The organism is Streptomyces sp. NPDC055962, assembly GCF_042270185.1.
In the GTDB taxonomy this organism is placed as follows: Bacteria; Actinomycetota; Actinomycetes; order Streptomycetales; family Streptomycetaceae; genus Streptomyces.
Genome location: NZ_JBHJYN010000020.1, coordinates 64167 through 105634 on the forward strand (window position 1 = coordinate 64167; position 41468 = coordinate 105634).

Below are 41468 nucleotides of genomic sequence, written 5' to 3' on the forward strand. Positions count from 1 at the left end.
CCCTCCGGCTGCCGCCTCCGCCTCCGCCTCCGCCTCCGCCACCGACCCGGCCGCGGACGACACCGACACCGCTCCGACGCGGATCAGCACCATCGGTTCGTCCTCCGACACCGACACCGGCGACGCGCGCGAGGCCGCCGGCACGGCCGACGTGAAGGCCGGCCCCGGCCCCGCCGGGGACCCCGGGGCCACCCAGGCAGCACCTCTGACGATCGTGGTGTCCGAGGTGCCGCCGCCGAGGGAGGGAGGGCCCGAGGCGCTCGCGTTCCTGGACGGCGCCGGCACCGACCGGGCGGTCGTGCTCGGACCGGCGGTCGCACCGGAGGGTGGGGGACGCCCGGTACGTGCGGCGGTGGAGCTGACCCGGGAGGGGCCCGGCGCACCGGTCCGGGTCCGCCCGCTCGCCGGACCGGTACCCGCCCCGACGACGGACGGCACCACGGACACCGCGTTCCCCGGCTCAGACGTGCTGCTGCCGCTCGCCGACGCCCTCGGCCCGATGCCCCGCCCCACCACCGAGAGCGGCGTGGTGCCCGAGGGCGTGGCTCCGGCCGCCACTTCCCCGGCCACGCCCCCGGAGAAACCCGCTCCCGTACGCGGTGCCGCGGCCGCCCCGGGGTCCAGGGTCACGGGCGCACCCGCCCCGGACAAGCCGGCCACCCTGTCCCGCTCCTGGACAGGGGCGGCGACGGACCTGCACCTTGAGTCGGGCAAGAGCGACACCGACGGCCGGGGAGCCGACGGGCCGGGTACGGGTGCCGGCTTCGGCCGTGGGCCGGGCGGCGACGGAACCCCGCCGCACCCGCCCACCACCCAGGACACCCGCCCCGGTCCTCCCCCGCCTGCACCCCTCCCGCCGTCGCCCCCCACACCGACGCCCCCTCCGGCGCCTCTTCCGTCGGCCCGGATCGTCGTACGTCCCGCAGGCAGCGGGTCCACCGAGGACGGCGGCAGCGGTTCGTCACGCCCGCCGGGGGAGCCCGCCGTCACCACGCTGGACGGCCACACCGTGCCCGTCGCGCAGTTGAGGCGTCTGGTTCCCGACACCGCGGTGAAGCCCCGGCCCGGGCGCGCCGTGCAGACGCTGACGATCTCGCAGAGCCCCGCGGAGGACGGCACGGCCCACGCCGAGGCGCGCCGGGCACTCCTCGGCGCGGACACCTTCCGGGGCGTGCGCACCATTTCCGGCGCACCGGCCGCCCAGGGCGCCACCACGGAGGCGCCAGCCGCGCCCCGTACGGTGTTCACCGGCCCGCCGGCCGCACTCCCCGGTTCGGGCACCGAGCGCGGCGCGGACTACTTCGCCGGGCACGGCACCTCCCGCACCGTCTCCCTCGGCACCGAGGACACCGCACGGCCCACCGTGAAGGTCAGCGGTGTCCAGCTCGGCGAGGTGCTCAAGTCCTGGGGACAGGAAGGCCGTCAGGACCGGCCGCTCGTGCTGTTCTCCTGCGAGACCGGGCGGCAGCCCGAGGTGGCGGGACTGCCGGTGGCCCAGCACGTGGCGAACCGGACCGGACGCCGGGTCCACGCGCCGACCACCGAGGTCGGCACGGCCAAGGACGGCGAAGGCAACGTCCGCGCGGTGCTCACCGAGGGCGCCGACGGGCCGGGACGGTGGCGGGTCTTCACCCCGGAGCCCAGCGGCGCCGCCCTGGACGCCCTGGCACGCGCCATCGGCCTCCACACGGGCCCCGGACCGGCTGACGCCTTCGCCCTGACCCGGACGCTCCAGCAGGTCCGCACCCTGCGCGAGATCCTCGGCCCGGACGCCGAGCAGCGCGCCGGTAACCGGGAACTCCTCGCAGGGCTCGCCTTCGTGGACGGCCTGCGCTGGCGCAGCGCCGACACGGCTGCACGCTACGGCGACGGCCGCATGACCCCGGAGCTGCTGCGCCGGATGGTGACCGACCACCGCGGCACCACGGGCAATGCCACGGGGGGTCCGGCGGCCGGTCCGACGACCGGGCAGTACGCCGATTTCCTGCGTGCCGCAGCGGAGTTGCGCACCACCGCGGGGCCCGGGACCACGCTCGACGCCCTGCTGCCCCCGCCGCCGCCCGCGCTCCCGCCGAGCACCCTGGTGTCACCGGAGGACGTGCGCGGTCTGACCCTCGCGCCCACGGCACGGGTCACCTGGTCGCTCTCCGACAGCCCGCTGCCCCTGTCCGAGCTGGCCCTCAGCCCCGAGGACGCCGCCGAACTCGCCCGCCGCAGACCCGACCTGGCGCCCGCACCCAGGGGTCCGGAGAGCCTCGCCGAGGACGTGGACCTCCTCAGCAGGTCCACGCCCGGTACGGCGGACACCGTGCACGCGGACGGATCGGTCTTCCGGCGGCTGGACACCCCGGGCGGTGGGAACTGCCTGTTCAGGTCGCTGCTCGACAGCGCGCGCGGGCAGGACGTACCGCCGGCGTGGGCCGCGGGGAACGTCGCCGGACTGCGCCGGCTGCTGCGGGACAGGATCACCGGCACCGAGCTGGGCGACGCCGTGGCCGTCGCGATCCCGGACCCGGTCTTCGCGGTCGTGGACGACCTGCGGATGCGTGCCGTGGCGGGAGTGCGGGACCCGGGGGAGCGGGACCGCATCACCCGGCAGTGGAACCGGACCGCCCAGGCCGTCGTCACCGACGGCGATGCCGCCACCTGGCAGCGGATCCTGCGGGACGGCGACTACCCGCACCTCGCCGACGTGGCGCCCACCCCGGCCGATGCGTGGCGGCTCGGCACCAAGGAGCTCGTCGCCTCGGCGGCCGAACTCCCCACGCTCTGGGCCTCGCCCTTCGCCGACCTGCTCCCGGAGGCGCTGGCGCACACGCTCGACCTGGACCTGCGGCTCGTCCAGCCGGATCCGCACGCGTCGTCGGGCGGCACCTTCGTCAACACGCTCAACCCGGGGGGCCGGGGCGGCGTGCTGCACCTGTCCTACAACGGTACGGACCACTTCGACGCCCTGGTCCCGGCCTCGGCCCCGCTCACACCCGTGCCGGCGCCCGCCGCCACGCGGGACCCGGGCACCACGCGGGACCCGGGCACCACGCGGGACCCGGGCACCACGCAGGCCCCGGGCACCACGCAGGACCCGAAGCCCCGTCAGGACCCGAACACCACGGCCGCCGTCCAGGACCCGCCCGTCCCCGGCGCGCTCGGGGAGTGGCTGCGCAGCATGGGCGGGATCACCGACCTCGACACCCCCGACACCGCGCCCCCTGACCGGGGCGACCCGGTGCCGCTGGAGACCCAGCTCGAACGGCATCGCCCCGCGCGGCTGCTGACCGGGCAGGACGCCCGGCCGCCGGGCCCGGTGCCGGACACCGTCACCTTCGAGGACGGCAGCCGGCTGCCCACGGTCCTGATCAGCCCGGAGGCCGACCCCGGCGACGGCACACCGGGCGGCCGGACCGACGGGACCGCGCGGAGCGGCCGGACCGGACTCTTCACCGGCGTCGGCAGGACCACCCTCCGCTCGCCCGAGCAGGTGGCGGAGGAGATCCTGGGCACGCTGCCGGCGAAGCTCCGCGCCCAGTTCGACGAGGCGGAACTGCTGCGGCTGCTGACCGACCAGCCCGGCGCCTTCACCGCCCCGCGCGGGGCGCGCTTCGTCGGCCGGGAGAAGTCCGGGGTCGGCCACGAGATGACGGTCGAGGCGATCCCCTACCACCGGTGGGAACGCTTCTCCGACGTGGGCGGCGCCACCGTCAGACTGGACACCATGCGGCGTGGCCAGGCGGGCACGGGCGGCGGGCGCAGCGTCGGCTTCGGCCGGCGGATCGCGGGAGGGCTGAGCATGGGCCCGCCCCTCAACTGGCTCCTGAAACTGGGCTTCTCGCTGGGCTGGACCCGCAGGACGGACTACGCCCTGGGCACCCAGGCGTACAACCAGTCCGAGCACCGCGCCCACGAGGGCTCCCACCTCCACCTGGACGACGTCCACTACCGGGTCCGGGTGGACCGCGTCACCGAGGCGCCGGCGCCCGTGGGGCCGGCCACGCCGGCCGCTCAGCAGCCGGCGTGGCGGCGCACCCAGGTGCACACCGCCGGGTTCGCGATGCGCGACGGACTCAGCTGGCGGCTCCCGGACGACCTCACCGTGCCCTTCAAGGGACCCCGCCAGGCACCGGCGGCGCTCACCTTCCCGGACGGCGCCGAGCCGCGGATGACGGACACCACCGGCCTGCACCTGGTGGACCCGCCCGAGGACACGGCCCTCGCCGTCTCCGGTGCCCGGCCGGGGAGTTCCGCACACCGGACCCTCGTCTCGTACGTCCGGCCCGGGCGGCTCCTCGCCCTGTTCGGCCGGTTCTCCGGGCCGGTCACCGGGCCCGAGCTGACCCGGGGCAGCGGACAGCACCCGCTGGGCCACCTGATCGTGGAGCGGTCGACACCCCACCGGGCCACCCTCGTCGCCGAGTCCGTCAAGGCGGAATTGCGCGACCTCACCCAGACCACGTACCAGAACGAGCGCGGACACGTCCGTGACACCCGCCTGGGTGTCCAGATCACCGCCGGGCCCAACTACACTCTCACCGGCGCGGACACCGACGTACGGCTCCAGGGCGGTCCGCTGGTCCGCGCGGACCTCTCCACCGGGCGCGGGCACTACCTCGGCGCCGATGCCGCCCGGAAGACCACCGGCCGCGTCCGCAACCAGCCGGTCGCGCTCTACCGGGTGGAGCGCACCCTGATGGTGCGCAAGCCCGGCGAGCTCCCGTCGGCCGCCCGGCCGGTCCGGGTGGTGAGCCTGGACTGGATCTCCACCCAGGACGCGCGCCGCCTCGCGGGCTGGGACAGCCGGACGCCCGGCCGGACGGGACCCGACCCGGACGTCGAGCCGCCGGTGCCGTGGTACCTCACCCGCGAGGACCCGGTGCACCTGAGCGGCCAGGTGCGGGCCGAGGGCTTCCGGCCCGACCGCCCGCAGCCGCAGCCGCAGCCGCAGCCGCAGGCCACGGACGGGTCACCCCCTCCCGTCCAGCCGCAGGCCACGGACGGGTCACCCGCCCCGGTCCGGCCGCAGAACGCGCAGACCGCGCAGACCGCGCCCCAGGACCCCATGCGGGCCTTCGCCGACACCGTCCTGGACACACTGCACCAGTCGTACCCGTCGCTGTTCGTCCCGCCGTCGATGCTGAGGCATCCGCGGCTGGCCAAGTTCTGGTACGGCGACGGGCGGATGCGGACCGCCCTGCACAACGACCGTCAGGTCCGCGAGGCGCTGAACCGGCCCAGCCTGGCGCAGAGCCTGGACGACCTGACCACCACCGGAGTGCCGGTCGGCCTCACCGAGGACGGCAAGGTGCGCCGCGGCCACCACACGCTCATCCTCAGGGCGCGCCTCACCGACCGCCGGTTCGAGACCACCATGAGCGAGCGCTCGCTGCGCAACGCGGTGGTCGGCACCGAGATATCCGGCCAGGGGCAGCAGGCGGCCCTCACCCTCTCCGGCGGGGTGGAGCTGGGCGTCTCGCCGCGCGACCACGACAAGGTTCCGGACGTCGGACTGCCCCGTCAGGCCGGCAGCCTGGCGGTCGGTGCGCGTCACGCCAGGACCGACACGAAGACCACCAGGAACACGGTCGCGGTCACCCACGACCATCTGACCTTCCAGACCGGTGCCGACCTCTACAGCTACCAGGTGGAGCTGGGCGCCACCTTCGAGGGCCACCGCCGTCCGCGCGGGTGGGCACGGCTCGCGTCGGTCGGCCTCCTGGGCGCGGGGGTCTTCGTCAGCAAGGTCGAGGAACGGCCCCTGTTCACCCGGGGCAACGAGACCGTCGGCCGGGTCGAGCTCGCCGTGCCGGTCGCGCACGCCTCCGAGCGCCACGCCCCCGCCGACCCGCCGGCCACCGTCCCGCCGTCGGCCGGCCCGCGCCCGACCGGGACGGGACCGACCCCGGCGACGGCTCCGCCGCAGCTGCTCTCCTCCACCGAGGCGGACCAGCTCCTCGACGGCACGCGCCCGCTCCCGAGGGCGGCGTCCGCCGACCGGCAGCTCACGGAGAAGCTGCTGAGCGCCCCGCACGTGGTGCTCAGCACCGAGGGCGGACCGCAGCGCCAACAGCTCATCCAGGACACCGCCGAGCGGGCCTCGGGGACCTCCTGGCACGTCAGTGCTCCCGGCGCCCCGGTGCGCACGGCACTGCGCAGGGCGATGGCGAACCTCGGCGTGGCCGGACAACTCGGCCAGTACCTTGGCCCGTTCGGCTCCCGTGTCACCGGGCTCAACGGCGCGGGGCCGTTCCGGACGCACTACATCAAGGCCGCGGTCCGCGGAGAGCTGAGCAACTTCCGCGTCAGGAGCGACCCGAAACCGGCCAGCTTCGAGGCCACCGTGGGCAACGAGCACCGCGTCAACGGCACCGCCAGCACCGTCTCTCGCACCACCCTCGGCCTGCAGGGCGCCGACATGCCGCTGCAGCAGGCCCCCGGCCAGCCGGCGGTCGTCGGCTCCTACTCGGCAGCCCTGCAGTACGCCCGGGGCAAGGGCCGCAGCGTCTCGCAGACCCTCACCCAGGGACGGAACACCACCCTCACCTACGCCGGGCGCATGTACCTGGTCGTCGCCGACACCGCCGAGACCCTCGCGGTACGGGACCGCTGGACGGCCGCGATGGGAGCGGTGGGCACCCGTGCCGGGGCCCGCATCAGCTCCGTGGCCGGGCGGCTCTCCGAGGGGCTCGGCGACAGGCTCGCCCCGCGCCGGGCCGCCGCCGCGCTCCAGCGCATCCGCGACGCGGTGATGTTCCACCTCCCGATGCAGGACGTCATCGAGGCCGGACTCGCCCCGGACGGCCTGGGCACCACCACCCCGCGCAACCTGGGCGGCGGATACCGGGTGCCGCCCTACCTGCGCGGCCGCCGGTTCCCCACTCACCCCAGCGGGCAGCTCGACGCCGGTTCCGCGGCGCGGCAGCTGACGGGGCAGCTGGAGAAGGCCGGCGTACCCTCGCACGACCGTGAGCAGGTGCTCCAGCGGCTCTCCCCGGACTTCCTCGCGGCGCACCTGCACGAGCTGACCACGGAGGGGATGACGCTGCCGGTCCACCACCGGACCTGGAGCAGCCCCTTCCACCTGCCGGTCGGCGGCAGCCCCGGACAGATCAGGTTCACGCTGACCCCGGTCACCACCACGGTCGACCGACTGCGTACCGGCTACGAGCTGGAGGACTACCGCACCACCGTCCGTGACGCCGCCGGAGGCACCTCCCAGGACCGTGGCGCCGACGTGACGCTCAGCGGGGGCGAGCGCGCCGCGGACAGCGGCATTCTCGTCGCCAACCCCTCGCTCCAGGGCACCGCGGCCAAGCAGCGGTCCAGCGCGCGGACCCAGGCATCGGGCACCACCGCGATGCCGAACATCGCCACCACCCAGGCACACGCGGAGATCGTCACCGGCTACACCCTGACCGTCACCATGACGAACGCCACCGGGGACCTGCTCGCGCCTGGCGTGAACGGCGTACCCGTCGGCAGCCTCCACGAGGTCCTTCCCGCGAGCCTGCTCACCCCGGACGGCGAGGGTGCGGACGGCGCGCTCACCGAGCAGGACGTCCCCGAACCCCCGCGCACCGTACGCATGCTGACGGCGGACCAGGCACGCCCCCAGGGCATCGCCGCCTGGCGGACGTCCGCCGCTGACACCACCGGCGAGGCCGACCCGGACGTCCTGCCCTTCGACGACCGGATCGGCTCCGGCATCCTCGCCGTGGACATCCGGGGCGCCGCCAACGTGCACGACGCCCTGACCCTGGCGACCGCGCGTGCCGACGGTCTCGGTGACACCGACCTCGGGAACCGGCACACCGGCGCGGTCCTCGACGCCCGCGTCCGCACGGCCCGGCTCACCCCGCTCACCGGCCTCGGCACCGCACCGGCCCAGGCCCAGCAGGAGGCCACCGCACAAGGTGGCCTGACCGCCGGCTTCCGCGAAGCACTCGGCGCCCAGGGCATCTCGCTGCCCACGCAGGCCTCCACCCACCTCCTCGGCCAGTCCCACACCGCCGACTCCCGCCTCTACGCGAGGATGCACCGTCGCGGGGCCCGCCTGCTCGCGGTGGAGAACAAGCCGCGTATGGAGGCCATGCAGAGGGCGAAGACCTCCGACGCGCTGGATGCCGGCATCACCGACAACGTCGAGGGCGCGGTGGGCACCGCGCCGCTGGCGGGCAACAGCAACGCCGGTGTCACCAACCCGGGGGCCACGGTCCCGGTTGCCGGCACGAACGACGGCACCACGCTCAAGGGCACCGCCGACACCACCCTGGGCACCCACGTCAAGGTCGTCACCGACCGCAGCATGCTCTTCGCCCTCCCGGTGAGCTGGCTGTCCGTGGCCGAGGTGCACCACCGGATCACCGACAGCCGCCCGATGTTCGCGCTCGGCAAGGCGGAGCGGGGGCCGCGCGCCGCCGAGACCGAGACCACGGCGCTGGTCTGGCTGCGCGAGGACATCGCCCGCGACTACGGCCTCCTGGACGACTCCACGTTCACCGACGAGGTCCTCGCGGCGTGGGACGACCAGGCCAAGGCGGCGGGCGACCTCGCCGCGGCCGAGAAGGGTTACTACGACGCGCGGGCGAGGGCCCGGGAGACGTGGCTCGGCCTGAGCGCCGACGAACAGACCGGACCGGACACCGACGAACAGACCGGACCGGGCACCGGCGGACCCACCACGCCGGGCACCGGCGACGCCGGCCGGGTGCCGGCACCCTCCCCGGCCGTCACCGCCTGGCGGGCCGCCCGTGACGAGGTACGCCGCTGGGAGCAGCGCACCGACGCCGCCGCTGCCGACCACCACCGGCTGCACCTCGCCGCCTCCCGCCTCACCGCCCACCACCAGGGTTCGGCCTCGGTCCCCGTGAAGGACCTCCCGCAGGAGTACACCGCACCCGGCTGGCGCTCCGAGGCGCCCGCGCCGTACACGTTCACCGGCGGCACCGGTTCCACGCCGCGCACCCTCGCCTCACCGGACGGCGCCACGGTGCGCGAGGTCCACGGCATGCCGCACGACGGGGCCTCGTTCTTCCACGCGCTGCTCGCCACCGCCCAGGACCGGGGGCGGCTGCCCCAGCTGCTCGGGACCGACCTGGCCGACCGGTTCGCCGCCGACCCCGGCAACCCGGCGGTGACGGCCGAGGCCGTCGGCACCGCGCGCGACCGCCTGGCGTGGGCACTGGGCCAGGACGGCAACGAGGACCTGCTCGACGCCCTCGCCCTGGACACCGCGGACACCTTCACCCAGGCCGAACTCGACGCGGCCGGTATACGGCTGACGCGCGCTCAGCAGGCCGAGTTCGACGCGTTCGGGCGCCTCCCGGTGACCCTCTGGCCGACCCTCGCGCAGCGGGTGGCGCTGGCCGGGGCCGCCCTCTCCCGCCCGTTCGCGAGCGAACCGCACCAGGACACGGCGGACGGCGAACCGGCCCCGCCGGAGCGCCGTGCGGGCGACCACGGCGGCGCCGACCTGCTGCCCGCGCTCGCCGCCCGGGTCCTGGGGACCCCGCTCACCGTCGTCACCGGCGAGGGCCGTGAGCAGCTTTTCCTCCCGCACGGCACCGACCCGGCCGCCGTGGACCCGGCCGCCGATCCCGTCCTCCTCGTCGAGGGCGGCTACTTCCACGCCGCCCTGCCGCAGGGAGCCGCGGCCCCGGTCGCCACGCCGCTGCCGGCTCCGGAGGCCGAAGTCACCCCGGACACCGGACGCCCCGTGCCCGAGACGCCACCGGCGCACCGCAGCCACCCCACCGCGCCCTGGCTGCCGCCCGCCGGCAGCACCGGCCCGCGCTTCCGCCTCGACCGCGACGGCGTGCTCACCGCGCCCGACGGCGCCACCTACACGCAGGGCGCACCCACCGGGCGTGGCAACGGCTTCTTCGGCGCCCTCTCCACCGCCCTTCACCTCGCGGCCGCGCAGCCCGGTACGGACCGCCAGGAGGCGGGGCGGCTGCGCAGGCGCGCAGGGGCGCCGCCCGCCCAGCTGATGCGCCTGAACGGGCTGCCGGGTGATCCCGGCGCGCGTGACTCCCTCTTCGCGCCCCCGCCGATGCACACCCGTCCGGGCGCCCCGGCTCCGAGCGCGGAGGCCCGGGCGAGCCACCTGCGCCTCCACCTCGCCACCTCCCCCTGGGGACCGGAGGCGGACCGGGCCGTCGCCGAGTGGGCCGCCTCCGCCACCGGCACCACCGTCACCCTGATCGAGGAGAACGGCACCGCCCACACCTACTCCGGGCCCTCCGCGGACAGTCCCTCCGTCCTGCTCCGCCGCCGTGGGGGAGACATCGTCCCCCTGCTCATCCGTACCCCGGCGCCCGCGCCGAAGGCGGGGAGCAGCGAGCCGGCTTCCCCGCCGGCCCAGGACCCGGCCGCCGTGCCGCTGCCCCCCTCACCCGGGTCCCCGGCCGACAGCGGCCTCCCCGGGCTCACCGCCGAGGAGGAGGCGTACGAACTGAGCACGCTCTCCGGTGCCGAAACGGACGCGCTCGCGCGGTTCCGGTTCACCGACGACTCCGACACCGGGTCGCTGGCGCAGTTCCGCTTCACCGACGACACCGGCGACTCCGACCAGGAGGACGGTGACGACGGAGCCCCGGACGACACGACGCACCAGCTCTGGCTCGACCTCCTCTTCGGATCCGCGTCCCGCGAGGACTACTCGCCCGAGATGCTGGTCGGCACCGCGCTGTCGCTGCGGGAACTCGCCGAGCGGCACCCGAACCCCTCGGCCGTGGCCGACGGCCATCTCCTGCAGGGGCTGACCAGGCGGGTGCTGGGCCTCGCCCCGGACACCGAGGTGAGCGAGCGGCACCTCCTGCTGCTCGGGTCCCTGGCCCTGAGCGCCTCCCCGGCCCAACTGGCCGACGAGGGAACCCTGACCGCCTACCTGACGAGCCATGACGCCGCACTGGCCCGGGGCACCCGGCTCGGGTCCGGGCACGGCACCGGACGGAACTGGACCGGCACCGGCGCCGAGGTGCCGCCCCTGGACTCGTACGCGGTGGAGGGCGCGGACGGCCGGCTGAGCATGTGGCCCGCACCGTGGCCGTCCGCCTACACGGTCCTCGCCCAGGGGGACGCCGACTCCGTCCAACTGAACACCCCACGCGGCACGTTCACCCTGGACGACCCCGCGGAGTTCGCCAGGATCATCGCCCGCGACCCGGCACGGCCCCCGGGCGCGGACATCGTGCTCGTGGTGCCACACGGCGACATCGCGTCCCTGGCGCTGCACGTCGCCGACCTGACCGGCGCCCGGGTCTGGTACTCCGGGCACGCCCCCCGCCCGTCGACGGACTGGCGCACCGGCACCGACCACATCACGCTGGGGCCCCTGGCCGACGGTGACGACGTCGGCGTGGTGTGGACCTCCGTCCGGCCGGGCCAGGACACCGACAGCGACGGCGACGTCTCGGACATCGTCGGCATGTACGGGAGCGGCTCCGGCGGTCCCGGGGGGCTCGACGCCCGCCGGGCCGAGCCGCTGACCACGACGGAGTACGGCGTCGTCAACGGCGGCGACACCGACGTGATGTTCCGCAGGCCCGGCGGGATCCAGGGCAGCTGGCAGACCCCGCGCGCCCTGACGGGCGCCGACGACGCACCCGAACTCCTCCTGTCCGTGCAGGGCCACCACGAGACGCTGGTCACGGAGCGGCCGGTCCTGCGCATCTCCTCGGACCGCACGCTCGCGGTCGAGAACGGCATGTACGGGCAACAGGTCTTCGCCACGGAGGAGGCCGTCGCCCGCGCGTCGGTCAAGCTGGCGCGTGCGGGGACCTCGGTGCGGCTGCGCACCGACCCGGACCTGAGCATCATCCTGCCCACCCCCGGCGGTGGAAGCAGGCAGCTGTTCCTGGTGACCCCCGTCTTCCTCACCCGCTCCGGCCAGTCCACCGAAGAGGTCTGCAGGGACTTCGCCGACATGCTCGCCGACACCTCCCGCACCTCGCACATGGTCTTCCGCACCCCTGGCGCCGGGCCCGTCGTGACCGCACCGGCCAACGCGTCCGACGGGGCCGAGGTCACCGGCACCCACCACCTCGCCGACGCACTCGGCCACGTCGCGGACGGTGACACGCCCCCGGCCGCAGCGGATCCGGAATGGGCGGCGGCGCTCGTCCGCCGGGACGACCGTCCCACCGGTGGCGACGGCGGTCCGCTGCCGGGCCGCGCGTACGGCAGCGCGCTGAGCCTCGCCGAGGAGGACGACCCCCGACGCGAGGCCCTGTCCGACGCCGCCGGCCGCATCGGGGTCAACGAGCACGCCTGGGCCGACATCGGCGAGGGCTACGTCGTGCAGTCCGTGGCGGCCCCCGGCGAGCAGGGCCAGCCGAGCCTGGAGCACAACTACGCCAAACCGCAGGCGGGTTCCGGCGGGGCGCACTTCGGCTACCACTTCGTCACCGTGGTGCTGGCCAGCGAGGACGGCAGCCACCAGATCTCCCTGGAGAACCACGCACGCGCCTCCCAGCGCAACCACCGGCACCGCAGGGCGGTCCAGGCGAACCTGCGCAACCACGACCTGGACGAACTGCGGGAGATCGCGGAGCGGCTGCGCCAGGAGATCGGGAAGCAGCCGGACGAGGGCGCGGACAAGCAGCTCGCGGAGCTGCGCGGCTACCTCGACCTGACGCTCGCCCTGATCAGGGCCAAGCACGCCCAGGCGGAGATGAACGCGGCACCCGCCGGCTCACCGGAGCGGGCCGCGGCCGAGAGGACGCTGGAGGGCGCCACCCGCGCCGCCGCGCTCCGGGCCGGACAGCTCGAACCCGTCATCGCGGGCAAGCACCAGTGGTACATGCGGATGTACTCGCAGCGTCCGGGAGAGTCCGCCCACGACACCAACGCGGAACTGCTGGGTGACAACCCCTCCGCCGAGGCCAATCCGCTCACCGCCGTCGTCCTCCGGGGCCAGCAGGCCCTGCCCGTGCCCATCACCTTCGACAAGGGGGGCCAGCAGACGCCCGAGAGCGCGAAGCACTCCCTCCGGTACCTGGCCAGGGTGGTGGCCAGGGCCGCCCTGTGGAACGAGACCAACGGGCTGCCGCTTCCGGACGTCCGGGTCACCGGCCGGCGCGGCGGCCGCCTCGTCGGGCGGGACCTCGCGAAGGTGCGGGCCGAGGCGGTCGCGGCCTCCTTCCGGCAGGACCTCTCCGCCGCGCTCGCCGAACTCCAGGACGGCACACCGCAGCCGCACCTCACCGCCGACCGGTTCACCGTCGAGCCGGTCTCGGTGCGCGACCGGGCGACGTCCGCGGGCGACCCGGCGGCCTCCACCGTGACCCTCACCGTCGACGACCACCGGGGCGGGCCCCGGCACGTCGCCACCCGGGGACCGGGCGGCCTGCCCGGAGGCTCGCGCGACGACGGTCTCGACCCCATGGCCGAGCAGTGGCCGATCGGCCGCGAGGTCACCGTCATGCGGCCCCGCCTCGGTGTCGATCCGAGCTCCGCCGTGTCCGCGGACGACGTACGCGCCGCCCCCCGCACCCCCGCCGGCGACCTGCCCACCCGGACCGGCACCGCGAAGGGCAAGGACCCGGTCCGCACGGCCGGGGACGACGCACCGGCCACCACGGGCCCGCAGCCGGGCCGGTGGTCCACGTGGACGCGTACCGCCGCCTCCCGCTCGGAGCCCTTCACCTACGAGGTCGCCGACACCGGGCACCTCAGGCTCCCCGACGGCCAGGAGATCCCGCCGGACGGGTGGACGCGCTTCGGCCACGACTTCGTCCACGCCGCGACGGGCACGATCCTGCGCGGCGACAGCGGATGGATCGGCCGTGTCGCCAACATGGACACCCTCGCGCCCGTGCTGGAGGACCTCGACCAGGAGGCCGCGCCGCACCGGGTCGTCGCCGACTCCTCGGCGCTGTACCTGGTGCCGGAGGGCGATGGTGACACGGCCCTGCGCATCCCGCTGCGGGAAGCCTCCGGTGAGGCGCCCGCCCCCGGTCCGGAGCGGTCGGGGGCAGGCGTTCCCGCTGCTGCGCAGCCGTCCGGTGCACCCCGCGCCCGCCTCGACGACCGGCCGCGCGTCGTCGTCCGGTCCGCCTTCGACGTACGCCGGTTCACCCACGGCGGAGAGACCGTCACCGACCTCACCGTGCGGCTCGCCCTCCGCGACGGTGGCGGGCAGGCGGACACGGACGCCGTCATGGCCCGGGTGCTCCAGGGCGTCGAGGAGTTCTACAATCGTCCGGGGCACCTCCTGCCCGACGGCGACCGGCTGCACGTCACCGTCGAGCGGGTGGGGTCCGACGACGACCCCCACCTCACGGTCGACCTGGTGGGCCGGGACCAGCCGATGAACCAGCGGGCGTGGTGGGCCGACGCCGACCCCGTGGAGTTCGCGCACGAGCTGGCGCACCAGCTGTTCCTGCGCGACGAGTCGCGCGACGCGAGCAACCCGGGCCGGCTGGACGCCCCCGGCAGCCTGCTCGGCCCGTTCCGCGAGCAGGCCCCCGACGGTCTCGCGCAGAGCGGTCTGCGACCGCGCCACCTCCAGCTGTGGTCCGCGGTGGCCGGCCGGATCACGCCGCACACCCCACCGGAGGGGACGAGCTGGGCGGACGCCAGGAACGGCGCCGAGCCGGAGCTCCGGGAGCCGGTGTGGGTCGACCCGGTGTCGCTCCCCGCCGCCTCCCCGCAGACCGGTCCGGACGGTTCCGTGCCGCCCCCGCTGCCTCCAGGAGAAATCCTGCCCACCGTCGCGGAGGCGTCCGACGAGTCGGAGTCCGACACGGACTCCGACGACGACGCGGAACCCCCTGCCTGGGCCGGCCAGGGCTGGCTGAACACCGTGTTCGGCCCCTTCCTCGGCAACGTGCCGCGCGACCGCCTCAGGGAGACCTCCGAGGCGCTGTACGCACTCGTCGCGGCGGAGGCGGGACCCGGCGCGACGCCGCAGCGGCTGCGCGACGGCCTGGTCCGCGTCACCCGGCAGGTCCTGCACATGGCCTCCGGGGCGAGGCCAGCCGCCGGGGACGTCCACCTGCTCGGCTCGCTGGCACTCGACGCCTCGTCGGACGACCTCGCGAGCACCGACGACCTCGCCCTGTACTTCGTCGACCGGCAGATCGAGACCGGACGGGGTGCTCTCGACGAGAGCACACTGCTCCGCGGGGCCGGAGGGACCGCCGTCGGACGTGACTTCACCGGCCAGGGGCGACCCGCGCCGGAGACCGCGTCCTACGCCGTGCGGGGACGAGGCAGGGGCGTCCGGCGGCACGCCCCGTGGCAGAACCCGTACCTCGTCGTGGCCGAGGACACCGGCCAGGGCGTCGAGATCGCCTTCCCCGGCCACTCCTTCCTCGTCGACAGCCCCGAGGAGCTGGCCAGGCTCATCTCGTACGACTCCCGGCGGCCCCGGGGCGCGGACATCGTGCTGGCGCTTCCGCCGGCGTACGCCGGCACCGTCGCGTCCCTCGTCGCGGGGACCACGGGCCGCCGCGTCTGGTACCCCGAGGCGCCGGTCGGTGTGGCCACGCACCCGACCGCCGGGTCCCGCCACCTCATGCTGGACCTCGACGACGGCGACACCGGCGCGGGCTGGGCGTCCGCGGACCCGCCCGGGGACGGCGGCCTGCCCGGCGCCCGCGACACCGGCAGCCTCTTCGGCCCCGACAGCGACGACGACCGGTCGAGCAGCGACGGGGACGCCGAGTTCGACCGCCTGGCCGACCAGGCCGTCCTGGAGCGCCGGATCGACGCGCTCCGCCCCCGGCCGCTGACGACCACCGACTACGGCGTCATCGACCGGCGCGGCACGGGCGTCCTGTTCACCCCACCGCTCCCGCGCACGGTCGGGGAGGTCAGGGCCGGGGACGGCACCGGCGCCCTGGTGATGCCCCGTCAGGACCACGGCGACGTCTTCATGGCCGACCGGCCGCCCCTGCGCATCTCCGAGGACCGGACGCTGGCGACCCTGGCGGCCGGCGACGGTCAGCAGGCGTACGCCACCCGTACGGCGGTCGAGCGCTCGTCGGCGCGGCTGGCCGCGGCCGGCGCCGGGGTACGGCTGCGGGTCGACGAGTCGGTGGGCGTGCTGCTGCCCGGGGAGGACGGTTCGTACGGTGAGCCGCTCTTCCGGGTGGAGCCGGAGTTCCTCACGGCATCCGGCGGTCCTGAGCACGCCTTCACACGGGACTTCGCCCGGACGGTGGCCGGCGCCGGCGGAGCGCAGCTGTCCCACATCGCCTTCCGGGGCCCCGGCGGCCGTGCCGTCGCCACTGCCCCGGTGAACGGGATGCACGGCCGGGAGGTCACCGGTACCCATCACCTCGCCCAGGCGATGGCGGAGGTCGCCGAGGGCACGGGCCCCGCAGCCGACGTGACGCCCCGCTGGGCCGCGCGCCGGACCGGCCTCGACAGCCGCTTCACGGGAGGCGTCGTCGGTGCCCCCACTCCGGGGGAGCGCTACGGCAGAGCCCTGAGCCACGAGCCGCAGGACAACCCGGCGCGCACCCGGCTCTCCACGGCCGCGCGGCGCATCGGTGTCAACGAGTACGCCTGGGCCGGGGTCGGCGAGGGGTACCTGATCCAGTCGGTCAGCACCACGAACCAGGGCGGAGCGCAGCTGTTCACGCACAACCACGCCAAGCCCGGCGACCGGGTGGGCCCGCACGCCCCGTACCACTTCGCCCAGGTGGTGCTGGCGGCCGAGGACGGGACGCACCAGATCACGCTGGAGAACGAGACCCACTCGCGGACCGCGATCCCGGACGAGCTCCTCGACGACGTCATCGACGAGAACCTCGACCGCCACGGCGAGGACGGCCTCACCGCGCTGGCCGCGGAGACCGAGCGGCGCCTCGCCGGACTGCGGCACAGCGGTGCGGACGAGGCGGAGATCTCCCGCACCGAGGAGTTCGCGTCCGTGGCCCGGGCCCTCGCCGACGTCCACCAGGCGGAACAACTCCCCTGGTACTTCGACGAGGACCGGCCCGAGCACGCGCTGGCGCTGCGGGAGGCGGCCGGGGCGCGCGCCCGCGCCAGGGAGCTGATCCGGGACGCCGCTCCGGTGATCCGGAACCAGGACCTGTGGTCCTTGAGGGCTTACAGCAAGCGCCCGGGCGAGTCGGCCCACGCGACCAACGCGGCGCTGCTGACGGACGACCCGCCCGCCGTGGCCAACCCGCTGACGACGGTGGTGCTGCACGGCCACGCGCCGCGCCCGCATCAGCGGACGGTCCACTTCGGGGAGAAGCAGCACGACATCCCCGCCGACGCGTACGGCACGATCGAGGGCCTGGCCGCGGCGCTGGCACGCACCGGGCTGTGGAACCGGGCGCACGGCCTCCCGATGCCGTCGGTCACCGTCACCGGTCACGGCAACCGCTCCCAGGCCAGCGGCCGGGCGCGGGCCGACGCCGTCACCGCGGCCCTCGCGGCGAGGCTGGCCCAGGTGCTCAGCACCTCCCAGGCCGGGACGAGCGGACCGCACGTAGGCGTAAGGGACTTCGGCCTCACCAAGTCCGCGAAGCGGGTGCGCAGTGCCACCGACCCCGCCCGGGGCCGGGTGGTGACGATCGACATCGACGACCACCGCCTGGTCACACCGACCCCGTCCGGCCGCACCACACCGGTCGGGGAGACGGCACCGGCGGAGGAGCCCGCCACCACCCGGCCGACGGCCGGGACCGCCGCGGCGTCCGGGACCGTCACGACGACCGACGGCCCCGCGACGACGGGGGACCCCGCCGTCACGCGCCCCGCGACCCCGGAGTCCGCGGCCGGTGCCGGGCGCGGCAGGTCCCGGCCGCCGGGCCGCAGCGCGCAGCCGAGCCCCGAACGCCGCAACGGCGACGCACCCCCGTGGGTCCTGGCGCGCATCCGCTACGCCGAGGAGTCGGCCGCCTTCGACCGGCGGCTCGGCGAATACCTCGCCGAACACGAGGCGGTCATCGCGGAGTTCCGGACGATGGCGACCGCCGCCTGGGCCGCGGCCCGCCGGGAGTACCCCCGCGCCCTGGCGACGTTCGGAGACACCAGCAAGGCGAAGGCCGGCGTCGTCGGCACGTCCCGTGAGGCCCTCCAGCGGGTGCTGCGGAGCGGGAACCTGCGTGAGCTCGTGGCGTTCCTCTACGAGGGGATCTCCAGCGACCTCGTTCCGGAGATGCTCGGCGGCGCCGAGGAGCAGCACCCCGAGATCGCCGCGGAACGGCCGAGCAGGCGGCAGCGCGAGGTCTACGCCGAGTTCATGCGGCGTGCCCTGGAGATCTCGGCGTCGGACATGCCCGTTGCGGAGAAGGAGGCCGCGGTCGCGGAGCTCCAGCGGTCGGTGGTGACCCCGGCACACCCGGACACCGCGCGGCCGCCGCTGAGCGAGGCGGAGCGCAGGTTCGCCGTCGGCGCGGCCGGACTGACCTGGATGCCGGCGACAGCGGTGTACGACATCCCGCTGGACGCCGCCTTCCAGGGCGCCTCCGAGGACTCGGGCGGGCTCGTGGCGACCGGCACCGCCGGGTCCACGTACCGCTTCGTGCTGCACGCCGCCCGGATGCGGGAGAAGTGGGGGGTCGAGCTGGACCTCGGCCTGATCCGGGCCGGGATGCTGGCCATCTCGCTCACGGTGGGCCACCACACCGCACACGAGGTGATGCGTGGCGCCCAACTGGCCCTCGACGACGTGCCCGGCCACGACCCGGCGCTGGACTACGCCGACAACTGGGGGCGGTACTGGAACATCCACCCCCTCACCGAGCAGGAGCTGCGCGAGAACGTCGCGCGGGACGGCCTCTTCCCCGACGAGCACGCCCGGGCGCTGCTCGACGAACTGAGCCCCCTGCCCGCCCCGGGCACCGGCACCCGCGAGGACGCGGCGGACACCCGCACCGCTCTCCCGCACCGCCCCGTCACGGCCCGGCCGGTCCGGACCCGCCCCGTCACGGCCGAGGCGGACCACCCGGCGCCGCAGTCGGCGAACCCGTCCGCGGCCCCCGCTGCCGCCCACGCCGCCACGGCGGAACTCGCCGCCGCGTGGGACGCGCACGGGCGGACGCTGACCGCGCTGGGCGTGGCCACCGCCGAGGCCGCGACGACGGAGCGGGCCGGCGGCGGGCCGGCGGCCACTGCCGACGCCTGGGCCAGGGCCGACGGGGCCCGCGCGGCGCTGGAGCGTGCCGAGGCACGGCTGCGGACCCTGGGCGTCGCGCCGGAGACCCTGGAAGCGGCGCGGGGCAAGGGCGCCGATACAGCCGGCAAGCCACCGGTCGTCCCACGAGACAGCTCCCAACGGGTCTGGATCGCACAGCAGTTGAGCGACGACGACCTTCCGCCCGTGCTGCCGGAACCTGCCGGGGACGAGACCGTCGCCCTGGAGGACCTCGACGCCGTGGGCATCACGCTCTCCCAGGGACAGCGGACCGAGATGATGCTGCGGGGAGACAGCCGGCTGCCCACAGGCGGACTGTCGCCGCTGGACCGGATCCGCGTGCGGATGGCGCACCCCGACGCGTGGACGGACACCCTGGACGACGCCTCCGCCCGGGCCTCACGGCGTCTGTGGGCGCAGGCGTACGCGGACTTCGCGGCCGCGGCCCCCGAGGGAACGGCCGAGGCCGGCACCGCCCGCGCCTGGGCCGGCGCCGTCTCCCTGGTACTGCCGGCGGAGCCGCACCCGGTGCTCGCCGACTCGCGGTACGCCGGCGACGGCTTCCGCGACGCGGTGCGCCGTGTCGCCGGCCGTCTCCTGGACGGGGGGACCGCCGGCCAGGCGGCGGACCTCGCCGACACCCTCCGCGCGGGACTGGGCCTCGGGGCGCGCTGGACCCCGCCCGCCACCGCCTCGGACGCCGCGGAGCCCGCCCCCGGGACCCAGTCCGGGACGGGTGCGGACATGCCCGGCCTCGACCTGTCGGTGCTCGACGCCATGGACCTGGACGGCTCCGACCCCGGCGGCTTCGACTTCGACTTCGACATGACCGGCCTGGACCTCCCCGACCTCGACATGACCGGCCTTGACCTCCCCGACCTGGACATGACCGGCCTGGACATGACCGCGCTGACCACGGGCAGCGGGCAGCCGGTGTTCGTCGCACCGGCAGCCGTCTCGTCGGCCGGGCCACTGGCCGCCCTGCCACGGCTCAGCCTGGTGACCTTCGGCGAGGAGGCGACGAGCCTCTCCGCCGGGGCGCGCGAGGACCTCGAACGGCTCGCCTTCCGTGTGGCGGAGGCCGGCCTGCGCAACCGGCGCACGCGGGTGCCGCTGCCGAGGACCGACATCGCCGGGTACGGCGCCGACGCACGGGGGGCCGGGACCGCGCAGCAGCGGGAACAGTCGGCCCGGGAGAGGGGCGACCAGCGCGCACGAGCCGCGCACGGACTGTTCGCCGACCTCCTGGACCGGTCGCTGCGCACCCTCCAGCAGCACCAGCCCGAAGGCGGGCCACGGCTGACCGCCAAGGACTTCACTATCACCTCGCGCGGCCGTGCACGGGTGCCCGGTCAAGGCGTCACCGTGAGCCCCTCCGGGACGGTGAACCGCGCAGACCTGGGACGGCAGGCCACGATCGCCGTCCTCTCGCCGGGGCACGCCGCGGCGGTCGAGACCCTCGACGCGCTGCGCCGTGGGGACCCGGCCCTGCGCGCCGGGGCGTTCGACGTCGACGCGTCCGCCCGGCGGATCCTCCACCTGGCCCCGCACGTGCTGGTCGACCCGGAGATGCGCAGGGACTTCTACACCCTGGTCGAACGGGCGACCGCGGCCGGCCGGGCGTCGAGCACCGCCGCGCTGACGGCGTTCCACCTCGAGGAGGAGGGCGTCCTCGCGGAGGACCGGGCCGGATTCCTCTCCGTGGGCGGCAACCGCGTGCCGGGCCTCAACTGGACCGGTCCCGACAGCGCCGAACTGGACGGTCTCTTCATCGACGACCTCACCCCCGACCAGGCGGGCGGATTCCTTCCCACGGGTGCGTCGGAATTCTCCCCGTGGCCGTGGGACGTCACCGCGTACGCCGTTCTCGCCGACGGGAGCCACGACACGGTCACGGCACGGCTGCCCGACGGGACGACGACGGATCTCGACGCCGACGAACTCGCCGAACTGGTCGCGGCGGACCTCGCACGGCAGGGCCTGCCGGTGAGGACCCCGATCGTGCTCGCCGTCCCCTTCGCGGGCGACCGCTACCTGGACCTGCCGAGGAAGCTGGCGGAGCGCACCGGCCACACCGTCTGGGCGCACAGCGGCCTGGCGCGGCGTCACCCCGATCCGTCAGGACCGGGCACCGTCGCCGTGATCCGGCGGGACGGGCTGCCGCACGGTTCCTGGGTCCCGGTCCGCCCCGGCCTGGCGCCCGACGCCGACGAGGGCACCCCCGGCTGGCACCGCGACGTACTGACCCAGCCCGTCGTCAGCGCGCTGACCGGGCAGCAGATCGGCCGCAGCCTGCACGAACCCGGTGAACTCGCCGGTGCGCGCGAGGACAACTTCAGCCGCCTCGACCAGATGACGCTCTACGTCCACTACAACCCCGCCACCGGCACCTACTCCGCCGCGCTCCCCCTGGAGGATCCCGGCCCCAAGGACAAGGCCTACCACCTCGCCGGCCACGGCCTGCCCGGCCGCATGACGCTGCCCCTGGCGGACGGCACGTCGAGGACGGCCGGCCGGCGCGAGGCGGGGGAGTGGCTGAAACGGCGCAAGAGCCTGTCGAGCCTGCCCGAGGACCACTGGATCGACCTGGTGATCTGCAGTGCGTCGGCCCAGCGCGACAGGTCCACGCAGGACCAGTCGCAGACCGGTGCCTCCTTCCCCGTCCCGTTCGCGGCCGATCCGCTCGCGGACGACGCCATGTCCCTGGGACAGCACCTGGCGAACGTCACACGGCGCACGGTCCGGCTGTCCCACTCCCTCCAGGCCGCGCACACCCACCGGGGCGACCCCGTGCGCGTGCTGTTCACCGACGCCCGGGGGCACCGGACGTGGTGGGACACCAGCCGTCCGGAGCCCGGCGGGGCCGAACTGGACCGGCTGGCCCGGGAGGCCGGATCCGAGGGCGGGCCGTCACCGGAGAGCCGGGCCCGGACCCTGAGGCTCGTGCGGGCCCTGCGGATGGTCTTCGGGCACGACGTCGAGGACGCCCCCGACCACACGGCCCTGATCCGCGGCGCGGCCGCGCTCGACAGCATGTGGCACGCCGACCCGGACCTCGCCCCGACCGGCCCGTTCTCCACGGACCTGCTGCGCCGGGTCGTCGCCGCGCACCCCGACGCCGCCTCCGGGGTGGACCGGCAGGTCACCCGCCAGGTCCTGGCCGCGGCGGCACGGGCTCACCGGCCCGGCGCCGTGCTGCCGGTGAGCAGTTTCGTGGACCTGCCGCTGCTGCTCTCGGCCGCCCGTTGGCTCCAGGACACGACGGCGGTCGGCGAGGCAGCCGTCGTCGCGCTGCAGCTGTCCGGCCCCGGCGAGGTGGGCGGGGCCGAGCGGGCACGGATGTTCTGGGCGCGGGTCAAGGCCGAGGAGACGATCGCAGCGGCCGGCCCGGACGCGGACACGCTCACCGCGCGACTGCAGCACCTCGATCCCGCCGTCGAGGTGAACGACGCACTGCGCGACGACGTGACGGCCCTGCTCACCCGAGGGTTCGCGGTGGGCCGGGCCATGGCCGATCCCTACGTGGCGGCGGCCTACGACCTGGAGGAGAGCGGTGCCTTCGAGAACCCGATGCGGCCCCCGGGACCGGGGTCCGGCACGGGCGGCGGGCGCGACTGGAAGGACGGGGCGGCCTCCCTGCCCGGGACGAGCAGGTTCCGGGCGCCGAGCGGGATCGTCGACGCGCCGTGGGCCGGGCAGGACGCGTCCGGCAAGGACAGGCCCGTCCCCTACCTGGTGCGGGCGTCCGTGGACTTCCAGGACGACGACCATCTCGACGTGGACGTCGACGGGACGCCGTACCGGGTCCCCGCCGGGGAGTTCGCCGAACTGCTGGCCGCCGACCAGGAGTTGCGTGGCCTGCCCCTCTCGACCCCCGTCCTCCTGGCACTCGACGGGATCGGCGGCCCCGGACCGGGGCTGGCGGACCTGATCGCCCGGCGGCTGGGCCGGAGCGTCTGGTGGAGCCCGTTCCCCGTCGACCTGTCCGGGACGGACGACGCCGGAACCCCGGTGGTGACGCTGACGGACTCACTGGCCACGATGACCAGCCCGACGGCCGCCGACTGGCACGAGGCGCGACCCGTCGACCCTGCCGGGGACCAGCAGGGTCCCCGCCCCGTCGAGCCGCCGCTGCCCGCGGGGCAGGGGCCGTCCACGGCGGGGGGAGCCGGCGACGACACGGAGCTTCCCGCCCCCGGACGCGACGGTGCGTCCGTCACGTCCGGCCCAGGTACCCCCAGCGAGCGAGGAACAGATGAGTGAGTACGGCGCCGAGACCCCCGAGGCACCCCTGGACCCGGCGCCTCCCGAGGAGTTCGTCGAGGCGGCCCGGCTGGCCCCCGACCACTGGCTCTACCTGAGCGATCCCGCGTGGCAGGGTGACGGCCCGCCGCCGGAGTGGGCCGTGGTCGGGCAGTGGCGCTCGGACTCCCGGGGCGTGATCGTCGCGTGGGAGGACAACGAGGGCTACCGGCCCTCGCCCGGGGCCATGGGGTGGCCCGAGCCCCTCGACGACGTGGACCGCGCCGTCCAGCTCGCCACCACCGGATACGGCCCGGTGGAGGACGTCACCACGGCCCTGGCACAGGCCGAGGTCGCTGTGCTGGTCACGGCGGACGGCGAGCCGGTCAGCGCGTCCGTGCCCGACGGCACGGCGGTGGTCCCCGTCTACACCTCGCCCCACTACCTCCGGGCCGCCGGACCGCTGGGGTTCGTGCGGCTGCCGGTCGTGGAGCTCGTCGGCCGGATCCCCCCGGGGCACGGCCTGTACCTCAACAGCTCGGCCCCGGCCGGCATGGTGCTGGCCACGGACGGGCTCGCGGAGGCGCTCCGCGAGCCCAAGGGCTGAAGGGTGCTCCGTCGCGCCCGGTCAGCCCGCGTCCGTCAGGCTCTTCAGGAACCTGGCCGCCACCGGCCCCGCGTCGGCGCCGCCGGAACCGCCGTCCTCCAGCATCACGCACCAGGCCAGGTCGCTGCCGCCCTGGTAGCCGATCATCCAGGCGTGGGTGCGCGGCGGCTTCTCCTCGCCGAACTCCGCCGTCCCGGTCTTGGCGTGGGGCTCCCCGGGGATCCCCCTCAGGGCGCTGCCCGCCCCGTACGTCACCGTCGCCCGCATCATGTCGCGCAGGTCGCCGGTGACCGCCGGGTCGAGCCGTGCCGTCGCCTCGTGCTTCTTCTTGACCGCGTCGGGCACCAGGACCGGCTGCTTGAAGGAGCCCTCCTTCACCGTCGCCGCGATCGACGCCATCACCAGGGGTGAGGCCTGGACCCGCGCCTGGCCGATCGTGGACGCCGCGAGGTCGTTGTCCGAGGTGCTCACCGGGACCGATCCGTCGTACGTCGAGTCGCCCACGTCCCAGACGCCGCCGATCCCGAACGCCTCCGCCGCCTCGTGCAGGGCGGAGCCGCCGACCTTCGCGCGGTTCTCCACGAACATGGTGTTGCAGGAGTTCGCGAAGGAGTCCTTGAACGTCGACCCCGCCGGCAGCGTGAACTGCTTCTGGTTCTCGAACCGCTGCCCGTCGACATGTGCGAACTTGGGGCACTTCACGACGTCGCCCGGCTTCATGCCCGCCTTCAGCATCGCCGCCGCCGTCACCACCTTGAACGTCGAACCGGGCGGGTACTGCCCGGCAAGCGCCCGGTTCAGGCCTCCCGCCGGACGGCTGGAGACGGCCAGGACGTTACCGGTGGAGGGCTCCACGGCGATCAGCGCCGCGTTCACCTTCAGCCCCTCCATGGCTTCTGCCGCGGCGCTCTGCACCTCGGGGTCGATGGTGGTCCTGACCGGGGTGCCCGGCTTCGCGGAGCTCTTGGTGAGGGACGCCTCTGCCTGCCCGGACTGCCGGTCGGCGATCACCACCTCACTGGTCGCCGCACCCGCGCCACCCCGTAACTGCTTGTCGTAGCGCGCTTCGAGGCCGAAGGTGCCCTTGCCCTGTTCGTCGACCGAGCCGCGCAGCGAGGCGGCTTGGAGGTCGTCGCCGTTCTTGTCGAGCACCGCAGCCCGCTCGGCCGCCTTCTTCAGCGCGAGGGTCTGCCCGGGCTTCAGACGGGGGTGGATCATCGGCGAGCCGAACTCCACGGTCCACTGCTCGGCCTTCTTGATCAGGGTCGCCTCCGACCCGTAGCTGAACAGCCCGACCGCGGGGATGGTGAACCGCGCGGTGAAGGGGACGGTCACCTCGCCCTTGTCGTTCTTCTTCCCGTCACCCGCCGACAGTTCCGCCTTGGTGGGCTTCAGGTTCGTCATCACCGAGGTCAGCAGGGACTCGGCGTTCTCCGGGGAGTCGGAGAGGGCCGCGGCCTTCGCGGCCTCGCCCGCCGCCCACCCGTCGAGGAACGACTGGAGCCGCTCGGTGGCGGCGACCACCTCGGGGTCCGTCTCCGTGCCGTCCCCGGACCAGGCCCGGTACCCCCACCAGCCCGCGCCCGCCGCCACCACGACGGCCACCGCCACGCCCAGCACCGGTCCTCTGCGTGGTCCGCGACTTCCCGCTCGGTCATGACGTGCCATCTGCTGCAAGGTGGGGTCAGACACTTGGCGCTGTCTCCTCGTCCGCTGCGGATACCTTCCGTGACCGGACCGTCTCCGGCCGTCCCTCCGACACGCTAACCGCTGCTCCCCGGCACCGGGGCCCCACGGAGAGCGGCGGGAGAGTGAGCCGAGAGCGGCCGGCGCCGGACAGCACGACGGGCGGGCCGGCGGCGCCCCACGTCGTCGGGGGGTGCCACCGGCCCGCCGGGCCGTGCGGGTCGGTCCGTCAGACGCGCGGCGTGAAGGTGACCACGTCCCCCGCGCGCTCGCCGCCGGAGAGCTGACCGAAGCGGTCGGTGCGGATGTAGACGCGGTGCAGCCACCGGTCGGCCCCGTCCCACCGCGGTGTGAACGGCGTACGGGCGTGCGTCGTACGGAAGTTGTCGATGATCAGGACGTCACCGGGGACCAGGTACACGGCCTCGGTCACCTCGTCCAGCGCCTTGGACAGGGACTCCACGGCCTCGACGTCCCGGGGGTCCTCGGGGGCCAGCAGCTCCCGGTCGTAGCCGAGCAGCGGGTCGGCCGACTCGCCGTAGAGCGGCTTCACCTCGGCGATCGCGCCCGGGTCCTCGACACCGCCCCGGAAGGCGACGTCGACGCAGCAGGGCACCTTGCGGTCGAAGAGGTGGCTGCGGAAGCCCTCCGGCACCAGCGGCAGCGCCTTGCGGATCGAACCGACCAGGGTCGCGGCTCTGCGTTCGTGGTCGGCGCGGGAGCAGGCGAGCATCACGTAGTTGGGCTGGAGCTGGTGGTACGCCATCTCCGTGTGGAATTCGAGCAGGGTCTCGGAGGTCTCCGAGGACAGGTGGTGCGCTCCCGGCGAGGGGTACACGTCGTGGTAGACGGTGCCGCTGCGCAGCTCCCCGTACCCGGTGTGCAGGCCGAGCCGGCGGCCGACGACGCCGAGCATCGCCTCCATGGTGAGCAGCGGGCGCTCCACCGGCGCGGGGGTGGACTCGGGGGTGCGCGGCAGCCGGTCCTCCGGCTCGACGGGCAGGCCGCGCAGCAGGAGGTATCCGTCCTCGTTGCCGGACGCGTTGAAGGCGTCGAGCGCCTCGGCGATGGACGCCGGGAGGTCGCCGGAGGCCTCCTTGGCCGCCTCCAGGAAGGCCGGGAGGTCCGCGCGCGGCACCGCGGGCAGGCGTGCCGCGAGTTCCAGGAGTTCGTCGCGGAGTTCGGAGCAGTCGATGACGGTCACGCGTCGTTCCTTCCTTTGATGTGAGCGCGGGCGTACTGGTAGAGCAGTTCCGCGCCTATCTCGGTCGCCAGGACGGAGGTGATCCCGGCATGGTCGTAGAGGGGTGAGACCTCCATGACGTCGAAGCCGACCGGCCGCAGCTCGCCCACGCAGCGCAGCAGGGCCAGGACCTCGCGGGAGGACAGCCCGCCGGGCGCGGGGGTGCCGGTGCCCGGGGCGAAGGCGGGGTCGGCGACGTCGACGTCGACCGACACGTAGACGGGGCGGTCGCCGATCAGTTCCTGGATGAGGGCGTGCGTCCCGGCGACACCGGTCTCGACGAACTCGTCGGTGGTGACGACCCGCACCCCCTTGCCGCGGGCGTAGTCCAGCGAGTCCGGCTGGGGGTTGTGGCCCCGGATGCCGATCTGCACCGTGCGCCCGGGGTCGATGAGCCCCTCGTCGATGCCGTGCCGGAAGGGGGTCCCGTGGTGGAACTCGCCCCCGTAGAAGGCGGGGTTGGTGTCGGAGTGGGCGTCGAGATGGACCACGGCGACGGGACCGTGCTGCTCGGCCACGGCGCGCAGGGCGGCCAGGGTGAGCGAGTGGTCGCCGCCGAGCATCAGGAACGCGGCGTTGTCCTGGAGGATCCCGCGCAGATGGCGGTGGGCGGTCTCCATCGCGATGTGCATGTTGAACGGGGTGAGGTCGATGTCCCCGCCGTCCACGCAGTCGATGAGCTCGAACGTGCCGGGCCCCCGGTCGATGCCCACCCCGTGGATCAGACCGGACTCGTTGCGGATGGCGCGCGGGCCGAAGCGGGCCCCGGGCCGGTAGCTGGTGCCGCCGTCGTACGGGGCGCCGATGACGACGACGTCGCGGCCGCTGGGCTGCGGATCGTGCGGGAGGCGCATGAAGGTGGGGATCTGCGCGTAGCGGGGCGAGATCGCGGTGTCGACACGTTCCACGACGTCATCCCTCCTGTCGGTAGGGCCGCGGGCGGCCGGGACGGGGGCTGAGGCGGTTCACTCGCTCTCCTTCAGCCGTGCGGACACCTGGTGCACGGCGTCGGCGGTGCTCACCTCGGCCGGTGGCAGGCCCTCGACGACCACCCGGTCGAAGATCTCCCGCACCACCAGCGACTTGGCCCGGTGGATGTCTGCCTCCGGCACCCCGGCGTCCATGAGGAGGAGGCTGAAGGACGACGTCGTCCCCGACCCCTCGTGCACGCCGAGCTTCGGCCGGGTCACCGTCTCGTGCGGCAGCAGCGCGCTCATCGCCTCGCGCAGGACCCACTTGTCGCGGCCGTGGCGGCGTTTCAGCCCGGCCTCCAGCGGCACCAGCAGGTCCAGCACGTCGCGGTCCCAGTACGGGTGGGTCGACCAGTGGCCCTGGATGCCGGAGAGCACCGGGGTCATCTCGTTGAGCCCGTCGAAGGTGGCCATGTCGTACGCCACGGCCGTGTCGAGCTGGGGCAGCCGGTCCTCGCGGTGCATGCCGGCGAGCGGGATGTCGGCTCCGTAGCCGGTGAGGATGCGGCGGGCGGGCCCGTCGAGTGCCCGGTACAGGGCGGTGAGCGGCAGCAGGTACTCGATGATGTCCGGGTCGACCGACTCGGACGCCCAGATCGCGTACGGGAGCTGGCCGAGCAGGTCCGCCGTGGGGACGGTGATCTCCCGGTGGGCGGAGCCGAGGTGGGTGGCGACCACCCGTGCCTCGGCGAACTCGTCCGAGGTGTCCGTGCCCATGGACAGTGTGTCCAGGGGGCCGTCGGTGTGCGCGGCGGCGAGCGCGGCGACCCCGGAAGAATCGATTCCTCCGGAGAGCACCACCAGCGGGGTGGTGCCGCCCGTGCGGGCCCGTACGGCCCGTTCGAGCGTCTCGCGCACGGCGCCGGTGGCCTCCGCCTCGGGCAGGATCCGCCGGGACACCGGCGGGGTCCAGGTCCGGGAGGGCACCGCGGTGCCCGTACGGACGTCGAGGTCCAGGACCGTGCCGGCCGGGACCTGGTGGACGCCGGGCACCCGGCGGACCCGGCGCGCGTCGGCGACGGGCCGCCCGGACGGCGGGGCCTGGGCCGTCGCCGGGACGAGGGCCTTGATCTCGGTGGCGGCGAGTATCCGGCCGGGCGAAGGAAGGGTGTAGAGCGGGACGGAGCCCGCGTGGTCGGTGGCCAGGAGCACCCGGTCGCCGAGGGCGGCAGCCGCTGCGAAGCGGCCGTTGAGGAGCCGGAACGCGTGCAGGTCGTAGACGCCCAGCAGGGCGAGCAGGACCTGCGCGTCCGTGCGGGCGTCCGTGCCGGCCGGGAGGAGGGTGAGCAGTTCCTCCCGGTTGTAGAGCTCGCCGGCCAGGACGAGCGCCGTGTCCCCGGAGCGGGCCACGGCGTCCCCGGCCGAACCCGTGTGGACGAGTACGGCGTTCAGGGTCTGGGTACGGAGGGCTTCGGCCACGGTTTCGTGGGAGCCACGGGTGGCGAAGACGGGCCGGGGGCCCCGGCCCCCGCCCTGCTGGGCGGAGACCAGGAACCCCGTTGCCGCGGGGAGTGTGTGCGCCATGATCAGATGCTCAGGGCACCGAAGCCGCCGGAGGTGAAGTCGTAGTTCACCGGGACCTCGATCAGGAACGGGCGGCCGAGACCGGCTCCCTTGCGCAGGGCGGCGAGCAGGTCCTCGCGGGTGTCGGCCTTGACGGCCTCGACGCCGTTGGCGCGGGCGAGCTCCGTGAAGTCGACGCCGGTGAACTTGACGGCCGGGTCGTGGGAGCGCTGGTGACCCAGGTTCTGGTAGAGCTCGATGAGCCCGTTGGTGTCGTTGTTGACGACGACCGTCACGATGGGCAGGTTGAGCCGGGCGATGGTCTCCAGGTCGGCGCTGTTGGAGTGGAAGCCGCCGTCGCCCGCGATGAGGAAGGTGGGCTGGCCGGGGCGGGCCATCTGGGCGCCGATCGCGGCGGGGATGCCGTAGCCGAAGCTGGAGCAGCCGGCCGAGGTGAGGAAGCCGAAGGGCTGGTCGGCACGGGCGAAGAGCACCCCGTAGTGCCGGAAGAAGCCGATGTCGGAGACGATCGTGCCCTCGCCGGACTCGGCGGTCTCCTCCATCACGGTGTTCATGGAGTCCATCACCTGGTGGACCCGCATGCCGTCCTCGTACTCGGTGGGGTCGGCCAGGAACTCGGCGACGCGCTCACGCAGCGGAGTGATGTCGTGCGGGGTCTTCTTGGCGACCTCCGCCGTGGCGGCGTCCAGGTGCTCGACGAAGGCCAGCACATCGGTGACGACATCGACGTCCGGGCGGTAGACCCGGGGGATCGGGTTGACGGTCGGGGAGACGCGGACGGTCGTCTTCTCGCCGCCGCGGTCCCACATCGAGGGACGCAGGTCCTCGGCGTAGTCGTACCCGAGGGTCACGATGACGTCGGCCGGGCCGAAGAGGGTCTCCAGGGCCGGGAAGGAGAGGATACCGTCCATGTAGCCGGTGACGGCGCCGTAGTTGAGGTGGTGGCCGTGGGGCAGGACGCCCTTGGCGATGTACGTCGTGATGACCGGCACGTCCAGGCGCTCGGCCAGGGCCCGGATGGCGGGGACGGCGCCGGAGCGGATGGCCGCGGCTCCGACCACGAAGACCGGGTGCTCGGCACCCGCGACCAGGGCGGCGGCCTCGTCGGCGGTGGCCTCCCAGCCTGCCTCGACGGCACCGACCGGCTTGACGGGGGTCCGCGCCTCGGGGTGGGTGACCGAGGCGTCGATGTCGGCGCCGAGCAGGTCGACGGGGAGCGAGATGAAGCTGGGGCCGACGGGCTCGGTCATCGCTGCGGCGACGGCGGAGTCCACCAGGTCGGTGACCTCGTCGGGCCGCTGGAGCTCGACGGCGTACTTCGTCATGGGGCGCATGACGGCGACCGAGTCCAGGCACTGGTGCGTGTCGTTGGGGAAGATGTCGTGCGACTCGGACTGCGCGGACAGCGCGATGACGGGCGAGCGGTCCAGGATCGAGGTCGCCACGCCGGTGGCGAGGTTCGTCATGCCGGGGCCGAGCGTGGCCCAGCAGGCCTGCGGCCGGCCGGTGATGCGGGCCAGCACGTCGGCTGCCACACCTGCGGTGAACTCGTGCCGGGTGAGGACGAAGTCGATCCCCGGTGCCTCGTCGAAGAGGATCGAGGCGGCTTCGCGGCCCACGACACCGAACACGGTCTCCACTCCGTGCTCGTGGAGACGCTTGAGCAGGGCGTGTGCGGCCGTCGGGTTGCCACTGGGCTTGGTCGAAACACGGGACATACGGCGTCGTCTCCAGGATGTCGACGGGGAAGCGGATTGCCGTCACCGTGCCGGTGGGCTCTCTCCACCGCCTCTCCAGCGCCTATCCGACCGCTCTGTAGTGCACTTCGACGGGGTCCGGAGGCAGGTTCGGGGTCGTTCGGGCCATGGGACCGCGTCACGTGTGATAGATGAATAGGCATACGAGTGAGCGCATAATGACATCACAGAGGAAGAAGGCGATCATGACCCGTACGACCACTCAGGAGCCCGCGGGGTTCGTGGTGCACACCGCTCCGGTGGGGCTCTCGGACGACGGGCGGGACGACTTCACCGTGCTGGCCTCGACCGTGCCCACCCAGGTCAGCGGGGTGTTCACCAAGTCGCGCTTCTCCGGCCCGAGCGTGGTGCTCAGCCGGGCCGCGGTGGCCGACGGGATGGCCCGCGGTGTCGTCGTCGTCGCCCGGAACGCCAACGTCGCCACCGGACCGGAAGGGGAGAGCAACGCCCGCGAGGTGCGCGACTCGGTCGCCGCCGCCACCGGGATCTCCACGGACGAGCTGCTGATCGCCTCCACCGGCGTGATCGGCCTCCAGTACCCGATGGAGCAGATCCGGTCGCACATCAAGACGCTCTCCTGGCCCTTCCCCGAGGGCGGCTTCGACCGCGCGGCGCGGGCCATCATGACGACCGACACCCGGCCCAAGGAGGTCAGGGTGCGGTGCGGTGACGCGACGCTCGTCGGTATCGCCAAGGGTGTGGGGATGCTGGAGCCCGACATGGCGACCCTGCTGACCTTCTTCGCCACCGACGCCCGGCTGCCCCGGGACACGCAGGACCGGATCTTCCGCAGCGTCATGGACCGGACGTTCAACGCCGTGTCCATCGACACCGACACCTCGACCAGCGACACGGCGGTCCTCTTCGCCAACGGGCTGGCCGGCGACGTGGATCCGGCGGAGTTCGAGGAGGCGCTGCACGAGGTGGCGCTGGCCCTGGTCAAGAACATCGCCTCCGACGGCGAGGGCGCCAGCAAGCTCATCGAGGTGCGGGTCACCGGCGCCCGGGACACGGCGCAGGCCAAGCGAGTCGGGAAGACCGTGGTCAACTCGCCGCTGGTCAAGACCGCCGTGCACGGCAGCGACCCCAACTGGGGCCGGGTGAACATGGCCATCGGCAAGTGCACCGACGACACCGACATCCTCCCCGAGAACGTCACCGTCCGGTTCGGCGGGACCCAGGTCTATCCGCAGAGCTCCGACGGCCCCGGCGACACCGAGCTGCGGGCGACGGTTGCCGAGCACATGCGCGGCAGCGAGGTCCTGATCGGCATCGGACTGGGCATCGGTGAGGGGGAGTTCACCGTCTACGGCTGTGACCTGACGGAGGGTTACGTCCGCCTGAACTCCGAGTACACCACCTGATCCGCCACGCCCCGGCCCGCCGCTGACTCAAATGTGCCGCCTCGCCACCTCCACTCCGTAGGGTGACGTGTGATCAGCACAATGTGAACGAGGTGGCGCATGGGTCAGTCGCGAAGGTCGGTCCTCCAGGGCGCGTTGGGCGCGGGGGCGGCGGGGCTGCTGGTCGGCGGCGCCGCCCCGCTGCCGGCCGCGCGCCCCCGCAGCCTGCCCAGAGGCACCTCGCTCGGTCTGCGCTGGCTGGGCGTGGCCGGCTGGGAGCTGTTCTTCGCAGGCCGCAGTGTGCTCTTCGACCCCTATCTGAGCCGGATGCCGTACGCGGACGGGAGTGGCGCCCTCGACCCGGCCCTGCCGCTGCGCCTGGACCCGGAGGCGGTTGAGCACGTTGCGGAGGAGGCGCTGACCGGGGCGCCCGAGCTGATCCTGATCAGCCACGGACACTTCGACCATCTCGCCGATGTGCCGCAACTGCTGGCGAGGCCGGCCTGGGGCGGCCGGCGCGTCCGGACGCTCTGCGACACGACCTCACGTCACCTGCTGGCCGCGATGGGCACCCCTGCGCACCGCATGGCGGACGTGGTGGCGGTGAACGGGGGTGACCACCTCCAGTTCGAGGGCTACAGCGTGGAGGTGTTCCGCAGTCTGCACAGCAGGCAGGAGGACTACTCGTCCTTCGCCGCCGGGACGCGGGACGAGATTCCCTCGCGGCCCCGGACCCTGGGTGACCTCGTCGAGGGGCAGACGCTGGCCTTCCAGGTCTCGGTCGACGGCGGCCCGTCCGTCCTGCTGACCGGTACGAGCAACGTCGCGGAGCGGGAGCTCGCGGGTGCGCGGCCCGATGTGGCGGTGATCGGGATGAGCGGCCACGCCGCCGTCCACGGCTACCCGGACCGGCTGCTGGGTGCGCTGGGTTCGCCGTCCGTACTGCTGCCCTGCCACCACGACGACATGGTGACCCCGCTGGGCGACTCGGGAGTCTTCCGTACCGCGTCCTCCGACGCGGTGACGGCGCTGGAGCGGGCGGCCGGGCGGAGTTCGCCGGACGGCGGTGCCCGCGTGCTGGCGCCCCGGCATCTGGAGCTGCTCGACCTCGCGTGACCCCCGGCGGCCCTGGCCGCCGGGGCCCGGGGCCGTATCCGGTTCACCCTCAAAGGGCGGCGGAGTCTGCACAGTTCAGAGTGGTAACGCCGCCCCGCCCCTGGTGGGAAGGGTGACCGGCGTCACTGGTCGGCCTCGCACCCCGTGACGAGCGGCCTCCGTGGAGTAGGGTTTGCGCCATCACTGGACTAGACCACTGAAGTGGCGGTTCTCAGTCCGGAACGGTGCGCTGGGTAACCTCGATCTCCATGCGAGGGGCCCATTTTCTTCACGGCGGACGCACATCTTCCGCAGGGGCTTGACGTACCGGGGGTCGTGCCGCGCCGCGCCCCGGAGGCGTCGGACGCCGGTGACTACTCCCCGCCATACACGATCTTGCAGGCCAGGGCCCCTGGCTCCCGAGCGTTATCCCCGGGTTTCCCCCAGGCGCTTTTTCGCTCCCGTCGGCACGACAGTTTTCAGCCGCACCCATCCGGGCGTCGTTGACGGGGCATGGATGGCTGATTACTGTCCCGAATCGATAGGACAGGGCCCCGCTACGCGCGTAGTGGCCGAAACCATGACCGCTGCTTTCGCTTCATTGACCAGAGCATTCAAACCATTGCGTGCGAAAACTCAGCAGTTCATGGCGGGGGAAGTCAGCCATGAACAGGCAGAACGGGAGAATCCCTATGGTCAGCGTGCACATTCGCATATTGGGTCCGGTCTCCATGTATTACCGGAACGAGGCGGTGCCGCTCGCCGGACAGCGGCAGCTCCGGGTCATCGCCGCCCTCGCACTTGTGTCGGGGAGAGCTGTCAGTACACCCGAACTCATCGGCCATCTATGGGGTGAGAATCCGCCCAGGACCGCCCCGGGCCAGCTTCAGACGAGTGTGTGGATGATCCGCCGCTCGCTGGCCGCGGCCGGCGTCCCGCAGGAAACCGTCCTGTCGACGGCTTCCGGTTACCAGCTGGACCCCGCCCACTGCGAGATCGACAGCGATATCTTCCGGTACAGCGTGGCGGCGGCGAAGAAGCTGGTCCGTGCAGGGCTCAAGGAGGAGGCGCTGGAGCGGATCAAGGACGCCCTCGCCCTCTGGAGGGGACCTGCCCTTGCCACGATTTCGAGCAGCGCATTGCAGACCCGGGCGGCACGGCTGGAAGAGGAGCGCGTCGCCGCCCTGCAACAGCGCATTTGCCTGGAAATAACGCTGGGCGAATACGAGGAGGCCATCGGGGAGCTGACCGACCTCATCGTCCTTCACCCGCTCAGGGAGGAGCTGTACGCACATTTGATGCAGGCGCTCTATCTCTCCGGCCGCCAGGCCGACGCGCTCGCCGTGTTCCGAAGGGCCCGCAACACGCTGACCGATGAGCTGGGGATCGACCCCGGCCCCAGGCTGACCACTCTGGAGCGGGCGATCCTCCGTCAGGACGCCGACATGCTGGCAGCCGTGCCGGGCATGGCCCGGCGCTGACCCCGTCCCCTCACACGCCCGACGCGCTCCCCGGCTGCCGTGCCCGGGAGCGCGTCGGTGTGTCAGGAGGCGAGTCCCGTCCACAGGACGGCCGCGGCGCCGCCCAGCACGATCACCTGGACCGCCGTGGCCGCCCAGGCCCGCACCGCGGCGGCGATGCCGCCGGAGGCCAGCAGGACGGCCAGGCAGACCAGCGCGGCCCGTGAAGCCTCACGGCCCGCCGCGGCCCGGTCCGGGCTGCCCGTCAGACCTCCCGAGACGAGCACTCCGAAGAGCAGGGCCGCCAGCAGGACGACGTCCATCAGGAGCAGCAGCGCGGCCGCCCCGAGATCACCGCGGCGGGAGACCCGTCGCATCGCTCACCTCTTCCGGTGGCCCTCCCCTCCCCTCCCCGAGGAGGGGAGGGGAGGGCCTGTCGGTCGTCCGGGTCAGAGACCCATGCCCTGCATCGTCCGTTCCAGGGAGTCCGCGTACAGCCGGGCTCCTCCGACCTTCGGGTGGAAGGACTGCGCCGAGGCGCCGAGCTGCAGGATCGGCCAGTCGATCTGGGGCTCGTCGCTCTCGACGAGGTCCAGGACGATGCCGTTGACCTGCTCGGGGTCACCGCAGACGGCCTTGCCCGCGAAGTTCTGGGCGGGGTTGGAGTACCAGGCCTTGGCTCCCGCGGCCTTGGCGTCGTTGACCGCGCCCTGCATCTCGGTGGCGAGGGTGCTGGCCATGCTGTTCAGCCAGGGAGCCTCCTCGGTGCCGATCCCGGGAATGCACTGCCCCGACCTCTCCAGCAGCGGGGGGTATCCCATCAGAACGATCTTGGCGTTGGGTGCCTTCGCCTGGATCTTCTTCAGTGCTGTGGTGATGGCGGGCCGCACCCGCTCCTTCGCCAGCCGCTCGGCCGCGACTCCGACGGTGAGACCTTGGTAGGCCGCGTCGTCCGTATGGGCGTCGTCGTCGTCGAACGTCTGGTTCTGGCACAGCGTCGGCCAGCCGATGCCGCCGAAGATGCACTTCTGGATGATGTAGGCGAACCGGGCGTCGTTACCGCCGATGGACAGGGTCACCAGTGTGGTGTTCTGGTCGAGGTACCCCTTGGAGAGCTGCGGCAGCTCCCCGTTCTCGCCTACGTCGGCGATGTTGTACGTCCGAGCGCCGGAGCAGGCGATCAGGTGGTAGTCCATGGCCGCGGACCGGCTGTCGTCCATCGAGCCCACGGACGCAGAGCGTCCCGGGATCGTGGCCTGGCGGGACCACGCCTTGGTCGAGCGGTGGCAGGCGTTGCGGGTCGACGGGTTGCTGGTGTCCCGGTAGTTGGTCTCCTTGTAGTAGTCGACGCCGCCGGCGGCCGAGGCGCCCTCACCCGAGGAGTAGGAGTCGCCCATGGCGACGACCACGTCCTTGGGCTTGGCCGACAGCGGCTGGAAGCCCGCCGCGTCCCAGGCGACGTCCTCGGACCCGCTGCCGTCGGCCGCATGCGTGGAGAGTGCGATCTTCGGGGTGGAGGTGAACTGGAACACCCCGAGGGAGACCCACTTGTTCTCCCCGACGCGCTGCGGCGTCACGCGTACCGGGCTGGTGCTGTTGGTCCCCGAGACGGTGTACGAGGCCTGCCGGGTGTGGGCGCCGTGGTCGGGGAGGTGCACCCAGACCCGGGCCCAGCCGGTCATGCCGTTGGTGAGGGTCCAGGTGCCGGTGGTCTTCATCCGGGCGCCCTCGGCGGTCGCCTGATTCCTGGTGTGCGAGAACCAGAAGTGGTTGCCGTACCCGGCCCCGATCTGATGGGTGTCGATCTTGCCCGGATAGTTGGCCCCGTCGGCGGTGAAGGTGAAGCCGAAGGTGCCGGGTGAGGTCGTCGCTCCGCAACTACGTCCCGACGAGCCGGTCGGTGTGACACCGGAGGCCACGTCGTCGATCACGTACGTGCCGGAGGGCAGGCCGCTGGAGCACCGGGGCGGGTAGGCGTTGCCGTCCGGCTGCTCCGGATAGGTGGCGTCGAAGCGGTGCAGGGCGTATCCGCAGGCGCCGCCCGCACAGCTCTTCCAGCTGGTCTTCTTGTTCCACCAGCAGTGCAGGAAGAACTCGTCGGCCGGGTTGTTGAGCTGGCACGCGCCGTTGGTGTCGGTGTCACCCTCCTTGATCTTGCTCGGGTCGCAGTTGTTGGAGCTGTCGCAGAACTGCCCGACCGGCGGCTTGGCCCGCGTCCGCTGGTCCGTGGCCGTCCACCAGGCGGCGCGGTAGCCGGGCTGGAAGTCGCCGGGGGCGAACATCGCGGAGATGGGGCGGGCGGCCCAGCCGATCACCTTCTCCTGGTAGGGCCAGTCCTGCGGGTGCGCGGCGTGCGAGTAGTCGTCGCTGCCGGCGGCACTCTCCAGGAAGGGGGTGCGGTTGGCCTTCCACAGCGCGTTGGCCGGGTTGTTGGTGTAGCCGACACCCCAGTGGCCGCCGTGCGATCCGGCGCTGGACTGCGGGTAGAAGCCGGAGTTGTACGCCCAGAGGGCGAAGAACCAGTTCTCGATGTACCCGGGTCCGCCGTCGTTGACGGTCATCCCGGCGCTGTACGTCTGGTTCCACTTGTCCACGAGGATGTTGACGCCCGCCGCGATGTTGGCGGTGTAGTCGAGGGCGACGGCTTCCTGCTTCTGCACGGAGAGCGCGGTCTCGCCGGGCTTCTCGTGCCCGGCCTTGCGCATGCCGTCGGTCACCTGGACGATGCCGTAACCGCAGTCGGCGGAGGCCCAGTTGATGGCCCACGGGTCCGGGGTCTGGCCGTCGGAGCCGTGGCTGATGCCATAGTAGTTGCCGATCAGCGTGTTCGCGGTGACACCCGGGACGGCGAAGCGCGTGGCCTGCCACATGTTGGATTCCTGGGCCGTGACGCCCAGCATCACCTGTGCGGGGATGTGGTACTCGTCGGCGGCGTCAGGCACCCCGTTGGGGTCGCCCGCCATGGTCTTCAGGGGGAAGAGGGACTGCGGCTGGTAGGCCGACATCCCGGTGTTCTTCCAGTTGGCGGCGCGGGAGACGTGCGCGTTGAGCTTCCCGACCACGGCCTGGTCCACGGCCCACTCGACCTGGCGCGGGGTGGGCTGGAAGGCCTGCTTCTTGACGTCACCGCGCGGGACCGAGCAGTAGCGCTCGTCCTCGACCGGGTTGGTCGGGGAGGCGGCGGCGAGCTTCGGAGCCGCGGCCCCGGTGCCACGGGTGAGCGCGGGGGAGGTGGCGAGCCCGGCCGCGGTCTTCGCGGTCGAGCCGACCGTCGTGCCGGGCTGGGAGTCCAGGGTGACGGTGCGTCCGGTGTCCAGGACCTTCACCTCGGTCCGGGCGGTCCGTGCCGAGGCGGCCTCCTGCGGGGAGATCCGGGAGTCCTTGCCGTCGGCCCACGCAGTGGTGACCGCGGCCTCGCCCTTCGTGGACAGGACGGCGTCCTTGGCCACTCCCGCGGGCATGCGCACGGACGCGGGCAGGGTGCCTGCGGCCTTGGCCTCGCCGGTGACGTACACCGTGCCGGTGCGGGCCGAGCGGGCCAGGTCGAAGTCGGTGAGGGCGCCGGTGGCCAGGCGCCGGGTGGTGCCGGTGGCCTTGGCGGCGCCGAAGAGCGCGGCCGGCGCGCGCCGGACCTCGGCCCGCTCGTCGGCGGACTTCGCGGCTCCGGCGGTGGTGCCCGGCCGGTCGATGTAGACGACGGATCCGTCCGAGGCGGCCGTGAGCTGGAAGGGGACGGCGCTCGTGCGGGCGGCCACGCGCACGCTGCCGGAGGAGGCGACCTGGACCAGGCGCGAGCCTTGCGCGGCGGCGTAGCCGTCGTCACCGAGGGGGACGGCGGAGGTGACCTGGCCGGGCAGCTTCAGCGGCTTCGCCGTCTTGCCGGTCGCGGTGTCGACACCGATGAGGCGGGTCTCGTTCCGTTCCGACTCGTCGTCGGAGAACTGCGAGAAGACCGCCTTCTCCGTGGTGCCGCAGCCGGGGGAGAAGTAGCTCAGGCTGGACTGGACGGGGAGCTTGGTGACCGCACCGGTCGTCAGGTCGACGACGGCGGTGAAGGCCCCGCGGGTCAGCAGCGCCGGCTTGTTGGTGAAGGTCCGGGGCGCGTAGGTGACGGCGGCGCGCTTGCCGGACGCGGTGAGGCAGGCGTTGCCGATCCAGGTGTCGGTGTCGAACCCGGGCTCGGACAGGGTGGCCGCGGTCTTCCAGCGGTACCCGTCCTCGGCGGCGGCGACCATGACGTGGAAACCGGTGGCGTCGCCCGAGGTGGTCCAGGCCAGGTCGTCGGAGGTGCGGTAGCCGGAGCCGAGGACCTTCGCGCGGTCAGCGGCCGGTACGGCTTCGGGGAGCTCGGCGGGGCCGGGCTTCGCGGCGTCCGCCGCGTCCTTCTGGGACCACCCCTGGGCGGCGCCCGGGGGAGGGGTGGGGGTCTTGGCCATCGACACCGCCGGGTAGCCCGCCAGAAGAGCGGTGGCGGCGACGGTTATGACAGGTATATGCCAAATCCTTCTTCGTGGCATGGTCTTCTCGCCTCTCGTACGGACGCCCGTGTCGCGCGTGGGGGGAAGCGGGCGTCCGCTTCGCGCGTGGGGGGACGCGAGCCAATCAGCCGGGACTCTCCCCCTCCTCTCACCCCCCTCTCCCGCTATACCGACCCGCAGTCGGCTATGCGCCCGGGCGCCGCACCCCACCCCAGGGCCCCCGCATCCCCGCAGAATGGCGCGGAAATCACCGCGAGAAGGGCTGGGACATGGAGACCGAACAGCCGGGCACCACCGGCTTCGACGCCGCCGTCGACGGCGTGGTCGCCCCGACCGACGCGCTGGGCGGGACTCTCCGCCTCGTACGCACCGACGACTTCGACTCGCTCGACCCGGGCAACACGTACTACGCCTACACCTGGAACTTCTTGCGCCTGATCGGCCGGACGCTGGTCACCTTCGACACCGCGCCCGGCAAGGCCGGCCAGCGGCTCGTCCCGGACCTCGCCGAGTCGCTCGGTGAGTCCTCGGACGGCGGACGGACCTGGACCTACCGGCTGCGCCCGGGACTCCTCTACGAGGACGGCACCCCCGTCGTCGCCGCGGACGTCAAGTACGCGATCGCCAGGAGCAACTACGGCACCGACGTGCTCGGCGTCGGCCCCACCTACTTCCGCCACCTGCTGGGCACGGAGTACGGCGGTCCCTGGCGCGAGCCGGAGGTGGACGGCCCGGTCACCGTGGAGACCCCCGACGACCGCACCCTGATCCTGAGGCTGACCGAGCCCTTCGCCGGCATGGACCTGCTGGCCACCATGCCGAGCACCACCCCGGTCCCCAGGGACCGGGACACCGGTATCGGCTACCGGCTCGGCCCGGTGGCGACCGGTCCCTACCGTGTCGACTCCTACGAACGCGGCAAGCTCGTCGTCCTGGAGCGCAACCCGCACTGGGACCCGGAGACCGACCCCGTACGCCGCCAGCGGGCCGAGCGGATCGAGGTGCACCTGGGCAAGGACCCGCACGAGGTGGACCTGATGCTGCTCAACGGCGATGCCCACATCGACCTCGCGGGCTTCGGGGTGCAGCCCGCGGCCCAGGAACGCATCCTGGCCGATCCCGAGCTGCGGGCCAACGCCGACAACCCGTTGACCGGATTCACCTGGATCTACTGCCTGTCGAGCCGGATCACCCCGTTCGACAACGTCCACTGCCGCCGCGCGGTGCAGTTCGCCACGGACAAGGCGGCCATGCAGGCGGCGTACGGAGGCCCCGTCGGCGGCGACATCGCCACCACCATCCTCCCGCCGACCATCGACGGCTACCAGCCCTTCGACCGCTACCCGGTCGGCCCGGACGCGACCGGTGACCTGGAGGCGGCGCGCGCCGAACTGGCCCTGGCCGGCATGCCGGACGGGTTCCGCACGAAGATCGCCGCCCGCAAGGACCGCCTCAAGGAGTACCGGGCGGCCGAGGCGCTGGCGGCCGGGCTGGCCCGCGTCGGCATCGAGGCCGAGGTGCTGGACTTCCCGTCCGGCGACTACTTCGACCGCTACGGCGGCAGCCCTTCGTACCTGCGTGAGCACGGCATCGGGATCATCATGTTCGGGTGGGGGGCCGACTTCCCCGACGGCTACGGCTTCTTCCAGCAGATCGTCGACGGGCGCGCCATCAAGGAGCGCGGCAACCAGAACATGGGTGAACTGGACGACCCGGAGATCAACGGCCTGCTCGACCAGGGGGCCGTCAGCGGCGACCTGGCGGAGCGCGCGGCCATCTGGCACCGCATCGACCGGCTGACCATGGACCACGCCGTGATCGTGCCGTACCTCTACCCGCGCTCGCTGCTCTACCGTCACCCGGACGCCCGCAACGTGTTCGTCACGGGGTCCTTCGGGATGTACGACTACGTGGCGCTGGGCGCTCGCTGACGCACGACGGCGGGGCAGCCGGCGGACCCGTCCGCCGGCTG

General features: G+C 73.7%; 13 protein-coding genes (1 of these 13 only partly in view). 6 read left to right on the forward strand and 7 right to left on the reverse strand.

Annotated features, from left to right (window positions below; translation table 11 throughout):
• Both ACFC51_RS34330 and ACFC51_RS34335 read left to right on the forward strand, forming a co-directional pair.
• On the forward strand, window positions 1-23353 hold the 3' portion of the coding sequence (locus ACFC51_RS34330) for a lonely Cys domain-containing protein (RefSeq protein WP_376532661.1). 2468 nt of this gene lie to the left of the window's left edge; 23353 of the gene's 25821 nt are visible here — the last part of the coding sequence; its start codon lies off the left edge, out of view; it ends in the stop codon at window positions 23351-23353.
• Window positions 23346-23939 carry a type VII secretion system-associated protein gene (locus ACFC51_RS34335; protein ID WP_376370628.1) on the forward strand — a complete coding sequence of 198 codons (594 nt, stop codon included), beginning with the start codon at window positions 23346-23348 and terminating at the stop codon, window positions 23937-23939. The genes ACFC51_RS34330 and ACFC51_RS34335 overlap by 8 nt, the downstream gene beginning before the upstream one ends.
• 21 nt (window positions 23940-23960) lie before the next feature.
• Here the strand turns inward: ACFC51_RS34335 and ACFC51_RS34340 are convergent, their stop codons facing one another.
• From ACFC51_RS34340 to ACFC51_RS34360, 5 genes are all read right to left on the reverse strand, one after another.
• A complete protein-coding gene (locus ACFC51_RS34340; RefSeq protein WP_376370626.1) occupies window positions 23961-25550 on the reverse strand; it encodes a penicillin-binding transpeptidase domain-containing protein in 1590 nt (529 codons plus the stop codon).
• 304 nt (window positions 25551-25854) lie between these two features.
• Window positions 25855-26829, reverse strand: a complete 975-nt coding sequence (gene cs1 / locus ACFC51_RS34345) for a clavaminate synthase Cs1 (RefSeq protein ID WP_376370624.1) — start codon at window positions 26827-26829, stop codon at window positions 25855-25857.
• A complete protein-coding gene (speB, locus tag ACFC51_RS34350) occupies window positions 26826-27776 on the reverse strand; it encodes an agmatinase (protein ID WP_329236089.1) in 951 nt (316 codons plus the stop codon). The genes cs1 and speB overlap by 4 nt, the downstream gene beginning before the upstream one ends.
• Before the next feature lie 57 nt (window positions 27777-27833).
• A complete protein-coding gene (locus tag ACFC51_RS34355) occupies window positions 27834-29366 on the reverse strand; it encodes an asparagine synthase-related protein (protein WP_376370689.1) in 1533 nt (510 codons plus the stop codon).
• Window positions 29366-31081 (reverse strand): thiamine pyrophosphate-binding protein, encoded by a 1716-nt coding sequence (locus ACFC51_RS34360; RefSeq protein WP_376532663.1) that lies wholly within the window; start codon window positions 31079-31081, stop codon window positions 29366-29368. The genes ACFC51_RS34355 and ACFC51_RS34360 overlap by 1 nt, the downstream gene beginning before the upstream one ends.
• A gap of 224 nt (window positions 31082-31305) precedes the next feature.
• Here ACFC51_RS34360 and argJ point away from each other — a divergent pair, with 224 nt between their 5' ends.
• The 3 genes from argJ (at window position 31306) to ACFC51_RS34375 (ending at window position 35039) form a co-directional block, all read left to right on the forward strand.
• Window positions 31306-32484: a bifunctional glutamate N-acetyltransferase/amino-acid acetyltransferase ArgJ gene (gene argJ / locus ACFC51_RS34365; protein ID WP_376532675.1), complete on the forward strand. Its 1179-nt coding sequence runs from the start codon at window positions 31306-31308 to the stop codon at window positions 32482-32484.
• 99 nt (window positions 32485-32583) lie between these two features.
• The gene (locus ACFC51_RS34370; RefSeq protein ID WP_376532665.1) at window positions 32584-33579 is read left to right on the forward strand and encodes an MBL fold metallo-hydrolase; all 996 of its coding nucleotides are present in this window, start codon (window positions 32584-32586) and stop codon (window positions 33577-33579) included.
• A gap of 644 nt (window positions 33580-34223) precedes the next feature.
• Entirely contained in the window at window positions 34224-35039 is an 816-nt protein-coding gene (locus ACFC51_RS34375; RefSeq protein ID WP_376370617.1) for a BTAD domain-containing putative transcriptional regulator, read from the forward strand.
• A gap of 62 nt (window positions 35040-35101) precedes the next feature.
• On the opposite strand, the gene ACFC51_RS34380 is transcribed toward ACFC51_RS34375, so the two are convergent.
• Both ACFC51_RS34380 and ACFC51_RS34385 read right to left on the reverse strand, forming a co-directional pair.
• Window positions 35102-35395, reverse strand: coding sequence for a transporter (locus tag ACFC51_RS34380; protein ID WP_376370616.1), 294 nt, complete (start codon window positions 35393-35395; stop codon window positions 35102-35104).
• Between the two features lie 72 nt (window positions 35396-35467).
• On the reverse strand, window positions 35468-39454 hold the full coding sequence (locus ACFC51_RS34385) for a NocE (protein ID WP_376532667.1): 3987 nt from the start codon (window positions 39452-39454) through the stop codon (window positions 35468-35470).
• A 311-nt stretch (window positions 39455-39765) separates the two neighbouring features.
• On the opposite strand from ACFC51_RS34385, the gene ACFC51_RS34390 reads away from it, so the two are divergent.
• Complete coding sequence (locus ACFC51_RS34390; protein ID WP_376370613.1) at window positions 39766-41427, forward strand: ABC transporter substrate-binding protein; 1662 nt, start codon at window positions 39766-39768, stop codon at window positions 41425-41427.
• The last annotated feature ends 41 nt before the right edge of the window (window positions 41428-41468 follow it).

Bases quoted from the DNA above. Each gene is read 5' to 3' on its own strand.
- ACFC51_RS34335 (WP_376370628.1), top strand. From the start codon at position 23,346: ATGAGTGAGTACGGCGCCGAGACCCCCGAGGCACCCCTGGACCCGGCG.
- ACFC51_RS34360 (WP_376532663.1), bottom strand. From the start codon at position 31,081: ATGTCCCGTGTTTCGACCAAGCCCAGTGGCAACCCGACGGCCGCACAC.
- argJ (WP_376532675.1), top strand. From the start codon at position 31,306: ATGACCCGTACGACCACTCAGGAGCCCGCGGGGTTCGTGGTGCACACC.
- ACFC51_RS34370 (WP_376532665.1), top strand. From the start codon at position 32,584: ATGGGTCAGTCGCGAAGGTCGGTCCTCCAGGGCGCGTTGGGCGCGGGG.
- ACFC51_RS34375 (WP_376370617.1), top strand. From the start codon at position 34,224: ATGAACAGGCAGAACGGGAGAATCCCTATGGTCAGCGTGCACATTCGC.
- ACFC51_RS34380 (WP_376370616.1), bottom strand. From the start codon at position 35,395: ATGCGACGGGTCTCCCGCCGCGGTGATCTCGGGGCGGCCGCGCTGCTG.
- ACFC51_RS34385 (WP_376532667.1), bottom strand. From the start codon at position 39,454: ATGGCCAAGACCCCCACCCCTCCCCCGGGCGCCGCCCAGGGGTGGTCC.
- ACFC51_RS34390 (WP_376370613.1), top strand. From the start codon at position 39,766: ATGGAGACCGAACAGCCGGGCACCACCGGCTTCGACGCCGCCGTCGAC.